Origin of the sequence: Peribacillus kribbensis DSM 17871, from assembly GCF_000430765.1 — a bacterium.
In the GTDB taxonomy this organism is placed as follows: Bacteria; Bacillota; Bacilli; order Bacillales; family DSM-1321; genus Paraperibacillus; species Paraperibacillus kribbensis.
The window spans coordinates 113591-160951 of the sequence record NZ_KE387240.1 but is presented as its reverse complement, the minus strand read 5'-3'; the positions used below and the strand labels follow the sequence as shown (position 1 = coordinate 160951).

53 protein-coding genes (1 of these 53 running past the window's edge) are annotated in these 47361 nt (G+C 42.6%); 1 reads left to right on the top strand and 52 read right to left on the bottom strand.

Annotated elements, in window-relative coordinates; all coding sequences use genetic code 11:
- Positions 1-199: 199 nt before the first annotated feature.
- From H539_RS0119035 to H539_RS32250, 18 genes are all read right to left on the bottom strand, one after another.
- On the bottom strand, positions 200-658 hold the full coding sequence (locus tag H539_RS0119035; RefSeq protein ID WP_026694841.1) for a MarR family winged helix-turn-helix transcriptional regulator: 459 nt from the start codon (positions 656-658) through the stop codon (positions 200-202).
- 113 nt (positions 659-771) lie between these two features.
- Complete coding sequence (locus tag H539_RS0119030; protein WP_026694840.1) at positions 772-1443, bottom strand: zinc metallopeptidase; 672 nt, start codon at positions 1441-1443, stop codon at positions 772-774.
- Between the two features lie 61 nt (positions 1444-1504).
- Positions 1505-2293 carry a sporulation protein YpjB gene (gene ypjB / locus H539_RS0119025; RefSeq protein WP_026694839.1) on the bottom strand — a complete coding sequence of 263 codons (789 nt, stop codon included), beginning with the start codon at positions 2291-2293 and terminating at the stop codon, positions 1505-1507.
- 60 nt (positions 2294-2353) lie between these two features.
- Positions 2354-2944, bottom strand: a complete 591-nt coding sequence (lhaT, locus tag H539_RS0119020; RefSeq protein WP_026694838.1) for a lipoprotein heptaprenylglyceryl N-acetyltransferase LhaT — start codon at positions 2942-2944, stop codon at positions 2354-2356.
- Between the two features lie 229 nt (positions 2945-3173).
- A complete protein-coding gene (locus tag H539_RS0119015) occupies positions 3174-3935 on the bottom strand; it encodes a menaquinol-cytochrome c reductase cytochrome b/c subunit (RefSeq protein WP_026694837.1) in 762 nt (253 codons plus the stop codon).
- Between the two features lie 42 nt (positions 3936-3977).
- The gene (qcrB, locus tag H539_RS0119010) at positions 3978-4652 is read right to left on the bottom strand and encodes a menaquinol-cytochrome c reductase cytochrome b subunit (protein WP_026694836.1); all 675 of its coding nucleotides are present in this window, start codon (positions 4650-4652) and stop codon (positions 3978-3980) included.
- A 3-nt stretch (positions 4653-4655) separates the two neighbouring features.
- Positions 4656-5162, bottom strand: a complete 507-nt coding sequence (locus tag H539_RS0119005) for a Rieske (2Fe-2S) protein (protein ID WP_026694835.1) — start codon at positions 5160-5162, stop codon at positions 4656-4658.
- Positions 5163-5325: 163 nt separating this feature from the next.
- Complete coding sequence (locus tag H539_RS0119000; protein WP_026694834.1) at positions 5326-5790, bottom strand: YpiF family protein; 465 nt, start codon at positions 5788-5790, stop codon at positions 5326-5328.
- Between the two features lie 273 nt (positions 5791-6063).
- A complete protein-coding gene (locus H539_RS0118995; RefSeq protein ID WP_026694833.1) occupies positions 6064-6609 on the bottom strand; it encodes a ReoY family proteolytic degradation factor in 546 nt (181 codons plus the stop codon).
- 123 nt (positions 6610-6732) lie between these two features.
- Complete coding sequence (locus H539_RS0118990; RefSeq protein WP_026694832.1) at positions 6733-7995, bottom strand: tetratricopeptide repeat protein; 1263 nt, start codon at positions 7993-7995, stop codon at positions 6733-6735.
- Between the two features lie 381 nt (positions 7996-8376).
- Positions 8377-9675, bottom strand: coding sequence for a 3-phosphoshikimate 1-carboxyvinyltransferase (gene aroA, locus H539_RS0118985; protein WP_026694831.1), 1299 nt, complete (start codon positions 9673-9675; stop codon positions 8377-8379).
- Positions 9676-9701: 26 nt separating this feature from the next.
- Complete coding sequence (locus H539_RS0118980) at positions 9702-10805, bottom strand: prephenate dehydrogenase (RefSeq protein WP_026694830.1); 1104 nt, start codon at positions 10803-10805, stop codon at positions 9702-9704.
- 66 nt (positions 10806-10871) lie between these two features.
- Positions 10872-11966, bottom strand: a complete 1095-nt coding sequence (gene hisC / locus H539_RS0118975; RefSeq protein WP_026694829.1) for a histidinol-phosphate transaminase — start codon at positions 11964-11966, stop codon at positions 10872-10874.
- A 61-nt stretch (positions 11967-12027) separates the two neighbouring features.
- Complete coding sequence (gene aroH / locus H539_RS0118970; RefSeq protein WP_026694828.1) at positions 12028-12405, bottom strand: chorismate mutase; 378 nt, start codon at positions 12403-12405, stop codon at positions 12028-12030.
- Positions 12406-12423: 18 nt separating this feature from the next.
- A complete protein-coding gene (gene aroB / locus H539_RS0118965; protein ID WP_026694827.1) occupies positions 12424-13512 on the bottom strand; it encodes a 3-dehydroquinate synthase in 1089 nt (362 codons plus the stop codon).
- Position 13513: 1 nt separating this feature from the next.
- Positions 13514-14683 (bottom strand): chorismate synthase, encoded by a 1170-nt coding sequence (aroC, locus tag H539_RS0118960; RefSeq protein WP_026694826.1) that lies wholly within the window; start codon positions 14681-14683, stop codon positions 13514-13516.
- Positions 14684-14903: 220 nt separating this feature from the next.
- Positions 14904-15680, bottom strand: a complete 777-nt coding sequence (locus tag H539_RS0118955) for a CheR family methyltransferase (protein ID WP_026694825.1) — start codon at positions 15678-15680, stop codon at positions 14904-14906.
- Positions 15681-15757: 77 nt separating this feature from the next.
- On the bottom strand, positions 15758-16459 hold the full coding sequence (locus H539_RS32250) for a GyrI-like domain-containing protein (protein WP_026694824.1): 702 nt from the start codon (positions 16457-16459) through the stop codon (positions 15758-15760).
- A gap of 121 nt (positions 16460-16580) precedes the next feature.
- Here H539_RS32250 and H539_RS0118945 point away from each other — a divergent pair, with 121 nt between their 5' ends.
- Positions 16581-17012: a GyrI-like domain-containing protein gene (locus H539_RS0118945; protein WP_026694823.1), complete on the top strand. Its 432-nt coding sequence runs from the start codon at positions 16581-16583 to the stop codon at positions 17010-17012.
- Positions 17013-17061: 49 nt separating this feature from the next.
- Here H539_RS0118945 and ndk read toward each other — a convergent pair whose 3' ends face one another.
- The 34 genes from ndk to H539_RS0118745 all read right to left on the bottom strand — a co-directional run.
- Positions 17062-17508, bottom strand: a complete 447-nt coding sequence (ndk, locus tag H539_RS0118940) for a nucleoside-diphosphate kinase (RefSeq protein ID WP_026694822.1) — start codon at positions 17506-17508, stop codon at positions 17062-17064.
- 93 nt (positions 17509-17601) lie between these two features.
- Positions 17602-18564, bottom strand: coding sequence for a heptaprenyl diphosphate synthase component II (hepT, locus tag H539_RS0118935; protein WP_026694821.1), 963 nt, complete (start codon positions 18562-18564; stop codon positions 17602-17604).
- A gap of 39 nt (positions 18565-18603) precedes the next feature.
- Positions 18604-19305, bottom strand: coding sequence for a demethylmenaquinone methyltransferase (locus H539_RS0118930; RefSeq protein WP_026694820.1), 702 nt, complete (start codon positions 19303-19305; stop codon positions 18604-18606).
- A 27-nt stretch (positions 19306-19332) separates the two neighbouring features.
- The gene (locus H539_RS29070; RefSeq protein WP_051348677.1) at positions 19333-20106 is read right to left on the bottom strand and encodes a heptaprenyl diphosphate synthase component 1; all 774 of its coding nucleotides are present in this window, start codon (positions 20104-20106) and stop codon (positions 19333-19335) included.
- Between the two features lie 897 nt (positions 20107-21003).
- Positions 21004-21228: a trp RNA-binding attenuation protein MtrB gene (gene mtrB, locus H539_RS0118920; protein WP_026694819.1), complete on the bottom strand. Its 225-nt coding sequence runs from the start codon at positions 21226-21228 to the stop codon at positions 21004-21006.
- A 31-nt stretch (positions 21229-21259) separates the two neighbouring features.
- A complete protein-coding gene (gene folE / locus H539_RS0118915) occupies positions 21260-21826 on the bottom strand; it encodes a GTP cyclohydrolase I FolE (protein WP_026694818.1) in 567 nt (188 codons plus the stop codon).
- A gap of 159 nt (positions 21827-21985) precedes the next feature.
- A complete protein-coding gene (locus H539_RS0118910; RefSeq protein ID WP_035323343.1) occupies positions 21986-22258 on the bottom strand; it encodes an HU family DNA-binding protein in 273 nt (90 codons plus the stop codon).
- Positions 22259-22638: 380 nt separating this feature from the next.
- On the bottom strand, positions 22639-24117 hold the full coding sequence (spoIVA, locus tag H539_RS0118900) for a stage IV sporulation protein A (RefSeq protein WP_026694816.1): 1479 nt from the start codon (positions 24115-24117) through the stop codon (positions 22639-22641).
- A gap of 276 nt (positions 24118-24393) precedes the next feature.
- Entirely contained in the window at positions 24394-25050 is a 657-nt protein-coding gene (locus H539_RS0118890) for a hypothetical protein (RefSeq protein ID WP_051348695.1), read from the bottom strand.
- 94 nt (positions 25051-25144) lie between these two features.
- A complete protein-coding gene (locus H539_RS0118885) occupies positions 25145-25345 on the bottom strand; it encodes a DUF2768 domain-containing protein (protein ID WP_026694813.1) in 201 nt (66 codons plus the stop codon).
- 389 nt (positions 25346-25734) lie between these two features.
- The gene (locus tag H539_RS0118880) at positions 25735-26784 is read right to left on the bottom strand and encodes an NAD(P)H-dependent glycerol-3-phosphate dehydrogenase (RefSeq protein WP_026694812.1); all 1050 of its coding nucleotides are present in this window, start codon (positions 26782-26784) and stop codon (positions 25735-25737) included.
- Between the two features lie 11 nt (positions 26785-26795).
- On the bottom strand, positions 26796-28106 hold the full coding sequence (der, locus tag H539_RS0118875; protein ID WP_026694811.1) for a ribosome biogenesis GTPase Der: 1311 nt from the start codon (positions 28104-28106) through the stop codon (positions 26796-26798).
- A gap of 361 nt (positions 28107-28467) precedes the next feature.
- Positions 28468-28659 (bottom strand): capping complex subunit for YIEGIA, encoded by a 192-nt coding sequence (locus tag H539_RS0118870; RefSeq protein ID WP_035323332.1) that lies wholly within the window; start codon positions 28657-28659, stop codon positions 28468-28470.
- A gap of 2 nt (positions 28660-28661) precedes the next feature.
- Complete coding sequence (locus tag H539_RS0118865; protein WP_026694809.1) at positions 28662-29558, bottom strand: YIEGIA family protein; 897 nt, start codon at positions 29556-29558, stop codon at positions 28662-28664.
- Positions 29559-30167 carry a YphA family membrane protein gene (locus tag H539_RS0118860; protein WP_026694808.1) on the bottom strand — a complete coding sequence of 203 codons (609 nt, stop codon included), beginning with the start codon at positions 30165-30167 and terminating at the stop codon, positions 29559-29561.
- Between the two features lie 38 nt (positions 30168-30205).
- A complete protein-coding gene (locus H539_RS31685) occupies positions 30206-30652 on the bottom strand; it encodes a hypothetical protein (protein ID WP_026694807.1) in 447 nt (148 codons plus the stop codon).
- Positions 30653-30712: 60 nt separating this feature from the next.
- The gene (gene rpsA / locus H539_RS0118850; RefSeq protein WP_026694806.1) at positions 30713-31849 is read right to left on the bottom strand and encodes a 30S ribosomal protein S1; all 1137 of its coding nucleotides are present in this window, start codon (positions 31847-31849) and stop codon (positions 30713-30715) included.
- 248 nt (positions 31850-32097) lie between these two features.
- Positions 32098-32679 carry a lysophospholipid acyltransferase family protein gene (locus tag H539_RS0118845; RefSeq protein ID WP_026694805.1) on the bottom strand — a complete coding sequence of 194 codons (582 nt, stop codon included), beginning with the start codon at positions 32677-32679 and terminating at the stop codon, positions 32098-32100.
- A gap of 4 nt (positions 32680-32683) precedes the next feature.
- Positions 32684-33355 carry a (d)CMP kinase gene (gene cmk / locus H539_RS0118840; RefSeq protein WP_026694804.1) on the bottom strand — a complete coding sequence of 224 codons (672 nt, stop codon included), beginning with the start codon at positions 33353-33355 and terminating at the stop codon, positions 32684-32686.
- Positions 33356-33609: 254 nt separating this feature from the next.
- The gene (locus tag H539_RS0118835; RefSeq protein WP_026694803.1) at positions 33610-33795 is read right to left on the bottom strand and encodes a DUF5359 family protein; all 186 of its coding nucleotides are present in this window, start codon (positions 33793-33795) and stop codon (positions 33610-33612) included.
- Between the two features lie 64 nt (positions 33796-33859).
- Positions 33860-34513, bottom strand: coding sequence for a flagellar brake protein (locus H539_RS0118830; RefSeq protein WP_026694802.1), 654 nt, complete (start codon positions 34511-34513; stop codon positions 33860-33862).
- A 179-nt stretch (positions 34514-34692) separates the two neighbouring features.
- Positions 34693-36042, bottom strand: a complete 1350-nt coding sequence (ypeB, locus tag H539_RS0118825) for a germination protein YpeB (protein WP_026694801.1) — start codon at positions 36040-36042, stop codon at positions 34693-34695.
- An 11-nt stretch (positions 36043-36053) separates the two neighbouring features.
- A complete protein-coding gene (sleB, locus tag H539_RS0118820) occupies positions 36054-36851 on the bottom strand; it encodes a spore cortex-lytic enzyme (protein ID WP_425414746.1) in 798 nt (265 codons plus the stop codon).
- Positions 36852-37031: 180 nt separating this feature from the next.
- Positions 37032-37730 (bottom strand): glutamic-type intramembrane protease PrsW, encoded by a 699-nt coding sequence (prsW, locus tag H539_RS0118815; protein WP_026694799.1) that lies wholly within the window; start codon positions 37728-37730, stop codon positions 37032-37034.
- 196 nt (positions 37731-37926) lie between these two features.
- Positions 37927-38907: a YpdA family putative bacillithiol disulfide reductase gene (locus H539_RS0118805; protein ID WP_026694798.1), complete on the bottom strand. Its 981-nt coding sequence runs from the start codon at positions 38905-38907 to the stop codon at positions 37927-37929.
- A gap of 933 nt (positions 38908-39840) precedes the next feature.
- Positions 39841-41118, bottom strand: a complete 1278-nt coding sequence (locus H539_RS0118790; protein ID WP_026694796.1) for a Glu/Leu/Phe/Val family dehydrogenase — start codon at positions 41116-41118, stop codon at positions 39841-39843.
- A gap of 226 nt (positions 41119-41344) precedes the next feature.
- Positions 41345-41926: an adaptor protein MecA gene (locus tag H539_RS0118785; protein WP_026694795.1), complete on the bottom strand. Its 582-nt coding sequence runs from the start codon at positions 41924-41926 to the stop codon at positions 41345-41347.
- Between the two features lie 95 nt (positions 41927-42021).
- Positions 42022-42792, bottom strand: a complete 771-nt coding sequence (locus H539_RS0118780; protein WP_026694794.1) for a metallophosphoesterase — start codon at positions 42790-42792, stop codon at positions 42022-42024.
- Between the two features lie 13 nt (positions 42793-42805).
- Positions 42806-43198: a hypothetical protein gene (locus tag H539_RS0118775; protein ID WP_026694793.1), complete on the bottom strand. Its 393-nt coding sequence runs from the start codon at positions 43196-43198 to the stop codon at positions 42806-42808.
- Between the two features lie 281 nt (positions 43199-43479).
- Positions 43480-43938 carry a DUF2663 family protein gene (locus H539_RS0118765; RefSeq protein ID WP_026694792.1) on the bottom strand — a complete coding sequence of 153 codons (459 nt, stop codon included), beginning with the start codon at positions 43936-43938 and terminating at the stop codon, positions 43480-43482.
- Between the two features lie 192 nt (positions 43939-44130).
- Entirely contained in the window at positions 44131-44742 is a 612-nt protein-coding gene (locus H539_RS30255) for a LysM peptidoglycan-binding domain-containing protein (protein WP_051348676.1), read from the bottom strand.
- 37 nt (positions 44743-44779) lie between these two features.
- On the bottom strand, positions 44780-45355 hold the full coding sequence (locus H539_RS0118755) for a type II CAAX endopeptidase family protein (RefSeq protein WP_026694791.1): 576 nt from the start codon (positions 45353-45355) through the stop codon (positions 44780-44782).
- The gene (locus H539_RS29060) at positions 45352-46872 is read right to left on the bottom strand and encodes a RecQ family ATP-dependent DNA helicase (protein ID WP_035323310.1); all 1521 of its coding nucleotides are present in this window, start codon (positions 46870-46872) and stop codon (positions 45352-45354) included. The genes H539_RS0118755 and H539_RS29060 overlap by 4 nt, the downstream gene beginning before the upstream one ends.
- Positions 46869-47361: the 3' end of a YpbB family protein gene (locus H539_RS0118745; protein WP_162144755.1), read on the bottom strand. 554 nt of this gene lie beyond the right edge of the window; the window shows 493 of its 1047 coding nt (coding positions 555-1047); its start codon lies off the right edge, out of view; its stop codon occupies positions 46869-46871. Before H539_RS0118745 ends, H539_RS29060 begins: the two co-directional genes overlap by 4 nt.

Genomic DNA, 47361 nt, shown 5'->3' with positions numbered 1-47361 from the left:
GGAAGATCACAATGTAAATCATAAATATACAGAAAAATACAACTAGTTGGAAGGCAGAGGCCCGACCAGCATAAGATGAGCAGGCCGTGGGAAGCGCCTTTCTTCCCATGGCCTGGAACGGTGCATTTCTATACAAGTAAACGGCTGTGGCGGGGTTACCTCTCACAGCCATTTTCATCTAAAAAACTAACATTCTTTTTTATAGTTGAACAGCCTTTAGCCCTGATAATAATTCATGATGCATCTTAAGAAGCGAGCTCACTTCCTGATCATTGAACTGCTCCAGTGCTATCATCATGGCTTTATAGGAATAAGCATTTTCCTGCGATTTCTTCGATAGTTCTTCTCCTTTTGGAGTCAGCTTCAGACTGATTTCCCTCCTGTCCGTTTCAGACAGCGATCGCTCCACGAGACCGGATTTTACCAATCCGTCAACGCTTATACTTCCAGTACTCTTTGAAATAGAAAGTTTTTCCGTCACATTTTTGAGCGTTGATCCAGGAAAAGAGAACAATATATTTATGATAGACATTTGCTGCAGGCTCAACCCTAAACTTTCGGCATTCTGCCGGGAAAAATCTGTAGTAGTTTTGATCACATTCAAAAATGATTGGATCAGTTCAGCAGCTTTTTTTACCTTTTCATCGTTAAAGTCCATTCTTCATCCTATTCCTTTCCTATATAATTAGTTTAATATTGAACAATTTAACATTGAACTAAATATACACCAGAAAAAACAGCCAGCAATAGCTGACTGTCCTTTTGTAAATTTTATTCATCTCTCGTCATGCCGGTATAAATGAATACCAAACGCAACAGCTCCAGCACTGCTACAGCAGCTGCAGCGACATAAGTCAGTGCTGCCGCGTTCAAGACTTTCCTTGTTTCCCTCTCTTCATCTCTGTGAATCAGTCCCAGCTGTACAACTTCATTCATTGCACGGCTTGATGCGTTGAATTCCACTGGAAGAGTGACGACCTGGAACAACACTGCCAGAGCCATGAAAACAATCCCCAGCAGCAACAGGCCTGATAAATGGGCAAAGATGCCGATCAGGATTAGAATCCACGAGAAGTTTGAACCAATGTTTGCTACCGGAACCAAGGCGTGACGGAATCTTAGAAAAGCATAGTTCTGCTGATCTTGGATGGCATGGCCAACTTCGTGGGCAGAAACAGCGGCACTGGAAAGAGAGTAGCCATGGAAGTTGCTGCTCGAAAGGCGGACCGTCTTGGATCTAGGATCATAATGGTCGCTTAAAAAACCGCGTGTTTCCTCTACTCCCACATGATAAAGGCCGTGGCTGTCCAGAATGGACCTCGCCACTTGGGCGCCAGTTCGGCCGGAGGAATTATGAACTCTGGAATATTTATTATAGGTGCTCTTTACCTTAAATTGTGCGTACAGAGGCACCAGAATTATGAGAATGAAGTAAATTAACATGCTGTTCCCCTTTCATCATAATGAATGGTTTACTATATTTTAATTTTCCCTTCTTGTAGTGTCAATCGTTCCGCTCTTTTCGAGTGTTTTCCGATTCTTTGCTTCCTATATACTTTCTCCAGCCGACATATGAGAGGGTCAGGATGATAATACTCCCTGTAGATATCATTACCCACCAAAGGGATGGGTCAGTCTCATCTTTCTTAACTTCTTCAAAAATGGATTTTAAATCCCCCCGGAGAGCTTCCATTTCTTCAGGAGTATTTTCTGCCTCCATCGCCAAAGGATCGTACTGCTGCATATAACTAAATTTCGCATCCACCTTTTGAATTTTCTCAGGTGCAATATCTACTTGAAGAGAAGGGTGAATCAGGCTGTATTCGGATAACAGCTGGGAGAAGTCCTCCTCAAATTTCTCTCTATCGTTTTTCCTTAAAGCTTCTTCTGCACTGTTGAAGGTTTCCATCATACGTCCTTCCATTTCTGTCCACATCGGCTGATGGTTGGAAGAAATCGCATCTATTAAAAGTCTGAAAGTCGTAACGGCGCTGATTTTATCTTTTAGAGGGGTGGAAGTGGATTGAACAGTCCTCAATGCTTCCTGTTGAGAGACTGTAATGGTTCTTTGCTCGTCCATGCTGAAGGGATAATCCTTCGGTGTCATAGACAGGAATTGGCTTGAAAAGTACTTTAAGACCGAAGCTGTTTCAGGAATGCGGTCGCTTTTTACAAGCTGCAGGGCTTCGTCTGCAATCTGATCCAGTTTTTCAAGTGATCTGCCTTCCGCAAAGACGTTCGAGACAGGTAAAACTAAAAGAATGGCTGTAAGCAGAAATTTTACTCTAAACATAAATGCCCCTCCTCATATACTAAAATTTATGTAAGGAGGGACATGTATAGAACTTTCTCATCAGATCTGGTAGGTTTTTCTATTCATGCGATAGCCGAGAGCATAGGCAATAAAAATGGATAAAATACTAAGCCAGAAAGTGAAATATCCGATGTCCTGCATATATCTCATCAACACTCCATAGTTGGGCATCTGATAAAACACATAATCAATCATTTCATTATGCAAGGTCCAGATGGCGGCTACAGCAAAATGCCATTTTTTAATCTTATAGAAGGGAGAATACAACACCCCTTCGATTGCCATGGCTCCATGAGAAGCCATTAGCATATATCCAGTCCAGTCGAGGGTCCCCTGTACTTTTAAGAGGAAAAGATTCATGGCTACTGCCCATATTCCATATTTAAACAGAGTCATGATTGCCAGGGCTTGGAATAAGCCCCAGTTCCTTTTTAAGATAAAACCCAGCAGGACCAGTACAAAAAACAAGCTTGCTGTTGGACTGTCAGGAACAAAGGGAAGAAAAATGGCCGGAGTCTCTGCCAGCTGATATCCATACCAATAATATCCATAGGCCGTACCCAGCAGGTTAACAATAAAAAGGAGCCATAATACATTTTTATTCGCCAATATAGAATACAGATACGCCATAAAAATCCTACTTTCGTGATTTAATTTCAAGTCCCCTTTTCCAGAATAAAGAAAGGAGCGGGCAATTGGGAAAAATCATCTCCTTCCTGAGTATACGGTTAGAAGACTTAAATAACAAAGGCTCTTTTTTGATCAATCCCATTATTTAAGACTTTTATGGAGTATTAAACAGCTTTAAGCCTGAACCGGCAAAACAAAAAGCTGGCGCAAAGTGCCAGCTTTCATTGACTTACTTTTTCAAGCTAGAGATAAAGGTAGCAAGTTTTTTCAAATCTTCTTCGCTGCCTTTGTATTGGTTGGGCGGCATGGACCCTTTCCCTTTATGGGCAATTTGGGCGATTTCCTCAGGCTTCAATCCGTTCCCAACCAATGAAGGTCCTATTCCGCCTGTAAGTTCCTTCCCATGACAGCCAATACAGCTTTGCTTTTGGTAAACTGCATATCCAGGATCACTCTTATCGAATTTAGCAGGCTCAACAATCTTACCCTGCTGTTCTGCTTTTTTCCAATCGTGCGTCGCAACTGAGAACCAGGTAAGGTAAACGATAGCTGCCAGCGCCAAAAGCATGAAGCCTGTAGCGACCGGACGCTTGGAAGGACGCCTATGCGGGCTCCGGTCAATGAAAGGAGCAAGCAGTAAGCCTCCAAACGCGAGGCCTGGTATGACCAGCGCGCCGATTACATTATATGGGCCTGAGGCATACGTATATTTCAGTAATTGGTATAAGAATAGGAAATACCAGTCCGGCAATGGAATGTATCCAGTATCGGTCGGATCTGCAATTCTTTCAAGCGGTGATGGATGAGCAATCGTCAAGCACAGATAGCCAACTAGGAAAACCGCGCCGACCATCCATTCTTTTAATAGAAAGTTCGGCCAGAAGGCTTCCGTTTTTCCAGGATACTCCGAATAATCTTTCGGAATATTTGGTTTTCTTACGGCGGAAACACGTGAATCTCCGACGAACTTCATGCCTTTTCCACGATGCATGTGAGTCCCCCTCCCTTAAAATAGATGTATACGCAAATTCTTTTACAATGGTCCTGAGATACCCTGCTTACGAATCATTAAGAAATGGGCAGCCATTAATCCAAGCAGAACTCCTGGAAGGAAGAACACGTGAATGGCGAAAAAACGGGTAAGTGTTTCTGCTCCTACAATGGATGGATGACCTGCAAGCAAAGTTTTTGCATATGGACCTATCAATGGAATAGAATCAGCAATCTGAAGACCTACCTTGGTCGCAAATAGCGCTTTCATGTCCCATGGCAGCAAATAACCTGTAAAACCTAAACCAAGCATAACAAAGAATATTAACACACCAACGATCCAGTTTAATTCACGAGGCTTTTTATATGCTCCCTGGAAGAAAACACGCAAAGTATGTAAGAACATCATGACAATAACCAGGCTGGCGCCCCAGTGGTGCATTCCGCGGACAATTTGTCCAAAAGCAACTTCATTTTGGAGATAATAAACAGACTGCCAGGCATTTTTAATATCCGGCACATAGTACATGGTTAGAAACATTCCTGAAAGAATCTGGATGACAGTGACGAAGAAAGTTAATCCCCCGAAACAGTATACAAAAGCTGAGAAGTGGTGTGCGGGGTTTACGTGTTCAGGCACTTCATGGTCTGCAATGTCGCGCCACAGCGGCGTAATATCTAACCGTTCGTCAACCCAATCATAAATCTTGTTTAACAATGATTACGCCTCCTTATGCGGAACTACAGCCCCAAGATAAAGGATTCCATCTTTTACTTTGTATTCGTACATATCCAAAGGCTTAAGAGGTGGAGTCCCTGGTACATTTGTTCCATCTTTGGTATAACGCCCAAAATGGCAAGGACAGAAAAACTGATTAGGATGATCCTTATTGGTATTCCAGTCCACTGTACAGCCCAAATGCTTACATGTTGGGTTAAGGGCAACAATTTTTCCATCATTGTTTTTGTAAACCCAAGCAATATTGGTCACGTCAGACTCGTACCAAGCATCCTTTTGAGTGAATGAAAAATTCACACGGGTCGGCTTATCCGTAAGATCGGCAACCTTCTGCTTGGTAGCCACAAAATTCCCGCCTGCAGACGCTTCCAATACAGGGTCAACTGCAAATCGGAGCATCGGCATTAACATTCCCGCCGCCATGAAACCGCCTACACCAGTAAGCGTATAATTCAGGAATTGACGTCTTGAAACTCGATGTTTGCTCATACATTTTCCCCCCTCTATCCGAAAACTGGGTCTTTAATGACCAATCAAAAAAGTAAAAAGCTATAAAACTAGGACATTACAATGATATATCAATATTTCCAATCGGTCAATAATCTGGTAAATGATTAAAGATATACCAAAGATTTAATGTTCACAAAATTTTCTATTTTTCAACTAACCATTTTTGTGCAAAAACATTTGCAATCTGACTGACCTGCCCGCTCATCAATTCACGCTTATAATGGTCATCAAGACCCTCGAGCGGGATGGATGGGATCCATATCAAGGAACCTCCGAGTTCCCCTTCATTCCCCCGCCATAGGCTGTCGCATGTGATAAAGAAAACATGCTTGAATCCTTCTTCAAGGATGCTATTCTTCCATGATAACGCAGAATGTTGAAGAGTGAGAGAATCTGAAGGGGGCCAGTATGTAAACGGCGGCAGCAAAATCATTCTCCCTTTGAACTGCCTTTCAATTTCGGAAGCCAGGATGGCGAGGAACTCCTGCATCTGTGCAGACTGCTTCATGCCTGTTCCCATATCGATTCCAATCATGGGAACCAAGACTGTATCAATATGCTCTCTTGCCTCCTGAAACATTTCAATATCCTTTTGTACCCATTTCATGTATACCACTCCCGATGCTTTCATTTTCAGGCTGGAATCAGCCTCTTGATTATGTACATTGTAACATGTAATTTTTACATTGAGCATTAAGAATAAAAACAGACTTTTAGTCTTCTAAACTCTCAAAGCCACACCTGTGCATTTCGGATTGCGTTCAAAACCTGTCCTTTTAATGCGCACATATCAAATGGATAAAATATGGACGGCAGCTGACTTATTTACATATAGAAAAAGGGTTTCAGAAAAATATTCTGATACCCTTTATCTTTGATATTAATGTTTCTTTAAATTTTTTAATTGGGCAGACAGCCGGTGAAATTCCTCTTCATTCTGCTGGTCCAATGCCCTGTCGATGAGTTCCATCAGTTTATCCCTTTGAAACATTGCCAGGGAGGTTTCCAGGAACTGCTCAGCCAAAATTTTGTCCTTCTCGTTGGAAAGGGAGTTTTTTGGCATGAAGGGGTTTTCCTCTAAAACAGCTGCATATTGATGGGAGGAGTAAGCTGCCCTGAAATTCAGCTGGATGTAAATCTCCTCATCGCGGTTCAGCCTGATATCATGAAATGACTTCTCAGCATCGGTTGTCATAATATTAGCCTTGTAAAATCTAAAAGGTGCTTCATCCACGCAATGTGTCGACATAATCAAACCTCTTGGACATAAATTCGCCTGTTCCACAAAATGAACTTTTTTCATCAGCTGATCATGGCTGATTAAATAATTTAATATCCAGACACATTCCCGTCTTTTCAGCTGATAGTGATTTAGAAACCAACGGATAAATTCTTTTTTCTCGTTAACAGAAACAGGGGTGTGCATGTGATTCCCTCCTCTGTAGCTAATATTTTTACTTGCTATGCCGATTCATTTGGCTCATGCCCGATCAGTAAGACCTTTTTCCTTATTTCATTTATTGAGTTTCCTTTAGCGGAAAAGGATTTCTTAAAGCATGCTCTCATTCAATCGTTCCAGGGTAAGGATGTATTCATCATTTGCCGGCTGCAGGCTGAGTAGCTTACTAAATATTTCGGCAGCATCCTTCGTTTTTCCTTCTTCTATTAGAAAATATCCGTATTCTTCTAAAAAGTCCTGATTATCTTTAAAAGAAGAATAAGCCTCAGTGAAATAATCAGCAGCTTCTTTGTAATTTTCCAGAGCCAGATGGCTTGATGCCAGAATCCAGTCAAATTGGGGATCATACTCTCCATACTGTTTTACGGAATCGACAACTTCCAATATTTCTTCGTATTTTTCCTGGTGAAGATAAAGCTTTAAAAGGTTAAGCGCGGTTTCCATATAACCGGGGTCGAGTGCCAACGCGTTTTTAAAGAAGTTCTCTGCCTCATCTTCATGGCCCTTTTTCAAAGCCATCATGCCGGCAAAGTGGCTTAGCTCTTTATTGAATTCATCCTGCCTGATCCCTTCCCTTGCAGCAGATAATGCTTCGTCCAGGTCATTCATATGCTCGTGGGATTTTGCCAGATACAGATACAGTGAGTGATACTCAGGGTCAAGATTCTTTAACTCTGTCAGTTTCTCTGCAGCCGTCTTGTAATTGCCTGCCTGATAAGCTGTAAATCCATATTCAAATAGCAGGTTGATTTCCAGTTTATCCTTCAGTGCTTTTTCAAAAAACGGCAGGGCCTCTTCAAATTGTCCGATCGAGCCTAAACTATCTGCAATTCTCTGATTGATATTCACTCCTGAAATCTCAGTTTCCTGCTTTAGCACGGTTTGATAGCTTTGTAGTGCTTCATTAAACTTTCCTTGCTGATAGAAAAGCTCACCCAGGGCAAAATCAATAATGATTTCCTCAGGAAGAAGTTTTTTCGCTGTCAGCAGCTTCCTTTCACTTACTTCGTCCATACCCTGCATCTGGTACAAATCCGCTTCCAGAAGAAGGGCACTTGGGAAGGACGGATCTTCCGGGCTGACTTTTTCAAGGAGCAGAAGTGCTTCATCTTCCTTATCCAATTCGGTAAGGATTTCTGCGATGGACACGATGAGCTCCCCTTCATCTGGATACAGCTTTAGCAATTGTTCATATAACTCTTTTGCTTCCTCCATAAATCCAAAGGCTGTACATCCTTCTGCAAGCTCCAGAAGTTCATCCTCGCTGCCGTGGTTTTTTATATCATTTATATGTTCTTCTATGTGGTCCAATTCACCATCTTTAAATTTTCGCAAAATTCCTTGAACATTCATCTTTATTTCCCTCGCATTCGAAAAGCCATTCCGCTACGACCCGGCAAAAAAACCTGAGTTCACTGCAACCGGTTCATTGCCCTTAACGCCGCTTAGATCAGTATTACCGGCGGCTCGAATTATTTTCTATTCAAAACTGTAACCACTAGTCTATCATAATTCTGCACTTCATTTCCATTTGCAAATCCTGGCCCGTTTATCAGGAATAGTTTAAAGCTTAATTCTCCGCCTGTAATGAAATATCCTTTAAATAGCATACATCAAAATCAACTCTAAAAAGGTTTATAAGATATGCTATGCAGGGATGGACAAACTATATGCCAAAAAACCTCACAAAAACCGGCAAAAAGACCAGCTTCAAACCGCCGGTCTTTCACAAAACTATTTATTACTGCCTGCAAGTGAATTTAGATGCTCAAAAAACTGAGGGTATGAAACATTAATGGAGGCCGGGTCCTGTAAAACCAGTTCTCCCTCTGTAATAAGTGAAGCAACTGAAAGCATCATGCCAATTCTATGGTCTCCATGGCTTGAAACTTCGGCTCCTGACAAAGATGTCTTACCTTCAATAATCAATCCATCTTCTGTAGGAGTAATCTTGGCACCAAGCTTTGCCAGTTCTCCGGCAACGGTATCTATGCGATTTGTTTCCTTCACCTTTAGCTCGGCTGCATCCCTAATGATTGTTTTCCCCCTCGCCTGAGTAGCAATAAGGGCGATGATCGGAATTTCGTCGATCAGCCTTGGAATCAGGTTCCCGCTGATTTCCACACCTTGTAATTCGGATGAGGAAATTGTTATATCCCCGACAGGCTCGGCAGCTTCGCTTTCTGTCCGGCTGATCGTCATCTTTGCACCCATGCGTTTCAGAACTTCAAGGATACCGTCCCTTGTAGGGTTCAGACCAACATTCCTCAAAACAATCGTGCTGTGGGGTGTGACAGCACCAGCTGCCAGGAAAAATGCCGCAGAAGAGATATCTCCAGGGACATGCACGTCTGCCGCTTTTAATACCTGTGGCCCATTTAATTTAATGACTGTTTGATCTACATCGATGGCACCGCCGAATTGCACGATCATTCTTTCCGTATGATCCCTGGTTTTGGATTTTTCGATTACAACAGTCTCTCCCTCGGCCTGAAGGCCCGCGAGCAGAATAGCTGATTTTACCTGGGCACTTGCTACAGGAAGCTCATACCGAATTCCTTTCAGTTTTGAGCCATTGATCGCGAGCGGGGTATATTCTCCCCCGCTCCTGCCTGTTATCACAGCCCCCATCTCCCTAAGAGGGCTCACGACTCTGCCCATCGGCCTTTTGGCAATGGAAGAATCACCAGCCATGACGGAATGGAACGGGAGTCCCGCAAGAATTCCAAGCATAAGCCTGGTTGTAGTTCCTGAGTTTCCAGTATCAAGCAGTTCCTGGGGTTCGAGCAATCCTCTAAATCCGTTACCCGTGATGGTCACATTGCTTCCTTCCTGGTGGATGCGGACTCCAAGCTTTCTAAAGCAGTCAATAGTGCTCAGGCAGTCGGAGCCAGGAAGAAAATTCCGGACAGTGGTCACTCCCTCAGCCAGCGACCCAAACATTACAGCCCTGTGCGATATAGACTTATCGCCGGGTATTTCCACTTCTCCCTGTAACGAAGCGCCCGATAAACTTAAAGTAATGCTTTCCATTCTGCTCCTCCTTTCAATAAACATACTTAGGTTAAAAATGTTTCATAACTGGTATGATGACGGATGCAATCCTCGGCTAATTTCCGATCATGATCGCTTTGAAAGCTCACCACAAGCGCTCCATAAATTTCCTCCCGGGTTTCCAGGATCCTAATATTGGTGATACTGATCTTTTCTTTCGCCAGATACCCGGTTATCTCTGAAATGACCCCAGGATAATCGGGTACATCGATATACAGATCATAAAAAGCAGGGATGGCTCCTTGTGAGCCGGCAGGAAGATCATCTCTAAACTGCTTGGCCACAGCGAAATACTCAAAGAGCCCTTTACTGTCACCTTGTTCCAGGGCTGATTTTACTTGCCCCATTTGATTCAGCCAATTTTCCATTAACTGAAGCAGAACCCTTTTGTTATGAAGCAATATGTCCCGCCACATCTCAGGAGAACTGGATGCAATCCGTGTAATATCCCGAAAACCTCCGGCAGCAAGGCGTGTTACTAATTCATCTTTTTCTTCATAATCCTTTGCCTGATGAACGAGTCCCGAAGCAATGATATGAGGAAAGTGACTGATCACCCCGGTAAGACTGTCATGCTGTTCCGGGGATACAACTAGAAAATTCGCCTTGGTCCCGGCAAGCCAACTCTTGAGACGGTCAACAGACTCCTCTGAAGTATCTTTGTAAGGAGTCAGCAAGTAAAATGCATTTTCAAAAAGATGGGGCTTGGCTGCGATTGCTCCGCTCTTATGGGAGCCTGCCATCGGGTGGCCCCCAATAAAGGTACAGCCTTTTTCTTTTAAGCAGAGGGCAGTTTCGGTGATTCCCTTTTTTGTACTTCCCACATCCGTAATGATAACATTCTGTTTTAATTCATAACTGCAGAGCTTTTCTATGATGGCTTCCGCCTGAATGACAGGCGTCCCAATAATAATGAGATCCGCAGCTTCGGCCCCTTCTCTGATTGAGGATGCCTCGCTGTCTATAAGGCCGAGTACCTTGGCAAGGCGAAGGTTCCGGCCGTCGATATCATAGCCGGTAATAAAAGCTTTCTCATGCTTATTCCGAATTGCCAGGGAAACAGATCCGCCTATGAGACCCAGCCCTATGACAAATACATTTCCCTCCATTGACTTAGCTCCCTTTTTTGAATCGGCATCCGGCGTACCAAAAAGCTTTAGCGCTGGACAAAAGATTCATTGATTTTTGCTGTTCAAGAAATTCTTCAATTCATCAATGACTCCTTGATTTTGTTCCGGAGAACCTACAGTGACCCGGATGGAAGTCGGTGCACCGAGAGCATTTCCGGAACGGACAATATAGCCTCTTTCTAATAAGTATTGAAAGGCTTCATCGCCCTGGCATTTCACATCTATTAAAATGAAATTCCCTTGGGATGGGTAATAGTCAAGGCCCTCTTCTTCACAGAAGCTGTAAAATTGTTCAAGTCCTCTGCGGTTGCTGTTATAGCAAGAATTGATAAAGTCTTGATCCTCTAAGGCTGCAGCTGCCGCCATCTGCCCCACGGTATTGGTATTGAAAGGTTCTCTTGCGGGATCCAGTTTCGCAATCGTTTTTTCATCCGCAATTCCGTATCCTACTCTATAGCTTGCCAATCCATAGATTTTAGAAAAAGTTCTAAGGATGATCAGATTTTTATATTCTTTTAACAGTTTGATAGTATCAGGGTAATCTTCAGCATGAGCATACTCATAGTAGGCTTCATCCATTACGACAAGAACATCAGAGGGTACCCGTTCTAAAAAGGCAATCAAGCTTTCCTCGCCGATATACAGGCCGGTCGGATTATTCGGCGAACATACCCAAATCACCGATGTATTTTCGTCTATAGCCTGGAGCATGCCCTCAAGGTCATGTGCCCCATCTACAAGCGGGATTTCTCGTATTTCAGCTCCTTCAATAACGGCATTATGCCTGTATTGAGGAAAGGTCGGCGCAGCCATGACCGTATTGACACCAGGGTATAGAAGGCTCCTTGCAATAACCTGGATGATTTCATCAGAGCCATTGCCGAAGATAAGCTCTTCCCTGTTAACATCTAAATGCTTTGCGACCGCATCCCTTAAAACCGTGGCATATCCATCCGGGTAGAGGGCAAGCGAAGACGGGAAACTCTTCATTACTTCTAATGCTTTCTCTGAACATCCAAATGGATTTTCATTGGAAGCAAGCTTCACTATATGATCCAGATTATAGGCGAGTTTCACTTCGTCAATAGATCTCCCAGGCTGGTAGGGCTTAAGATTTAGTACAGCTTTTTTCCATTTCATTACAACCACTCCCGCTTTCACAAAATTAAGGTGCATTCTACACGAAAAGGTCCTGCTTCGTTTATATAGACATTTTCTTTCCTGTTAAATCGGGCCTTAAAGCGACCGCTCCCTCTAAGTATACATGATGAATATTCTCCTGCTCTATTTTTGTATTCACATGCATCATCACCCTTATACACATGCCAAGAGACTGCGGGACTGGTATTTCCCTCATGCACATTACCGGTACATAGGTCCAGCCCTCTATTTCCCTAAGCCCCCTGGCTGGAAACGCCGCATCAATATCATCCGTAACAGAGATCAAAACCGATGCCACATGATCAGGCTCAATGGAGTTTTCTTTGATAAGGTCCCTGACCAATCTTTCAGCAGCCCTGATAATCGTCTGTTCTTCATTCTTTTCAACCGTTATGGCTCCCCTGATTCCTCGGATCATGTTTGTTCCTCCTCTGTATTAGCCGTTTTCAGCCATATATGATAATTCGGTTAAAATATTTTTGTCTGATATTTCTTTAATTACAGGCTCTCCAATCTCTTTCAAAAGGACAAAGGCTGCTTGATCACCCGTTGTTTTTTTATCCTTTTTCATTGCAGCCAGCAGATCTTCATGCTGTACTGTATCAGGCAGGGAAATGGTATATCCCAGTTTTTTCACCCACTCAGTAAAAGCATCTAAATCAAAGTCCAGGCCTGTATATTTGATAGATAATCTGAGGGCGAATATCATGCCGGTCATGACTCCCTCTCCATGTGTAATCCTTCCATAGCCAAGGGTATTTTCTAGGGCGTGGCCCAGGGTATGGCCAAAATTCAAATAGGCTCTTACTCCATTTTCCAGCTCGTCCTGCTTTACAATACTGCCTTTGATTTTAATTCCTGACTCAATGGCACTTACCAGGCTCTCCTGATCGATGTTCCCGAGATGATCCACTGCCGCCATCAGCCATTTCAAAAATTCAGGCTCCTGAATAATGGCCTCTTTAATGATTTCAGCAAAACCTGACCGTATTTCTTTGGCAGGAAGGGAAGACAGACATTCTGTATCGTAAAAAACGGCCCTCGGCTGGTAAAAGGCTCCTATCATATTCTTACCTGCTGGATGGTTGATGGCGACCTTTCCGCCCACAGCACTATCATGGGCAAGGATTGTGGTAGGAATCTGGATGAAAGGGATCCCTCTCATAAAAGTAGCTGCCACAAACCCTGCAAGATCTCCTACAGCTCCCCCGCCAAATGCCAATACCAAGGATTTTCGGTTAAGTTTATTTTCCAGTGCAAATGTCTGGCATTCATAATAAACATCGAAGGTTTTAGCTTTTTCTCCTGACGGAACAGTCTTGACCAGAATTTCCATCCCTGTTTCCTTCAAGATATTTAAGAAGGGTGTTAGATAAAGCTTAGCAACCGTTTCGTCCGTAATAAGAAGAAGGGTTCTGGAAGAAGGAAAATGTTCGTTTAAAAAGGCCGGCAGCTGTTTCAGTACGTCCCTGCCAAGATAAACCGGGTAGCTTGTGTTCGCTGTTTCAATCTTTAGAGTCTCCATGTCAAAACTCCCTTGCGAAAGCCCTTTGATCTTCAACCGACTTTACCAAGGATTCCATTCTATCTGAATTGAATTGATCCAAAAGTGCAGAAGCCAGTTCCCAGGCCACCGCTGCTTCTGCCACAACAGCTGCAGCGGGAACCGCACAGCTGTCAGACCTCTCTATGCTTGCAGTGAATGTTTCTTTAGAGTCAATGTCAACGCTTCTAAGAGGTTTGTACAAAGTAGGAATCGGCTTCATGACTCCACGTACCACAATCGGCATCCCGGTCGTCATTCCTCCTTCAAAGCCTCCAAGATTATTGGACTCCCTATAGTATCCTTTTGAAGGATCCCAGGCTATTTCATCATGCACCTCACTGCCAGGCTTGTGGGCCGCTTCAAAGCCAATGCCGAATTCTACTCCTTTAAATGCGTTGATGCTGACAACCGCAGCTGCAATTTTAGCGTCCAGCTTTCTATCATAATGAACATAGCTTCCTACACCTGCAGGCATTCCTTCCGCAATAACTTCTACGATCCCGCCGATCGAATCTCCATTTTCCTTTGCCCGGTCTATTGCTTCCATCATTTCTTTTTCCGCCTTGGGCTCCAGGCATCTGACAGGGGACTCCTCGGAAACCTTCTGGATCTCCTCGATGGACATTGGTTTAGACTCTGCTTTTACACCGCCAATTTCCACAACATGAGAAGTGACTTTAACACCGAGAAGAGAAAGGACTTTTTTAGCTGCCGCCCCAGCGGCCACTCTTACTGTGGTTTCACGCGCCGAGGATCTTTCCAGGACGTTTCTTAAATCACGGTGACCGTATTTCAGTCCGCCATTCAAGTCAGCATGTCCTGGTCGGGGTCTGGTAATTTTCCTTTTAACCTCGCCGCTTTCCTCATCAGCGAGTGGCTCACTGCCCATAATCTTAGTCCAATGCTTCCAATCATTATTTTCTACCACCAGGGAAACGGGTGAACCGAGGGTATATCCATGTCTGACCCCGCTCGCAATAAATACCTGGTCTTTCTCAATCTGCATCCGTCTTCCACGCCCATAGCCTTTTTGCCTCCGGGCAAGATCAAGGTTAATATCCTCAGCTGTCAGCTCCATGCCGGCCGGAAGACCTTCAATAATCGTAGTTAATTGTGGGCCGTGCGACTCTCCTGCTGTCAAATATCTCATCGTCATCCACCTTCCTCTAATCCCATACATTATGTAGTTAAATCGTATTTGTTTAGTTTAAGTTCTATTTCATAAAAAATCCATACTCTTTAGCGCTTAAAAGCGTTAAAAGAAGTATAACACTTTACTAAACGCTTTGACAGTCTTTGAAAGAAAAAAATGAATATTTTTAGCAGTAATAGCAAAGGCTGAACTATGTCAGCCTTTTGTTTTCAGAATATTAGCCCAGCTTTTTATAAAAAAAAGTATCCTCGGAAGCAAACCCATAATCCTGAGGATTAAAAATCTGTTCGGTGCTGCCTACAAAAAATATGCCGCCCTCTCTAAGCGAGCTGCTGAATTTTCGGTATAAGTCCCGCTTTGCGTCCTCAGTAAAATAGATTAATACATTTCTGCAAATGATTAAATCAAAGTCTGTTTTAAATGCATCATGCAGCAGATTATGTTTTCTAAATGTAACTGCCTGTTTGATTTCACCTGAAATATGGTAAGATTCTTCTTCTTTGATGAAATAACGTTTTTTGATTTCATCAGGCACTTCATTTAAAGACCTTTCAGGGTAAATCCCAAGTCTCGCCCTTGCCAGTATATTCTCATCTATATCTGTAGCCAGGATACTTACCTGTGACAAAGGAACATACTTAGCAAGCAGCATAGCAATTGTGTAAGGTTCCTCCCCGGAAGAACAGGCAGCACTCCAGACCTTCAAACTTGGGTTCCTTTTCAGTAAGGAAGGCAGCAGCTTGGTCTCCAGCACTTCCCATCTTTTAAAATTACGAAAAAATTCGGAGACATTGATGGTCATCCGGTCCAATAAATCAAGCAGCAGCTTTTCGTCTCTGCTGACGGCCCTGTAAAATTCATCAAAGCTCTGGTATCCTTTCCTTTCATACAATGAAATAAGCCGTCTTTTCATTTGGGCTTCCTTATAAAGGGCCAAGTCAATACCAGTTAATTTTTTTATTCTGTCAGTAAATTCTATGTAATCCTGATGCATCATTTCTGCTCCCTCTATGCTCTGCGTATTATGGACTATTACCAGTATAAAGCTTTTCAGGCAGAAGAGCTTTAGGTTTATCCATTTTTCACCGTTTCTCCGTTTTCCAAAGGAACATAGATATCGAAGTTCGCCTGCCGCGAATTCCCTCTGAAGTCCGCCCCGTATACTTCTAAATGGCAGCTGTCCCTGTCAGGTATCCATCTGCTTTTCTTTACCCACGCATAAATCTCTTCATAAGTCCCGATTACCTGCCCTAATTCTATGGAGTGCCGATGTCTTTTTTTCGCATAATATCTAGCCGGTATTTTAATAGAGATCATGTCTTTTGGAATGAAAGCAGGATTCTCCACCTCTACAGTTATGTAATACGAAAAGTCCTTTTTTCGGTATTGCCCCAAAGCTGTTTTTATTATAGGCTGTTTGGCGGATTGGATTTCACGCACTCTGCTGAGAAGGCGTATCCATAAACGCGGGGCAAGGATTTCTGTTTCCTCTTTTGCACTGTAGGGAGAAGTAAATTCATAACCGATATAGCAGGATTCAGGTTTATAGATGATATCGATTGAACCATCTTTCGTATCCTTATCCAGAAGCCTATAACCGCCGCCGCTGCCTGGTTCAGCATAAAGTGCGATGCCGAGTGCCGAAAGTTCCTGAAGATAGCGCCACATGGTACGGTATGATACTTCGAATTCATCAGCCAGCTCGCTGACTGTAAAACTTCTTTTTTGTTTAATGATCTCTATCAGCTGCAGGATTCTTTGTGTTTTACTCATCATTATCCCTCGTAAAATTTTCTATAAAATGAAAAAAAATCGTCTAATATGTCAAGAATTGTCCAGGTACAATTGTATTATAAAAGTGCAAGATAATTTTGACAATGAGGCGGGAGAGAAAATGGAGTTATTAAAAAAGGAAGCGTTCAAGGCGGTAGGAAAAAAAGTGACATGCAGCTGGACGGAATTACAGACGGAAATGCCCAGGGCATGGCAGGAAGTAACGGAAAGAAAAGATGAAATCAAATGTAAGACTTCAGAGGATCTGATGGACATCTGCCTTCAGGTAAAAGATGGAGTGTTTACACAGCTGGTTGGAGCAGAGGTCAGGGATTTCAGCGATATTCCGATAGGGTTCGAAGGAGTATCCATTCCTGAACAACAATATATATACTCCCTTTATTCAGGGGATGTAAAAGACATGGCAGCCCATTTTGAGAAGATGCAGGAATGGGCGTCCAGCCGCAATTATCAATTTGATCCGCTTGATTTTAAAATTGAGCAAACCATCAATAACGGAAGGCTGGCAGGGCTCTATTTAAAAATTCTATAGGCTGGGCAAAAAAATAAGACTGGCTGGATGCCAGTCTTTGTTTTGCCTATTAATAAATCCATTCATTAATAAGTTTAGTGTATTGATTCAATTCTTCTTCTTTGAAGAAAAGACCAATTTCACGCTCTGCACTTACAGGAGAATCAGAACCATGAATGATGTTCTTGCTTACTGTAACTCCGAAGTCCCCACGGATTGTACCTGGTGCAGCATCCTTTGGATTTGTAGAGCCCATCATTTGTCTCGCTGTCGCAATGACGTTTTCGCCTTCCCATACCATAGCGAAGACTGGACCAGAAGTAATAAAGTTCACTAGTTCACCGAAGAATGGACGTTCTTTGTGCTCTCCATAATGCTCTTCAGCCAGGCTTTGTGGAATCGTCATAAGCTTTCCTCCAACAAGGTGAAAGCCCTTTCTTTCAAAGCGGGATACAATTTCCCCAATCAGGCTGCGCTGAACCCCATCAGGTTTTACCATCAAAAATGTTTTTTCCATGATTCCAAATCCTCCAGTTTATATAGGTTCTGCCGAATAAAGGCAATCCACGAAAATATTATCATTTTTTATCTTATTTAGCAACAGAGCTCTTTAAAATTTTCTTTTCCCGATAAATTTCGCCAGTTCCATCAATGCTTTTCTCGGCTTTCCAGCAGGCACTTCTTTCAATATATCTAATGCTCTGTCCAGATATCGATTGCTGATATCAATAGATTTCTCTATCGCCCCTGAATGCTTAACCGCTTCTATAACAGCAGCAAGCTTCGCATCATCAATATCTTCCGTAACACTTGTGATCAATGGCTTTAATGAGTGATTTTCCATGGCATACAATACAGGAAGTGTAATATTGCCCTGTTTCAAATCGCCTCCGGCAGGTTTGCCAAGTTCCTTTTCAGTAGCAGTAAAGTCAAGAATATCATCGGTTATCTGGTAGGACATCCCCACAAAGTAACCAAATTGAAACAATTTCTTATGGATTTCCTCTTTAACTCCAGCAGCAACGGCTCCCAATTGACAGCTTACAGCGATCAGCAGTGCGGTTTTCCTCTTTATTCTACGGAGATAATCCCTTAAATTTTGGTCGAAGCGATATTTATCTTTGATTTGTTCTATTTCCCCTATACATACTTCTACGATGGTTTTAGAAAGAATCTGATGGGCAAGAGGCTCCCCAATTTCCGACATGCATTCTAGGGACCGGGCAAAAATGTAGTCGCCCGTATACATGGCGACCTTATTATCCCACTTGGATTTAATTGTAGGAACACCCCGTCTGAGATCTGAATCATCAATCACATCGTCATGCACAAGTGAAGCCATATGGATCAATTCCAAGGCCTGTGCCGCATGCTTGATTCTATGTATATCATAATTTCCAAACTTTGCTGCCAATAAAACAAAAACTGGGCGAATCCTCTTTCCGCCTGCCTTCAATAAATGCAATGATGCTTCTCTTAAAACAGGTGAGTCTGCCTGGATCGTATGTTCAAGTTCTTGTTCAATCAATTGGATATCTGAATTTAAGTATGAATACATCATTTTTAACTTCATTTATTTCACCCAGCTCTTATTCCTGATTTCCTTAAATACTCATTTATAGCCGATATGAGTGGCTGCCACTCCCCCAGTATGGGGCGTAAAGTCCACATTTTTAAAGCCCGCTTTTCTGAACATATCAGCAAGTTCCTTCATCCCTGGAAAATCCTTGGCGGATTCCTGAAGCCATGAATATTCCTCATAGCTTTTTGCAAAGACCCTGCCGAAGACAGGCATTATATATTGAAAGTAGAAGAAATACAACTGCTTGAACACAGGCATGGTCGGCTGAGACGTTTCTAAGCAGACAGCCATTCCGCCTGGTTTAAGTACCCTGTTCATTTCTTTCAGCACCTGATTGTAATCCGGGACATTTCTCAGGCCAAATCCAATTGTAACATAATCAAACGTATTATCCTCAAACGGAAGCTCCATCGCGTTCCCGTGTATGAGTTCTACCTGATGGAGGCCGAGGTGCGATACTTTCTCTTTTCCAACCTTAAGCATGTTCTTGCTGAAATCAAGTCCTTTTACCATTCCCTGCGGCCCGGCCGCCTCTGCCAAGGCGATCGTCCAGTCTGCAGTCCCGCAGCATAGATCCAGGGCTTTGGAGCCCGGTTTTACTTTCATCTGCTTCATAGTCCGGTTCCGCCACTTTTTATGCTGCTGAAAACTGATGACAGAATTCATCTGATCGTAGTTCTTATATATTTTTTCAAAAACATGATGCACTCTTTGTTCTTTTGATTGCTGCATGAAAAATCTACCCTTCTTCCGCTGCCGCTATTTTGCCCTCTGCTCCAATTTTGATATAAAATCCTTTTTGGCCTCAATATCGAATGATGAACTATGTAATTCCTGGATAATCGATGCAGTGGTACTGTCTAAAAACTTTATGATATCTGCTTTTTCTGCTTTATTTCCAGAACCTGAGGCACCAAGCAGTGTTTCCAAGTGCTGCAGGGCATAGGAGCCCTCGTCCTGCAGGCAAAGCTTCTTTTCTTCGATGAGCCTTTTACACAAAAGGATTTTGGACAAAAATGCTTTTGTTGAAGATTCCCCCAGAGCATCGGCAGCCTGCAGCAATATTCCGGATTCAATCATTTCAAGGGTTTTTAGAAGCTCGCCAGGTTGATGAAAATCAGCCTGGTAGAGCATGATTTTATGTTCATTTATATCTTTAATGCCGCCTGAAAGGTATTTGATAAAGGAAACCTCTCCAATTCCGGCAAGAATGCTGTAATATAAACCGCTGAAGTAATCTCCAGCCAGAATCGTCAGCTGCCTGCTTTTCAATTCCATTGGATCCTCTCTGACCGATACAGAAAGAGACACTCGTTCGTGTGTATCCAAAGCAATCTGGACAAGCATAGCCGCAAGGATCGTATCTTTCTTTTTCTTTTCAGGCAGATCCGATTTTGTGAACAGCTCCAGGATCAGACTAAGCTTTACTTTGTCGATCTCCGGCTTATCTATATAGTTGAGCAGATAAGGATGATGAACAGCTTCCTCAATAAGCTGAATTAATTCTGTTGTTTTATTTTCAAGATTTAGCATATTGATCACCCTTATGACTGCAATTTTCTTATCTAATATACGAAACAAAGTACATTATACCATAATAATATAAAAGCAGCGGATTTTAAAATGATTTGTTTGAGATCTGTCCAGCTTTCCGCTTATGATTTTGGCAGTTGAATTAATGGGGTTGTTTTCCACTCCAGATGCTCGCTTTCCGGGGGGCGGGCGCTGAGCCTCCTAAGAACCGCCTGGGGGTCTCAACTGTCCCGCGCCCCCGCAGGAGTCTCGCACCTTCCGTCCCAAACAACCTGTGTTGCTAAAAGGGACCCTCACAGAACGATCTATTAAGCAAGCTGCTAAGAGATTCCGAACTGCCGCCTTCGGTCATAAGCCAGCCGCCATCAAAAGGCCAAAAGCGGGCCTTTTGATGCCTTCTGTCTTATGCCTTTCAGGTGTCTGCTTTTCAATGGGTGCTTGGTGTTATATCTTATATGATAGTCACTCTGCTTTAATTTAGTTCTATTTTGAAAAGCACCGTTCTCCGCTTTTTATTAATCCAGCTCCGAACTGCCATCCTCGAGTCATAAGCCAGGCTGTCTATGGGAAGAAAACCACTTCCCACAGCCACCCCGTCTTATGCTTGTCGGATGGCTGCTTTTCAATAATTCTAATTTCTAACCTTGTGTGAGCGTCATTCTGCCAAAAAATATTATTGTTTGAAAAGCACCGTTCTACGCTTTTTATTAATCCAGCTCCAAGCTGAGACCCTCGAGTCATAAGCCAATCCGTCTATGAGGACAAAACCGCTCCTCACAGCCGGCTCGTCTTATGCTTGTCGGGTCTCTGCCTGCTAATTTTGTTTGATGTATAAATTATATTGTGTATCAATGTGTTTTCAAAAAGGCTTGTTTAGCAGGCACCGCTTTCCGCTTTTTATTTTTCACTATGGATTTCTCCATATGGTGTGTATATTTGTGCGTTTCCGCGGATTTTTATGGCTGAGGTGTGTTCGGTAAATTGGGCTAGGAGGACTTCTCCGGCATCCAGTTTTTCTGAGTGGTGGAAGCGGGTGTCTGTTCCTCTTGTTAAGCCTATTACGTTTACGCCGTCTTCTTTTGCTTTGATGACTACAAAGTCGGGATTAATGGTTTCTTTCACTATGATTCACCTTACCTTTATATTAAAAGCGTTACTTGGTTATTAAAGAAAGTACTTCAGCTCTGGAACGGTCATCTTCTCTAAAAACGCCACGTACTGCAGAGGTAATGGTCTTGGAGCCTGGTTTTTTGACGCCCCTCATGGTCATGCACATATGCTCCGCTTCAACGACCACCATCACACCATATGGCTTTAATTTTTCCATGATCGTATTTGCCACTGTGGAGGTAATTCTTTCCTGGAGCTGCGGCCTTTTTGCTACCGCCTCCACTGCACGGGCAAGTTTACTTAAACCGGTAACTCTTCCGTTCCTCGGTATATAGGCAACGTGTGCGTGCCCAAAGAAGGGAACCAGATGGTGCTCACATACAGAATAGAAAGGAATATCTTTGACCAGGACAAGCTCTTCATGTTCCTCCCCAAAAACCGTATCAAAATAATGGCCAGGGTCCTGGTTAATTCCTGTAAAGATTTCTTCATACATTCTTGCTACTCTTTTCGGCGTTTCCAGAAGGCCTTCCCTGTCCGGATCTTCTCCAACCGCTTCCAGTATCATTCGTACAGCTTCTTCGATTTGCGCATGGTTAACTTCTGTCATTTCATTTCCTCCTGTAAACCCTAAAACACGAATATACGGCATGTGCTGTATATCGCTAAAGATATCCCCATCTTAACACATTTGCATTTTTAATAGCAAAAAAGGACCACGGAAAACCGTGATCCTTCCTTAGCGCAAAGTACATAATGTTCATATGTATTACTTTACTGCATCTTTAAGCGCTTTTCCTGGTTTGAATGCAGGAACCTTGCTTTCAGCGATTTCGATTTCTTCGCCAGTTTGAGGGTTGCGTCCTTTACGGGCAGCACGCTCACGTACTTCGAAGTTACCAAAACCGATTAATTGTACCTTATCGCCATTTTTTAATGCATCTAGTATTGAATCAAAAACAGCATCAACTGCTTTTGTAGCATCTTTCTTAGAAAGTTCGCTAGCTTCAGCAACTGCGTTAATTAGATCTGTCTTGTTCATGCCATTCACCTCCTCCCAAAGGGCATTCGCTTTTCCTGCCAGTAATAAAAAGGCTTATTACCTGTCTAAGCAAATTATAAAAATTCTAAACCTATAACTTGAAATTCTATGCCAATTTTGGAGGCGATTGCCTGAAAAAGGGGCCAGAATCATTGAAATAGCAACGTTTAGAACATTTTCTGTATGTAGATTATCACAATCACTAACCCTTAGCAAGTGAATTCCTCATTTAATGGGAATGTTTTCTTGTTTCCATGCATACATTAATAACTTTCGAAAAAAAAAAGGTTCCTGCCCTGCAGCCTCTATAGAAAAGCGTCTTACCGCTTTCCTTTTGGCTGTACAGGCAGAAGCCCATTATGAATGTATGGATGATCCGGCTATAGAATGATGGCAATTAAACCGCCAGATCCTTCATTGATAATTCTCTCTAGTGTTTCTTTCAGTTTATATCTCGCGTTCTCCGGCATGAGCGAAAGTTTAGCCTGGATTCCTTCCCGGACAATCGAGCTCAGGCTCCTTCCAAAAATATCCGAATTCCAGATAGAGAGCGGATTATCCTCAAAATCCTGCATGAGATATCTAACCAGTTCTTCACTTTGTTTCTCGGTTCCAATGATAGGAGCGAATTCTGATTCGACATCCACCTTAATCATATGAATGGAAGGAGCGACTGCTTTTAATCTTACACCAAATCTGGAGCCCTGACGGATGATTTCCGGCTCATCCAGGCTCATATCCGCAAGAGATGGAGCTGCGATTCCATAGCCTGTTTGCTTCACCATTTTAAGGGCATCCGATATCTGATCATATTCCGATTTTGCATGGGCGAAATCCTGCATCAATTCCAGAAGATGGTCCTTGCCCCGAATCTCGACTCCTACAATTTCCTTTAAAATTTCATCATAAAGCTCATCTGGTGCGTATAAGTCAATTTCCGCTACTCCCTGGCCCATTTCCATACCTGCAAGGCTTGCGTGGTCTATAAATTCAAAATCATTAAATTGATGGACGACTCTGTCTACATCCCTAAGCCGTTTGATATCCTTTACTGTTTCTTTGACCGCATCCTGATAGCTTTCACGCAGCCAGTGATTTTCCCTTAGCACCATGACCCAGCTTGGAAGGTTGACATTCACCTCTAGCACCGGGAATTCATAAAGGGCTTCTCGAAGCACATTCATGACATCTGTGTCACGCATACTTTCAACACTCATCGTTAAAACAGGGATATCATATTTCTCTTGCAGCTTCACACGCAGCCGGTCTGTTTCAGGATGGTGGGGCTGAACCGAATTAACAATCATGATGAATGGTTTTCCCACTTCTTTCAGTTCATTTACAACACGTTCTTCCGCTTCAATATAATCCGCACGCGGAATCTCACCGATTGTTCCGTCTGTTGTGATCACAACACCCAGTGTGGAATGATCCTGAATCACTTTCCTTGTCCCTATCTCTGCTGCCTCATGAAAGGGAATCGGCTCCTCATACCATGGCGTATGAATCATGCGGGGACCGTTTTCGTCCTCATAGCCCTTTGCTCCCGGAACCGTGTAGCCTACACAATCGACCAGACGAATATTCACTTCAAGCCCTTCATCCACTTGAATGGAAGCGGCTTGATTCGGAACAAACTTCGGCTCTGTCGTCATGATGGTTTTTCCTGCTGCACTTTGCGGAAGTTCATCAAGGGCACGCGCCCTGTCTGATTCACTATTGATGTTTGGAAGCACCACCAGTTCCATAAACTTTTTAATAAAAGTAGATTTACCCGTACGGACAGCCCCTACCACTCCCAGATATATATCTCCGCCTGTACGCTCGGCTATATCCTTGAACACATCAACCTTTTCCAAGAGATCCCCTCCCGATCTTTTCCCTATATAAAACCTTCAAATCAATTTTTAAAACCTGGACATTATATATCTATGATGTTGTCCAACTGGTATATTCCAAGTTTTTTATGATTTATCCTGCTCGGGCTCAGCAAAAAACCTCTCCTTTATTATATTTTGCAAAAGGGGAGGTATTCTTACCTGCACAACTTTTTTTACACTTTTTTCCTATATACCTCCCTGCCGCGTTGAAAAAGTCTGCAAAAACGAAAAAAAATGAGCCCGGCAGGCTCATTTTCACTTCATAAATATAATTTTTCGTGTTCCTTTCTCTATCGTATAAGGAAGTGAAAAAGCGGGAACAAACATAGATTCCTTGGCAAGAATGCCCCTTATATCCTCTCCCGGTTTAAAAGATTCCTTCCTTTTATTCAAGGCCTCCTGAAGATCAGGTGTATAATCCACATATAATTTCCCGTCATTTCCCATAACTACCTGGAGTTCCTTTTGGGTGTATGGGCTCAATACGGTCGGTGCCTTTTTGTAGCCCAGTTTTTTGTAATCCAGTATATACGCATTATAATTAAGAACCTCTTTTACAGGGGGATACTTATGGGACTGAAGGTACATATCCAGACGGATCGAAATGTCCTGCACCTTGTCTGCCATCCTTACATCGAACAGTTTAACTGTAGGATCTTTCTCTTCATTGATAATGACGTATTGAAAAACTCCTCCATTGTCAAAGGAGTTGCCCGGAGGCTCTGCTATATATGGCTTAAGCCTCCCGAAATCCACAGGATACCTTTGATAATAAGGTGTAGAAGCATCCCTTGTCTTAATGGGAAGGATACCGCCGTTATCTTGTTTAAACTGATTTACCGCGCTCTGCACGGATTGAATCTGGTCTTTATAAGGAACTTGGTTTTTTGCCATCTCTTTTTCTGGATACATGCAGCCCGTTAAGAGGCTTAGAATAAAAAATGAGGCCGCCGCAGCCTTTAGGAAAAGCAGGAGTCTGCCTGCTATTTTTCTGCCCGTCCTATATTTAACCATTTGTCGGACCGCTTAATACAACAAAAATAATGATAATTCCTGAAACAATCATCAATAGATAGGCAAAAAAAGCTGTAATCCCTTTCATAAATCCCTTAAATTTATAACGGCTCGAATAGATCAGTAAGATGGAAATGGCCATAAAAAACATGGCGGCAATAGAAATCCACATTTTCTGCAGTGCTGGTGTCATGTTCCCCTCTCCTTTTTTGCAGGCTCTGCATATAAGCATCTGACGGATTCATGGCTGAACTCTCTCCGGCTTCGGGCATAAAATCCGCTAAGTCTATAAATATCCCGCTGTATTATATCATAGGGTAATAGGAAAAACATTACTATTTTCAAAGCTTTCTGTAAAATGCAAAAGATAGTTTGCCAATATTCACAAAAAAGTTAGATTTCTTTTTCTCCACTCAGTACACAAAAACAAATAAAAAAACAGAAGATTGAAATCAATCTTCTGCATTTTTGACTAAATACTCATTCACCAGGTATTTATACCAGTTAGTTTCGTTGCATTTTATGCTGAGGAAGGCATTTACGAACCATCAAAAGCCCCTTTTTATAAAATAAATGTAAGCTTTATTCCTGGATTCTTGCCTCCATAATGTTAACCAGATCTTCCATTTCGTGTTTTTTCATTCTGTTCATTAGACCGTCAACAGCGTCATGGACTTCCACATTATTGAATAAAACATTATACAGCGCGTGTGCGATTGGCATAGAGACTTCGTACTTTTCAGCCAGCTGGTAGGCTGCTTTGGTCGTCCGCACCCCTTCGACCACCATTCCCATGGTTTCAAGGACCTCTTCAAGGTTATGGCCCTTTCCAAGCAGGTTTCCTGCCCTCCAGTTCCTTGAATGGACACTGGTGCAGGTAACAATTAAATCTCCTATCCCTGCAAGTCCTGAAAAGGTAAGGGGATTAGCTCCCATCTTCGTACCAAGCCTTGCAATTTCTGCCAGGCCTCTTGTAATCAGCGCAGCCTTGGCGTTATCTCCATATCCCAGTCCGTCCGTCATCCCGGCAGCCAGGGCGATGATATTCTTCAGGGCTCCCCCGATTTCCACACCAATGATGTCTGGATTTGTATAAACCCGGAAATTCTGATTGATAAATAAATCCTGAATCAGCTCTGCAGACTCAGAGTTTTCAGATGAAACAGTCACGGTTGTGGGATGGCGCAGACTCACTTCCTCGGCATGGCTGGGGCCGGATAAAACCACCACATCCTTTAATAGCTCTGCAGACATTTCTTCCTCAATCATTTCTGAAATGCGCAGCAGGGAATTAGGCTCAATCCCTTTACTTACGTGAACGATGGTAAGAGGCGCCTGTGCAGCTTTATCAATCTTCCCCGTGACTTCCCGGATTGCCTTGGTAGGGACGGCAAGGATAATAATATTGCTGCTTGAATTCAGTGCTTCTTCAAGAGAACTATAGCCCTTGATATTCAGAGGGAGATCAATGCCAGGCAGGTACTTTGCGTTGGTATGCCTCTCATTGATTTCTTCCGCTTGTTCCTCTTTATGGCTCCACAGCCTCACTTCATGGCCATTATCAGCCAATACCATAGCAAGGGCAGTCCCCCAGCTTCCTGCTCCGATGACGGCCACCTTTTGTTTCTCCAAGATACTCCCTCCTATTTCCTCTGTCTTCCATAGATTTTAATAGGTGTGCCTTCAAAGCCAAATGCATCCCGGATTCGATTCTCAAGGAACCGCTCGTAGGAAAAATGCATTAATTCCGGATCGTTTACAAATACAACAAATGTCGGCGGTTTAATGGCAACCTGTGTAGTATAGAAGATTTTCAGGCGGCTTCCGTTATGTGTTGGAGTCGGATTCATGGCGACAGCATCTGTAATGACATCGTTCAGTACATTGGTTTGAACGCGCATTGAATGATTCTCACTGACACTGTTTATAACAGGAATCAGGGTATGGATTCTTTTTTTCGTTTTAGCTGATAGAAAAACAATAGGGGCATAATCCAGGAATAAAAAGTGAGCACGGATATTTGCCTCAAATTCCTTCATGGTCTTTTCGTCTTTCTCGACGGCATCCCATTTGTTGACCACGATAATGACACCGCGGCCGGACTCATGCGCATACCCAGCTATTTTTTTATCCTGCTCCCTTATGCCTTCTTCGCCGTTCAATATGACAAGGACAACATCAGAACGCTCGATCGCCCTCAATGCACGGAGAACGCTATATTTCTCTGTGGTTTCGTATACTTTTCCTTTTTTCCTCATACCAGCAGTATCGATGATGACATATTCCTGACCATTATATTTATATGGAGAGTCAATCGCATCACGGGTCGTACCCTCTATATCGCTGACAATCACCCTCTCTTCACCGAGGAGGGCATTGACCAATGAAGATTTCCCGACGTTCGGCCTTCCGATCAATGAAAATTTAATAACATCCTCGCCATACTCATCTCCCTCAAATTTAGGGAAATTCTTGGCCACCTCATCCAGCAGATCTCCCAATCCAAGTCCATGAGAACCAGAGATAGGGAAAGGCTCACCAAAACCAAGTGAATAGAAATCATAGATTTGATCTCTCATTTCAGGGTTATCGACTTTGTTGACAGCAAGAACCACAGGCTTATTGGTTTTATATAAAATTTTTGCCACTTCTTCATCCGAAGCCGTGACTCCTTCCCTGCCGTTGGTCATGAAAATAATGACGTCCGCTTCATCGATGGCAATCTCAGCCTGCTGGCGGATCTGTTCTAGGAAAGGTTCATCCCCGATATCTATTCCGCCCGTATCAATAATATTAAAATCATAAGTCAGCCACTCGCCGGAGCTATAGATCCTATCCCTGGTAACCCCCGGGATATCTTCAACAATCGATACACGCTCGCCGACAATTCGGTTAAAAATTGTGGACTTCCCTACATTCGGGCGCCCTACAATTGCCACTACAGGTTTTGGCATGTTCTTCATCCTTTCAAAATGCAGCTTAAGGCATTCTCTACTATTCTTTATCCAGTATAGAAAACTATTTACTTCTATCACAGGAGAAAGGTGAATAGCTGCAATAAAAACTTTATGTAAATAGCTTCTCTGATAGATGGTTTATGAAGCATGAAATCCACTGGGAATTTATGTAGCCTTCTTTAATACCATAATAACTTTCATCTATACTTTAAGCACATGGCATTGAATCTAAAAAATAGACCCTGTCAAATGCTGATTGACAGGGATTACCAACAGTGCTTTACTGTTCTCTTATTTAGAGAAACACCTCATCTATGTTATAGTAACAAACTTTTATCAAATCAACAATGTCTTCCCTTTAATGTTTCACTATTATATAGATTTCATCATTTAAAGCGTGGGCAATGCCGTCCAGAATGGCCTCCAGGTTCGCTGTGATACTATACAAATCATCCTTTGACTGGCATTTGAACACAGGTGCTCCCCCGGGAGAAACATTGCTGGCTGTTGTAATCACTGCCATGATCTTATTTGTAATATAGGTATCCATTGCTAGCTTTCCTGCCTTTCCTGGGATAGGGTCTTAGATGGAATCCTAATCGCATTTTCCAAAGCTGGGACATTGGCAAGGATTTGGATTGCCTTATCAATATCCTTCGTCTGCGGCAGAATAAAGACTCCTAAAGTGCCAGTTTTGAGATTGCGTTTTGCGAGCGGAACCAGGGCAGGAGTCCCAGAATCCCTGTACACTCCCAGAGCCACAGATACATCATATAAGATGGCCTGCCTCTGCCCTAGATTCGCAATCGTGATACTGGCATTAAAGTTCTTTGGCTTTAATATAAACCCCATGCCATTCTCCAGGATCTCCTTCTGCCTATCCGGAAGTCCAATATTCATGATATAAATATCCCCAACATATAATCCGGGGCCTTCAAACCGGGGTGCGGAATATTCAATATCCACAAGATCCTTTAAACGGTTTCCAGCCATCAGCTTCCGGCAGATAAAGAAACATACAATGGCACAAATCAGCCCAGCCCAGATATTAAACACAATGTAAAAGCCCGTAGTAAAGAAAGAAGAGAGAATAACCAAATAATTTCTCCCTTCAAACGCCACAGCAATTCCTTCAATATAGGTATTGCCCCTGCCTACCAGTTCAAAGGTATCCAGCTGCTGAAGCGTGGTGCGCTCCATGTTTCTCACATCCCTGAACTGGGAGGCTGCAAGCGTTAAAAATGTAATGGCTGTATATTCTTCCTTCAATATGGATGGAACCATAATTGTTCCAAGCCCGGCAGCAATGAAACCTAGAGCCAGATGAATGATCCTTCCATGAAGATGGGGCGGATACTGCCTGTAATCCGTTTTAAGCATCAGAATTCTGATGATGGTTCCCGTTACAACACCAAAAATGATTGGATACAAAAACTCATTATGTCCCATTTATCCCTGCTTCTCCTTTGGAATGTTTTTCTGCTGAAAAAACGTTTGTAGAATCCTGATTCCTTTTTCTAGGGAACCCCATGCAAATATCAGCAGACCAGAGAGATATGTTAAATCAAGCCAGGTTTTTGCAAACCAGTCCTGAGGCATGTTCAGGCTGCCAAACAGGACATTAACCATAATATCCCCAAAAAACAATCCAAGTATTAGAGAAGAAACTCTTTTTTTCCAATCTGCGAACAAGAGAAGAATAATATAAGTAAGGAACAGACCGAGCATCCAGGTCTTGTTCCAGATGATCCAGACAGGATCTAAAAAAAATAGAAGGCTGATGCTGCCATAGGCAAAGGAAACTACCAGGGTTCTGATAATAAAGGTCAGCAATGAAAGGGAGGGAAGCGTTCTAATCATCCACACACTTATCAAAGCGAGCCATAGACCGCATGGATTCGCTTCAGCCTGTCCAATGCGCAAGCTGTACGGACTTACGATTATTGCTCCTAAGAGCCCAAACAGGATAAACCTGCGATCAGTAAACGATTTATTTAGAAGGAACAGGGTGACCACGACCCCTATCCAGGAAATCCAATAAAATAATAATCCATCCATCTTATTTCCACCTCTAGGAAACATTATGTCTGAATTTACTATCTTTTAAACGCAAATATGTTTTTAGTTGAATACCTAAAAACTACTTGCCGAAATGCAGAAAAACCTTTTTGAATAATAAATCCTCTATACATTTTCTCAGCCTGTTTCAGGCTGTTGATTTCCGTTCCAGGCGCTTCGCTTTCCGTGGGGCGGGCGGTGAGCCTCCTCAGCTTCGCCTGCGGGGTCTCACCTGTCCCGCTAAACCCACAGGAGTCTTCGCGCCTTCCACTCCAATCAACAGGTTTTTCAACAGTATGAAATAGCTTAAAATGGTTAAAAAGGCTTTTGTCTAAAACGCTTTTGACTAATAATAAGTCAATTACAATAACAACCTTATTTAATAGATTAAACTCCTTACGTAGGTTTCCCCGTCTATTAAATGGACTTTTATAATCTGTTCTATCTAGAAGGGCAGGTGATATGAGGTTAATCCATTGAGGCATGGCAAAAGGGTTCAGGAAGAGTATCCTGAACCCCGTAAATCCAAAAGCTAATATAAAATCTTATTTGCCTAGATTTTTTAATTTATCTCCAAGAAGCTCTCCAAGCTGGAAGCCTTTTGATTCTTCCGGAAGGTCATAATCGCTGATTTCAGGTTCTTTTTCCTGCAGGTCTTTAATGCTTAATGAAAGTCTTTGATCGTCTACATTAACATCCAGCACCTTCACCTGTACCTGCTGTCCTTCTTGAAGGACTTCGTGCGGAGTGCCAATATGCTTATGAGAGATTTGAGAAATATGAACCAATCCCTCCACTCCAGGGAACACTTCGACAAAAGCTCCATAGGATACAAGGCGCTTCACTGTTCCGTCAAGTACGGAACCAGACTGTGCCTTCTCAGAAACCTGTTCCCATGGCCCAGGCAGAGTTTCTTTGATTGACAATGAGATTCTTTCATTATCTCTGTCCACGGATAATACTTTTACATTAACCCGGTCACCTTCGTTTACTACATCTGAAGGTTTTTCAACGTGTTCGTGGGACAGCTGCGAAATATGCACAAGACCGTCAATACCTCCGATATCGACAAATGCGCCGAAATCCGTCAGTCTTTGGACGGTTCCTTCAAGCACCTGGCCTTGCTGGATGGAATCAAGCAGTTCCTGCTTTTTCTGGCCTTTTTCATCCTGAACCACCGCACGGTGAGAAAGGATGATTCTATTTTTTTCTTTATCCAGCTCTACAATTTTAAAAGAAAGGGCTCTTCCTTTGTAATCGGAAAAGTCTTCTACGAAGTAATCTTCCACAAGGGATGCTGGTACAAACCCCCTAACGCCAAGGTCAACCACAAGGCCGCCTTTAACTACGTCTTTTACCTCAGATTCAAAGACCTCTTGAGATTCGAATTTTCTTTCTAATTCATCCCAGGCCTTTAACGCATCTACCTTTCTTTTTGAAAGGATCAAAGCTTCATCCTCGACTTTCAATACTTCAAGCTCCAGTTCATCACCTTCATTAACAGCATCTGACGCTTTTTCCACGTGCAGGCTGGACAATTCACTGATTGGCAGGATGCCATCTGTTTTACTGTTTTTGACATCAATGATGACTTGTTTTTCTTCCACTTTAGTTACAGTTCCAGTGACTCTGTCACCTGGTTCATAGATGTTCACTTCAATTTCATTCATTTCTTCCGACATATGTACTCCTCCTTAACGCATGACTGCTCTACTCGAGAATTTTATAAGCCCAATATATTAATAGAGCGATTAATCAGCAATTTTCATTTTATTGAAATATTCCCGATTGTGCGCTCGAGCAAACTAAAATGATAAAACTTTTGGTTTTTAGTTAAAAATTCATCCATTTCAAGCTTCGATAGTAATTCGGAAATAACCCTCTTTTTAATAAATTCTTACAAAAGAGTTTTTTTGTCAAGTAAACTGAATTATTTATGTTGGGACTGCAATTCCTTAATTTTATCCATTATATATTGAGTTGCTTCGTCAGCGGATGCCCTGCGCTCCCGGAACTCCGTAAAATCCAGCGGTTCTCCGTAGACGACCTTTAATTGTTTAAAAGGCTTATAAGGTCCTATGATTGCGCATGGAATCACTTTGGCATTGGAACGGAGTGCAAAGAATCCAGCACCCGCAAGCCCCTTGCCGATTTCTCCTGTCCTGCTTCTTGTGCCTTCTGGAAAAAGTCCGACTACACGCCCTTCTTTCAGAATAGAAAGTCCCCTGCGAAGAGCTTCCCTATCGCTCATCCCTCTTTTTACAGGGAAAGCATTCACCCTTGGCATGATGGATTTTAAAAGTGGGGCATTGAATAGTTCTTCTTTAGCCATAAAGTGGACAGGCCTTGGTGCGGTCATGCCCACTACAGGGGGATCCAGGTTATCAATATGATTCGAGCAGATCAGCACCCCTTCATCTTTCGGGAAGTTATTGAGCCCTATCACTTTCACTCTGAACAAGGGGGTAAGGATTGTTTTAACAAGACCTCTGCCAAATGTATAAAGATTCACGTATTTAATTCCTTTCCACAATTAACTTCATGATTTGTTCGGCTACTTGTGAAATACTCAAGGATGTAGTATCGATTTCAACGGCATCATCAGCTTTTTTAAGCGGAGAAACCTCTCTTTCAGAATCAAGCTTGTCTCTTAGGGCAATTTCTTGTTTTAAGGCCTCAAGGTCAGAAGGAAAGCCTTTTTCGAGATTTTCTTTATGCCTTCTCTCCGCTCTTTCATCCACACTTGCTATTAAAAAGACTTTTACTTCGGCATGTGGAAGAACAGAAGTCCCTATATCTCTGCCATCCATAACTACCCCGCCATTTCTGCCCAGCATCTGCTGCCTCTTCACCATTTCACGGCGGACTTCCTTATGCTTGGAAGCAGCTGAGACTGAAGAGGTTACCTGGCTGGTGCGGATCTCAGTTGAAACGTCCTCTCCATCAAGAAGCACTGTCTGTCCCTTTTCTCCGGGAAGAAGAGAGATTTCACTTTCCATCAATAAATCAAGCAGACCCTGCTCATCATTAACATCTACATCATGCTTAATTGCTTTATAAGTCAATGCTCTATACATTGCTCCTGTATCCACATAAATATAAGTAAGCTTTTCAGCAATAATTTTAGCCACTGTACTTTTTCCGGCTGCTGCCGGTCCATCGATTGCAATTGATAATTTCTTTTCCATAAGTCCTCCTAAAGCTCCTGCCAAGCACTGCTATCTATTCACCATGAATGGTCACGTATAGTCTGTTGAACATAAGAGCAGATCAAAATCCATTCCTACTTTAGTTTCTTTTTAACCCGGATAAAATATAGGGTTAAAAAGATACCGCTTTTTTATTTTACCATAAAGTCATATTTTATTACTCATTAATCCTAACGTTCATTTATAAAAAAAGCTTCCAAAAAAACTGGCGCCAAAGCGGCGCCAGTAGTTTCTTATTTCGTGTAAGAACCAAGTACTTCGAGGGCTTTTTCAAAGCTATCCTTAGTGACCCCTTCGTATTGGGCCAGGCGTTTTTGCTCTAAAAAGACATTTCCGCCTTGAACATACAGCTGAAATATCAGTAGAAATATGAGCTGGATGATAACAAGCTTTAACAGAATCGTTTCAAACCGTTTCATTGAATCCCCCTCCTCTTCTAGCTTGATAGTAAGAGTATGGGAAAACGATTTTTTTTTATTCCGCCTACAATCCTTTTTTCTTCATCCCCAGCTGTCTTTCAAAGCAAAAGCGGATAAGATGCTGACGCTCATTATGGTCCAGGCCTTCGAATTTGATAGAAGCCTTCTGGATGCCTCCCCGATTTTCATCAATTCTGATTATCTCGCTTTTTGCGCATAGATAAATGGTTTCCCCCGAATTCATGGGAAGGGACAGCCAGATCTTGCTTCTTGTCAGCGGATTAAGGCGAGTCCCGCGGGGAAGAGCAACACAGGCTCCCCCGGCGCTTAGGTCAAGGGTTACTGCTGAAAATGGAGAGAATGAGGCATCGATCGGATGGACTGCAGCATCCACGGCAGTCTCAACCCTCACAAATTGTCTTCGCTGAATCTTAATGAGCTCTTCCTCTGTGGGGCTCTGCAGTTCAATCATGGGAATCTTGGCCATTTTTCTTCCCAATACCTGAGTGTCAAATAAATATACATTATTGTCCTGGCCGACAAACGACCCTTTCATCTGGCTGCCGTCAAGAAGAAACACTGGTTTCCTCGTTTTGAGATTCACAGGATAATCAATATAAAAAGATGAATCCCTGCTTTCAACAACCATGGCCTGGTATTTTTCAGGCTTGTGTGTATGTTTAGGTTCAAATGTGATTGTATCACCGATATTCATCATATATTTCACTCTTCCAGCAATGGTTTTGTTGTTTAGAAAGGAAAATCTTACTATATTATGACATGTACTTCTTTAAACAGGCAAGGACCATTTTCCCATTAATAAAAAAAAACAAAAAGCACACAAAGGCCTGTGTTATTCCAAAAAAAAAGAGCCAGCGGCTCTTTCTTCTAATATGCTTAGACCATTTGATCATAAATGGGTTCAGCATTTTGAAGTTTTTCTACCTTCTCTTCATCGCCGGTTTTTGCGTTAATGAAGATCCGGTACGTATCTTCCCCTATTGTACCCAGGAATTCATGACAGAGAACTTCCGAACCTTCATTTCCTGTGATATAAGCAAGCCTCTGCTCCATAACCTGCAATTTGGGATTGACTTTTTTTCTGGCCTCCTGGGCTGAAACAACGGGCTTTTCTAATTTACGATTCTTATTGCCCTGAAGATAATCGTCTGCTGAAAATCCCACGATCCTGCCGTTATCCAGTGCTACCTTGACCCGGATAGAATCCGGATAAATTCTGACCCCTTTATCATTTGTAACGAAATTAAAGATTCCGATATTATCATACTGAGCGCTTTCATATAAATCGAGAGAAGAAAATTTATTGCTTTTTAAAAATTGTGCAGCACTGTTTGCTGCCTGATTCAGACTTATTTTGCTTCCTTTGATCTTTCTGGTATTAATCAGCCAGATTGGATATCCTCCTTTTTTGGTAATATCCATATTCACCTCGCCCTTTGTACCCGGAAGGTCAAGGTTTACACTATAAAATTCAAAGTCAGAGCCTTTCTTATTGCTTGTAACCCGTGACTTTGCCTTATTAACCCCGGAATATTTTTTAGCAATGGCTGCCGCTTCCTTCTTGGTGATTTCTCTGCCTTTTAGATGGTTAAAGTTCTGGTCTTTTTTATTCATCGTTGTATATGCAGCATCAAAATCGGACTTTTCCGAGTAGCCGACCGACTTCTCTTCTACCGCTCTAAATCCATCTACAATCGTATTATCGGATTTTTCTTCCCTGGATGCCATGGCTTTTTCCGCATCAATCCAGCGGAGATTCTTCTTCAAAACCTGATATTGAACTTTCCTTAGCTCGTTTTGAATGGTGTTCGCCTGCTGGTAGAGGCTCTGGAGCGTCTTATATTCCTTACCATTAAGCGGCTCTTTTTCAAGATCCCGTACAGAGGCTTTGTAGCTGAAATTCCCTACATTTGATAGAAATTCTTCCGTTTTGTTAAAAGGGAGTACACTCAAGGGGAGATGTCCAATATCCATATTAGCTTGAGAAGAAATTCTCCATACATCCGCCAGAGCTGGGGAAAGGGATTTTTTCGAATTCATGGCTAAGCTGGTGCCAATCTTATCATGAAGAAGGTCCACCTGGTAGGTTAGGTCATGGAATGCCTGCTGGTAATTATTTTCGGCGTGAATCTGCACTGAATTTTTTGCCTGGCGCTGCTGGTATCCCCAATAGCCGGTGGCAGCCACAACAACCGCCAGTACAGCAATGACGATATTCTTGATCATATTTTTCACTCCTATTTACAAAAAATATGCTTCCCTATTTGCTTAATCTGCGGCCTTGACCATATCCATCTGCTTGTGGCTGTTTCTGGATTGAAATAATATAAGGCATTTCCTGTGGGATCCCATCCGTTAATGGCGTCCAAAACTGCTTTTTTAGATGTTTGATTAGGGGTCAGCCAGATTTGGCCGTCCGAAACAGCTGTAAAGGCTCCCGGCTCAAAAATTACACCAGATATGGAATGAGGGAATACCGGGCTTTCAAGCCGATTTAAAATAACTGCTGCTACTGCCACCTGTCCCACATAAGGCTCGCCCCTCGCCTCTCCATAAACAGCATTTGCCAGAAGCTGGATATCATTCTGGGAAAAACCATTGGGCGTATTGACAGCTGTTGTTGTGCTTTTTTTCGCGCCGTTCCCTCTAGCAGCCTGTTTTCCTTTTCCACCCGGTTTAACCTGCTGATTAAGCGGGACACCGCCATAATAGGTAAAGTTGTTTCCTTTCCTGATTTGTTCATGAACGAATGCCCGATTGAAGTTAGAAGACTTTACAAGTTTATTTTTTGTGGATCCGCCTGCAAGGCCATCAATCGGGAGTCCGAATGACTTCTGGAAATTCCTCAGTGCCCAGTAGGTGCTCCAGCCAAATACACCGTCTATTTTCCCTTTGTAATAGCCGATGTTCTGAAGTCTGGCTTGAAGTTCAATGACATCATCCCCTGATGCTCCTCTTTGAATGACCTGATTGGTGAAGGCTTCTGCTCTTCCTGTAAATGAAACAGCAGCAAAAGAAACGATTGTGAAAATAATGCCCTTCTTGATAATTGCAGCGATTCCTGACACCCAATAACACTCCTTTTCCTTAATTAGCAATAACTCTATTTTCTTCATATTCTTATCAATTATTCTAAAAAGAGCTTCCTGCTGTATGTGGAACTGGGCATCCTTACATATTCAAATGAAAACACAAAAAAACCGCCAGGATGCGGACTATAGAGCCCCTACCTGACGGGTTTTTTTCTGTTCTAATAATTTTGAAGCATGTATGTCTGAAAGAATTCTTGCCATTTTTACTTTTCGCAATCCGTACCACCATAAGAAAGCCATGAACGGGAGCATATAATAGCTCCAATTTTCCTGTGTAAGCAAGATATAATCATATGTTCCGTGAAGAAGATAAGGGACGGCAAACGCCAGCAGGATAAAAACGAATTTATTCTTATCGGTAAATTTGCCTTTTCCGAAATAATAACCCATGATCACTCCGAATAAAGCATGACTGGATACCGGAAGGAGTGCTCTTCCAAAAGCCTGGTCCACTCCATTTCCTATTAAATATAAAATATTTTCCAGCGTGCCAAATCCGAGTGAGACAGATGCGCCATAAACGATTCCGTCATATGGCTCATCAAATTCCACATGATTATAGATCACATATAGCAGAATAAACCATTTAAAAAATTCTTCAATCAATCCTGCAGAAAAATACGCTGAGGAAAAATGATTTAAGATAATATGTTCTTTCTTTAATACGTACTCTAAAAACATAATAGGAAGTACAAGAACCGCTCCGGAAATAAATGCTTTAAATACCACTGACAAAGGTTCTGTTCCGTAATAATCCTTTAAATAAAAATAACTGAGCAATGCCAAGCCAGGAGCTATTCCGGCTGTTAAAATGACCAGCATGTGCTGACCTCATTTCTACATGTTATATGTCAATCGTAACAGAATCGGCCCCAAATGAAAATGAAATTGAACAATAATCTTCAAACGGCTGTGGCAGAGTGCCGCAAATTACTTGAAATTCCCCTGAACTGCCTTATTATAGCTGGCCCAAAGTACAGCAAGGTTAATTCTCTTGCTGTCATAATCCTCGCCATGATCATCTTCTGCCTGCTTCCTCCTTGGCTTTGATGCAATCCGCAATTAAGCCTCCATGGAAGCGGCCGTTTTCAATAAAAATTTCATTCGCATTATTTCCCGCCGCAATTACTCCGGCAATGAATAATCCCGGAATATTGGTTTCCATTGTTTCCGGATTATGAATAGGTCTGCCAGTTTCTTCGTCAATCTGTATCCCTATTGCTTTTAGAAAGCTATGATCCGGATGGTAGCCTGTCATGGCAAAAACATAGTCATTTTTTACAGCTTGGTTTTCCCCATCGATTCGATATTCGACCGAGTCATCGGTAATGCGCGTAACATGAGCATTGAATTCCATTTTGATCGTTCCATTTCTGACTAAAGAATCAAACTCTGGCAGAATCCATGGCTTTACGCTTTTTGAGTATTCCATGCCTCTGTAAAATACGGTTACTCTTGCCCCAGCCTTAACCAGTTCAAGCGCAGCATCCACACTGGAATTCTTTCCGCCTATCACCACAACATCCTTATCAAAGAATTCATGCGCTTCTTTAAAATAATGGAACACTTTATCTAAATCTTCTCCAGGAATGTTCATATAATTCGGGTTGTCATAATACCCCGTAGCAATCACAACATTTGGAGTCTTATACTCTCCTTTGGACGTTTTTACAATGAAGGAGCTGTCAGCTGACTTCTCAACACCTTCTACTTTTTCAAACGAATTGATTCTGAGCTTTTTCCTCCGCACTACTTCTCGATAATAGGCCAAAGCTTGATTGCGGACAGGTTTTCTGCCTTCAATAATAAACGCAACATCACCAATTTCCAGCTTTTCACTGGAACTAAAAAACGTCTGATGGGTTGGGTAATGATAAATGGAATTAACAATATTTCCTTTTTCTATAACCAGGGGATTCTTCCCCAGCTCTATAAGGGCGATGGCAGCGGCCAGGCCGCATGGGCCTCCTCCAATAATGATTGCATCTTCATTCTGCATGACGGCACTCCTCTTGTGTTGTCTCACTAAACAATTTATTTTATATTTCATCATTCTATATATTCCAATGATAGGAGATTTTTTTATTTGTTTCAAATATCAGGTATTCTGCACTAACACTTTTCCTAATTATTATGCTTCATAGTGAGATTTTGGGAGAAGAATGCGATTCTTCGAGTCATAAGACGAACCGCCCATGGGAAGAAAAAGCACTTCCCATGGGCGGTTCGTCTTACGCTTGTCAGGACTCTGCCTTCCAATATATAGGTTTTTTCACATTATTCAGAGATACATAGAATCCCTGATCAATTTTTGAAGTGAAAGGCACCGCTTTCCGCTTTTCTTCTTGTCCAGCTCCAAGCTGAGTCCTTCGAGTCATAAGCCAAACCGCGCATGGGAAGGAAAAGCACTTCCCATGCACGGTTCGTCTTATGCTTGTCAGGACTCTGCCTTCCAAGGTATAGGTTTCTCACATTATTTTTAGAGATACATAGAATCCCTGATCAATTTTTGAAGTGGAAGGCACCGCTTTCCGCTTTTCTTCTTGTCCAGCTCCGAACTGACACCTTCGGGCATAAGCCAGCCGCCAGCAAAAGGCAAAAAGCGCCTTTCACTGCCGTCCGTCTTATGCCTTTCAGGTGTCTGCTTTTCAATAAGTCTAGTTTTTGTAATCTTTTTCCTTATCATTCTGCTTTAGACTAGGCGAGCTTGAAAAGCACCGTTCTCCGCTTTTCTTCTTGTCCAGCTCCAAGCTGAGTCCTTCGAGTCATAAGCCAAACCGCGCATGGGAAGGAAAAGCACTTCCCATGCGCGGTTTGGCTTATGCTTGTCAGGACTCTGCCTTCCAAGGTATAGGTTTCTCACATTATTTTTAGAGATACATAGAATTCCTGATCAATTTTTGAAGTGGAAGGCACCGCTTTCCGCTTTTCTTTATATCCATCCCCTGAATCTGCTTGCTTCGGCCATTTTTCTTACTCCTACCATGTAGGCGGCAAGTCTCATGTCGACGCGTCTGCTTTGGGCGGTGTCGTAAATGTTGTTGAAGGATTTGACCAGGATTTTCTCCAGTCTTTCCTCTACTTCTTCTTCAGTCCAATAGTAGCCCTGATTATTCTGCACCCATTCGAAATAAGAGACCGTTACACCGCCGGAGGAAGCGAGAACATCCGGTACAAGAAGGATGCCCCGGTCTGTAAGAATTTGGGTAGCTTCGATGGTGGTAGGGCCGTTTGCAGCCTCAACTACGATTTTCGCTCTGATATTATGGGCATTTTCTTCGGTGATTTGATTTTCAATGGCTGCAGGCACCAAAATATCACAATCAAGCTCAAGAAGCTCTTTATTGCTGATTGTGTTCTTAAATAGTTTTGTAACTGTTCCAAAGCTGTCCCTGCGGTCAAGAAGGTAATCAATATCAAGGCCATCAGGATCATGAAGGGCTCCATAGGCATCAGAAATACCGATCACTTTCGCTCCCGCATCATGCATAAATTTAGCCAGGTAGCTTCCGGCATTCCCGAAGCCCTGGATGACTACCCTGGCGCCTTCAATCTGGATGCCCTTTTTAGCTGCTGCTTCACGGATACAGATTGTAACCCCTTTAGCTGTCGCTGATTCACGGCCGTGAGAGCCTCCAAGCACAAGAGGTTTTCCCGTGATGAACCCCGGTGAATTAAATTCATCTATCCTGCTGTATTCATCCATCATCCAGGCCATGATCTGCGAGTTTGTAAAGACATCCGGTGCTGGAATATCCTTTGTTGGTCCTACAATCTGGCTGATTGCCCTGACATATCCACGGCTGAGGCGCTCCAGTTCATGGAAAGACATGTTCCTTGGATCGCAGATGATTCCGCCCTTACCCCCGCCGTACGGAAGGTCCACAATGCCGCATTTTAAGCTCATCCAAATAGAAAGCGCTTTTACTTCACGTTCTGTTACGTTCGGGTGAAAACGGATCCCTCCCTTTGTTGGTCCAACAGCATCATTATGCTGAGCTCTATAGCCAGTAAAAATCTTTATAGATCCGTCATCCATCCTGATTGGAATTTTCACGGTCATCATTCTAATAGGTTCCTTCAGCAGTTCATAAACTTCCTCTGGATATCCAAGCTTCTCCAATGCTTTATGAATTACTGTCTGAGTCGATTTAAGCACATCATGCTTATCTTCTTGAGTTGCAGTTTCATTGCTTTTTTCGGCTACCATTAGTATCCTCCTAAGAATTCTATAATCGGGCAGGGCCGCTCTTTCAGACATAGTATACACCTTTGAAACCTCTGTGCAAAGGAGAAAAATCCTAAAAATCCATTTTTCAGATTTAATTTGAAAACGCTGTCATTTTTGATCTTTGCTAGTTTAAGTGAGCCCAAAAAAACAGCTTACGCAGATCGTAAACTGTTTCTTTATATCCGCTATGACTAGCTTTAGTTTCTTACAAGGAAAAATAATGGGTGATAGTGGTGATGGCAGAACCTTCAATGACTGCTGCTCCATATTCCACAATTTGATGGCTGGTCAGCGCAGTCGGGCTTCCATATTCTGACGCAATGGAGACCACCGTTTCATAATGCTGGTCTGATACACCCTCCAGCAGCAGAAAATAACGGCCGCAATAACTATAAAGGGATCCGGAACGTATTCCGATGACTTGCAGACGATGGCAGAGCTGTATCACATGTTCAAGCTCCAGAAACTCGTAAAAGATATCACAGTTGTCAGCAAGCCTGACATCAAGTTCAAATAGGGACTCCAGGTCATTAAACATTTCGTCTTCTTCTTCTCTTGTTACGATCACAATAAGGCCCTGGGCCTTTAACGAAAAGATCTCCACCCCGATAGATCCGATCATTTCAAAATCCAAGGCGCTGCATGCCTCTTCAATCATACTGTAGAATAGCTTATGAACCTTAAGCGAATTTGCCTTAATATCCTCTGTAGTTAATCCGCGGTCCATTAAATCATCAAAGGTTAAAAAAATTTTAATTTTATTACTGGACAGCCGCTCAAGCTTCATTGGGATGCCTCCTGAATACACCATCTTCAAAGTATCATATTGAACATGGCATTTCAGGGTGCATATCCCTTTCCAGCTGATTTTAAAAAGCAGGCTTATTTGGGCTGGATGGTCATGAGATGTGTCTCAGGCTTTGCCTCCAGCCTTAACGGAACAAGGCTTGTACCATAGCCATTGCTGACAAGATATGTAAGAGAACCACGGCTGGCTATCCTTCCCTTCTGATAGCGTCCGTATCCGAACAGCCGGATCTGCCCTCCATGAGTATGGCCGCTCAATAGCAGCCTGATGTCATGCTCCGGCTCTACCTGTCCCAGAACAGCAGGAGTATGGCTTACTAAGATTTTAAATGAATCTTCCTCTGCATCCTTCAGGGCCAGGTCCAGCCGGTCTCGTTCCCCATCAACATAATCGATTCCAAGCAGTGAAATTTTATCTCCTTCATCAGATTCGAATAATACCGCTGTATTATCCAGAATCTTGACACCATATTTTAAAAGAGTAGCGTCAAGAAGGTGATAATCCATTTCATAGTCATTATTTCCCCAGACAAAGTAAACAGGAGCAAGTCCTGATAATTTCCTAATATTATCTTCTACTCTCTCAAAAGGGACATTTTTTTCTGCAAGGTCCCCGCCTATCACAACGATGTCCGCCCTGTTAGACACTTGCTGCAGAATATGGCCGGAAACGATTCGTCTGTGTATATCTGAAATAAAGAAAATGGTCAGTTTTCCAAAGCTTTTGGGAAAATCCTCAAATCTCAGTTCATGCTCGAGCACCTGATCCAAAAAAGCAAGCCTCCACATATAAAGCAACAGCGCCAGAGCAGCAATCATAAATATAGATATAACCAATATCAGCATACATTCTCCTTAATCATCCAGATAGCCTTTTTTTATGGAGACTTTTAATGTCTATTGAAATCATACCATACATGCAGCTGAAACAGAAAAGGACAAGAGTCTGCCATTTACCTGCCGTATAAAGAATGCCCAGACTCAGGATAACGCCAAAATAGATGAGTATTTTCCACTTTGCAGTCTGGATATTTTTTGTCCATTGTAGGACGGTTAAGAATAACTCCCTGAGCAGGATAGCGTAAAATAAGAACCCTGCAAGAAATGCGATTGCTGCCGCAAAAAATTTAAAGGGTTCCAGAATGACTCCTGCTATAAATTCTCCTGCTGAAAACGGGACAGGAATCTCCAGCCATTTTATGTATAAATATCCCGAGATAAAGCCTGCTATACAACGAATGATTTCATGCATAAAAAACCCCCTCTTTGTACCATATGAGAGGGGGCGGTAAAATATTTTTTCTTTTTATCAAAGCCGGAATTCACGAACAGCCATTACTCATCTTCCGTTACATTCAGTATGGTAAAGCCTGACTTCTCCAGTCTGCTCATGAACTTTTGAATATTTGAATTCTTCTCCACCTTCATGACGATCCTCCGTACAAACTTATCAGCAACGTCAAAGGTCACTAACGAAATATATGTTCATGGAATTGATGAGCAATATCTGTCAGCTTTGCCATCCTGTAAGGCTTACTTATTTTCATGATATAAGTTAATATCAAAATTCTTTTTCATCATTTCAAACACCTTGTGCCTGGAATTCCATGAGCTGTCTTTTTTCCATAGATGTTTGCTTTTGTCGATAATTTCACAGCGAAGTGCATGAAACTCTTTCTCTGCTTTATCTTTTTTCTTTTTAAGTACGATCATATATCCATACATGCTGATAGACAGGACAAGGCAGACAAAGTTTACTGAGCTGTTCACAAAAACAGAGAACATGGAAAAAAACGAATAAGAATACGGTTTGGCGATAAAAAAGTAGATATATAGCAGGAACATCATGCTTATGATCAAACAGGCATTGACCGTCATAAGGTGGTTCTGCTTATATTTCTTAAATTTACGTTTTCGATTCACTACTGCCTGCAGCATCTGTTTGGTTGCCTCATCAGTTTGTTCGTCCAGTGCCTTTATGCATGCTTCCATAGCTCTTCCCTCCCAAGTCCTTTACCAAGAGTTTATGAGCCTGTCCGGACACTCATAACTAAAGTTTTCCTTGGTGGTTTTGCTTCTTACATCAGCTGCCTGAGTTCCATTCCAGGCAGGTTCTGCAAATGAATGTTCCAGTACGAACACAATAAAATGGGTCTGGACCAAAGCATCCAAACCCTTAAAAAATCATTCTTTCTTCAGCGGGATCTTAAGTGTTTGACCCTCTGTGATTTCATTTCCCTTTAATCCATTCCATTTTTGAATTAAAGGAATTCCTTCCTGGGATTTATAGTATTCCATTGATATCCGGAAGACCGTCTCGCCCGGAAGCACTTTATGATATACGATTTGATATTGATCATTGCCTTCAGCATCTGAAGTACGATCCGTGCTTTGTGAAGCTCCGGAGTCCGGTTCAGTCTGTGTTACCGACGATTTAACACCAGAATCAGTCTCTGTTCCAGCTGTGTTGTTTACAGGCTTTTTTCTTTCCTGAGTACTGCTCGAAGCATCACCGGATTTATCATAAATTACCATTTCCACATCGGTATCTTCCTTTGCTGCATTTCCTTTCTGGCTCCCAAAATATTGATAGGCGCAGAAGATGGCAATGGGCAGCAGGATAAAAGAGAAAGAGAGGATTTTCAGCAGCGGAAATTTGACTTTCCGCTTCTTTTTTTTCTCCTTCACTTTTTCACGCTTCTTTTGATGAAATTCGCTCCGGGAAGGCATAGCTGCTTTTTCATTCACGATGGCAGGACGTTCGTCCCCTTCATGCTGTTTCAGTTTGCTTTCCATTTTTCATTCCTCACTTTGCATTCTTCCGCCTTCGGTTCTAAGAGTGTTTAAATTTAATAGAGAGACCGAGCAGAAAGTCAATAATAAAATGAACAGCCATACAAACCCATAAATTTTCTGTCCAGTAGAATAGATATCCCATAAAGAAACTGAGAATTACCATATTAACAAATAAGTACCAATTAAACAAATACCTGTAATGCACGAGTGCAAATATCAGGCTTGCCGTTATTAAGCCAAGATTGGATTGGAGGACTCCCCTGAACAAAACTTCCTCACATACGGCAACAACAGCCGGCACAACAAGGAGCATGGGATAGGAAAGGCTCTTAAAGATGCGTTCATTGATTCCGCCGTCATCCTGGTATTTTTCAGGCAGGATTTTCGTCAGCATGGAATCTAGCAGGACAGTAAGGAGGCCAGCCGGAATGCCAATCGTCCATATATTACTGTCTGATATTCGAAACAGCGCCTTGAAATCATTCCAGCCTGAAAATAGGAAAAAACCTAAAACGCCTGATAGGAAAAGCAGTAAAAACTGGGTGAGCATTAAGTGAAATAACAGCTGGCGGTCTGAGAGTGTTTTAATGATTTCTGCCTGTTTATTTTTCATAAGGACTGTTTCACCGGAAGCAGGATCTCCCTTAGCTCTTCCTTCCAATGAAAAGGCTTGGAACCGGCTTTTTTCCTATTCAGCCCTTCGCTGAAGTATTGTTCAGCCTTCAATCCGCAGATATCACAGCACCATACCGGTTTTTCTAAAAGCTCCTGATTGAAATAGCCGGACGCTGTTTCCCTCCTGCAGGCATGGCCCTTCACCCAGTCCATAAACTGCTGGAGCTTATGAATTTTTGAATGTTTTCTCTCGCTGATATACTCAAAAATCTGTTCCTTCAGCTGTCCAAAAGCATCCAGCGAATCCACTTCCTGAAATAGATGCTGGATAATACGCAGCTGAATCTCATTCATATTCAGCAGGCTGCCAAGCTCATTCGAGAATAGCAGCTTTTGCAATTCCGGAAGGGTCCCAGGACGATTTCCCTCCAAGAAATGAAATAACCCGTGAATCTGGGAGTCAGAAGGCAGTTCATTTTCAATGAAATTCCATTGAAGGCCTTCATCCCCATCAAGATATAAAAGTATGGCAATGCTATCGCTGCCATCCCTGCCTGCCCGGCCAATTTCTTGGATGTATGATTCCATCTGCATGGGCATTTGGAAATGAATCACATACTTGATGTCCTGTTTGTTGATTCCCATCCCAAAAGCGCTTGTGGCACAAATTACATCCAGCTCGCCATTTATGAACTGCTGCTGCAGCAGGATTCTTTGTTCCTGTTCAAGGGCGCCATGGTAATAGGCCGTTCTTGCCTCCAGGTTTCTGGATAGATACTCGGCTGCAGTTTCTGCCGATTTTCTGCTGGAGAAATAAATGATTCCCGGTCCGCCAAGTTTTTTGGCAAGCTCAGCCATCCTTTGAAGCTTGTCTTCATAGCTTTCCGCTTTTTCCACAATCAGCCCGATATTTTTGCGGTCAATCGAGGACAAAATTTCAGCAAACTCCCCTTCGCCAAGCTGCCGGATGATATCCTTCCTCACCTGGGGAGTGGCAGTAGCTGTCAGGGCAAGCGTCAAAGGATTGGACAGTTCTTTGCGGACCCTTTTGAGCTGCAGATAGTCTGGGCGGAAATCATATCCCCACTGCGAAATACAATGAGCTTCATCCACTACAAAGAAACCAATATCCAGGCTGGATAGTCCAGCCAGAAGCTGTCTGGATTGCAGCATTTCCGGTGATACAAAAATAAATTTATATGAATGTAAATTCCTCATGGCTGTTTGTCTTTCTTCAAAGGATAGAAAGGAATTGAAGGAAATTACCCGTTTTTCACCGCGGACCCTTAACTGTTCTGCCTGATCCTGCATTAATGAAAGAAGGGGAGAAACAATAACTGCAGGTTTTCCTGTAATATAGACCGGCAGCTGATAGCACAAAGACTTTCCAGTCCCTGTTGGCAGCATGCTCAGTGTATTTGTCCCTTGTAACAGCTGTGAGATTGTTTCCTTCTGCCCTTCCCTGAATTCCTTATATCCAAAATATTTTTCAAGATACACTTCGAGTTGTTTCATACGTTTTCTCCATATCTGGCAAGTACAAGCCTGATTTGAAAATAGCTTGCCTCTTCAGCAAGTCTTCCTTTGATGTCTTTTAACTTTTTTGTCTTGTGTAACCGTGCTATGGACAAAATGTCTGCTTCAAGACCCGGCCTTAGATATGGCGAAATATCAAAGCCTTCATCCATAAAGGCCAATTCCACCATATGATCTTCTATGGTACTGACCTTTAATCTTCTTGCTGCGGCTATCTGTTCCTTCGTAAGGCCCGACTGAATCAGCTTATAAGTGGCAAAAGTGGACTGTGTCACAGCTTTCCCGGAATCCCTCGGCACCTCTGCCATGCCTGCAAGCAATCCAAAGCGGCCTCTATGCCGTGAAACTTCGGCCACCATATAATGCAGGGTATTAAGAAATAAGAAATATCCATAGCTTTCCTCAATTTGTAGCTCATCGGCAATCTGACGGTACGTCAGACCCGTACGGACCGGACTGCTGAGGCGC

What these genes read in the sequence shown, in the direction of transcription:
- H539_RS0119000 (WP_026694834.1), bottom strand. Translation starts at nt 5,790, where the DNA reads ATGAAATGGGTACAAAAGGATATTGAAATGTTTCAGGAGGCAAGAGAG.
- H539_RS29070 (WP_051348677.1), bottom strand. Translation starts at nt 20,106, where the DNA reads ATGCTAAATCTTGAAAATAAAACAACAGAATTAATTCAGCTTATTGAG.
- H539_RS32250 (WP_026694824.1), bottom strand. Translation starts at nt 16,459, where the DNA reads ATGAGTAAAACACAAAGAATCCTGCAGCTGATAGAGATCATTAAACAA.
- H539_RS30255 (WP_051348676.1), bottom strand. Translation starts at nt 44,742, where the DNA reads ATGGAAAGCAAACTGAAACAGCATGAAGGGGACGAACGTCCTGCCATC.
- H539_RS0118990 (WP_026694832.1), bottom strand. Translation starts at nt 7,995, where the DNA reads ATGAATGTTCAAGGAATTTTGCGAAAATTTAAAGATGGTGAATTGGAC.
- aroC (WP_026694826.1), bottom strand. Translation starts at nt 14,683, where the DNA reads ATGAGATATTTGACAGCAGGAGAGTCGCACGGCCCACAATTAACTACG.
- H539_RS0118790 (WP_026694796.1), bottom strand. Translation starts at nt 41,118, where the DNA reads ATGGTAGCCGAAAAAAGCAATGAAACTGCAACTCAAGAAGATAAGCAT.
- H539_RS0118870 (WP_035323332.1), bottom strand. Translation starts at nt 28,659, where the DNA reads ATGGATACCTATATTACAAATAAGATCATGGCAGTGATTACAACAGCC.
- H539_RS0118980 (WP_026694830.1), bottom strand. Translation starts at nt 10,805, where the DNA reads ATGGAGGGAAATGTATTTGTCATAGGGCTGGGTCTCATAGGCGGATCT.
- hisC (WP_026694829.1), bottom strand. Translation starts at nt 11,966, where the DNA reads ATGAAATGGAAAAAAGCTGTACTAAATCTTAAGCCCTACCAGCCTGGG.
- H539_RS0118885 (WP_026694813.1), bottom strand. Translation starts at nt 25,345, where the DNA reads ATGACACCAGCACTGCAGAAAATGTGGATTTCTATTGCCGCCATGTTT.
- H539_RS0119035 (WP_026694841.1), bottom strand. Translation starts at nt 658, where the DNA reads ATGGACTTTAACGATGAAAAGGTAAAAAAAGCTGCTGAACTGATCCAA.
- H539_RS0118955 (WP_026694825.1), bottom strand. Translation starts at nt 15,680, where the DNA reads ATGCATCAGGATTACATAGAATTTACTGACAGAATAAAAAAATTAACT.
- ypeB (WP_026694801.1), bottom strand. Translation starts at nt 36,042, where the DNA reads ATGATCAAGAATATCGTCATTGCTGTACTGGCGGTTGTTGTGGCTGCC.
- H539_RS0118910 (WP_035323343.1), bottom strand. Translation starts at nt 22,258, where the DNA reads ATGAACAAGACAGATCTAATTAACGCAGTTGCTGAAGCTAGCGAACTT.
- aroH (WP_026694828.1), bottom strand. Translation starts at nt 12,405, where the DNA reads ATGATCCGAGGAATCAGGGGAGCCATAACGGTTGAAAAGAATGAAGAA.
- H539_RS31685 (WP_026694807.1), bottom strand. Translation starts at nt 30,652, where the DNA reads ATGCCTCAATGGATTAACCTCATATCACCTGCCCTTCTAGATAGAACA.
- H539_RS0118780 (WP_026694794.1), bottom strand. Translation starts at nt 42,792, where the DNA reads ATGCTGATATTGGTTATATCTATATTTATGATTGCTGCTCTGGCGCTG.
- H539_RS0118890 (WP_051348695.1), bottom strand. Translation starts at nt 25,050, where the DNA reads ATGTATCCAGAAAAAGAGATGGCAAAAAACCAAGTTCCTTATAAAGAC.
- aroA (WP_026694831.1), bottom strand. Translation starts at nt 9,675, where the DNA reads ATGGAAAGCATTACTTTAAGTTTATCGGGCGCTTCGTTACAGGGAGAA.
- rpsA (WP_026694806.1), bottom strand. Translation starts at nt 31,849, where the DNA reads ATGTCGGAAGAAATGAATGAAATTGAAGTGAACATCTATGAACCAGGT.
- H539_RS0119005 (WP_026694835.1), bottom strand. Translation starts at nt 5,162, where the DNA reads ATGAGCAAACATCGAGTTTCAAGACGTCAATTCCTGAATTATACGCTT.
- H539_RS0118775 (WP_026694793.1), bottom strand. Translation starts at nt 43,198, where the DNA reads ATGCATGAAATCATTCGTTGTATAGCAGGCTTTATCTCGGGATATTTA.
- H539_RS0118805 (WP_026694798.1), bottom strand. Translation starts at nt 38,907, where the DNA reads ATGCAGAATGAAGATGCAATCATTATTGGAGGAGGCCCATGCGGCCTG.
- H539_RS0118995 (WP_026694833.1), bottom strand. Translation starts at nt 6,609, where the DNA reads ATGCACACCCCTGTTTCTGTTAACGAGAAAAAAGAATTTATCCGTTGG.
- prsW (WP_026694799.1), bottom strand. Translation starts at nt 37,730, where the DNA reads ATGCTGGTCATTTTAACAGCCGGAATAGCTCCTGGCTTGGCATTGCTC.
- H539_RS0119030 (WP_026694840.1), bottom strand. Translation starts at nt 1,443, where the DNA reads ATGTTAATTTACTTCATTCTCATAATTCTGGTGCCTCTGTACGCACAA.
- H539_RS29060 (WP_035323310.1), bottom strand. Translation starts at nt 46,872, where the DNA reads ATGAAACAACTCGAAGTGTATCTTGAAAAATATTTTGGATATAAGGAA.
- aroB (WP_026694827.1), bottom strand. Translation starts at nt 13,512, where the DNA reads ATGGAGACTCTAAAGATTGAAACAGCGAACACAAGCTACCCGGTTTAT.
- H539_RS0118765 (WP_026694792.1), bottom strand. Translation starts at nt 43,938, where the DNA reads ATGGAAGCATGCATAAAGGCACTGGACGAACAAACTGATGAGGCAACC.
- H539_RS0118835 (WP_026694803.1), bottom strand. Translation starts at nt 33,795, where the DNA reads ATGAAACGGTTTGAAACGATTCTGTTAAAGCTTGTTATCATCCAGCTC.
- H539_RS0118830 (WP_026694802.1), bottom strand. Translation starts at nt 34,513, where the DNA reads ATGATGAATATCGGTGATACAATCACATTTGAACCTAAACATACACAC.
- H539_RS0118785 (WP_026694795.1), bottom strand. Translation starts at nt 41,926, where the DNA reads ATGAAGCTTGAGCGGCTGTCCAGTAATAAAATTAAAATTTTTTTAACC.
- der (WP_026694811.1), bottom strand. Translation starts at nt 28,106, where the DNA reads ATGCCAAAACCTGTAGTGGCAATTGTAGGGCGCCCGAATGTAGGGAAG.
- H539_RS0118945 (WP_026694823.1), top strand. Translation starts at nt 16,581, where the DNA reads ATGGAGTTATTAAAAAAGGAAGCGTTCAAGGCGGTAGGAAAAAAAGTG.
- ndk (WP_026694822.1), bottom strand. Translation starts at nt 17,508, where the DNA reads ATGGAAAAAACATTTTTGATGGTAAAACCTGATGGGGTTCAGCGCAGC.
- lhaT (WP_026694838.1), bottom strand. Translation starts at nt 2,944, where the DNA reads ATGGCGTATCTGTATTCTATATTGGCGAATAAAAATGTATTATGGCTC.
- H539_RS0118755 (WP_026694791.1), bottom strand. Translation starts at nt 45,355, where the DNA reads ATGAAAAATAAACAGGCAGAAATCATTAAAACACTCTCAGACCGCCAG.
- folE (WP_026694818.1), bottom strand. Translation starts at nt 21,826, where the DNA reads ATGACAGAAGTTAACCATGCGCAAATCGAAGAAGCTGTACGAATGATA.
- H539_RS0119015 (WP_026694837.1), bottom strand. Translation starts at nt 3,935, where the DNA reads ATGCATCGTGGAAAAGGCATGAAGTTCGTCGGAGATTCACGTGTTTCC.
- ypjB (WP_026694839.1), bottom strand. Translation starts at nt 2,293, where the DNA reads ATGTTTAGAGTAAAATTTCTGCTTACAGCCATTCTTTTAGTTTTACCT.
- cmk (WP_026694804.1), bottom strand. Translation starts at nt 33,355, where the DNA reads ATGGAAAAGAAATTATCAATTGCAATCGATGGACCGGCAGCAGCCGGA.
- H539_RS0118865 (WP_026694809.1), bottom strand. Translation starts at nt 29,558, where the DNA reads ATGGGACATAATGAGTTTTTGTATCCAATCATTTTTGGTGTTGTAACG.
- H539_RS0118930 (WP_026694820.1), bottom strand. Translation starts at nt 19,305, where the DNA reads ATGCAGCAATCAAAAGAACAAAGAGTGCATCATGTTTTTGAAAAAATA.
- H539_RS0118860 (WP_026694808.1), bottom strand. Translation starts at nt 30,167, where the DNA reads ATGGATGGATTATTATTTTATTGGATTTCCTGGATAGGGGTCGTGGTC.
- hepT (WP_026694821.1), bottom strand. Translation starts at nt 18,564, where the DNA reads ATGAAGTTAAAAATGATGTATTCATACTTAAATTCAGATATCCAATTG.